Genomic DNA, 57,671 nt, shown 5'->3' with positions numbered 1-57,671 from the left:
AAACCATATCATGAGCTATTTTAGTTGCTCTTTGAAGGTCATTTTCTGCTCCTGTAAAGTATTCTTTAAAAACCAATTCTTCTGCTACCCTTCCACCTAAAAGCTGGCAAATTGTATCCATTAAAAAAGATTTTGAATAATGATGTCTATCATCAATTGGTAAAAATTGTGTTACACCTAGAGCCATTCCTCTTGGTATAATTGTTACTTTGTATACAGGGTCTACATTTTTAAGCAAAATTCCCATCAAAGTATGACCTGCTTCATGATAAGCTGTTATCTTTTTTTCTTTCTTTGATAAAATCAAACTTTTTCTTTCAGGTCCCATCAAAACTTTATCTTTAGCTTCTTCTAAAAATTCCATTGTAACTTTAGGTGAGTTTCTTCTTGCAGCTAATATAGCTGATTCATTAACTAAATTTGCAAGATCAGCTCCAGAAAATCCTGGTGTACCTCTAGCAATTGCATAGAGATCAACTGATTTATCAAGAGGAATCTTTTGTGTATGTATTTTTAATATTTCATACCTTCCTCTAATATCAGGTCTATCTACTACTACCTGTCTATCAAACCTTCCTGGTCTTAATAAAGCTTTATCTAAAATATCTGGCCTATTTGTTGCTGCCATAACTATAACAGAATCAGTTGATTCAAATCCATCCATTTCAACAAGTAATTGATTCAATGTCTGTTCTCTTTCATCATGACCACCACCAAGACCAGCACCTCTTGATCTACCAACTGCATCTAACTCATCAATAAAAATAATTGACGGACTATTTTTTTTAGCTTGTTGAAACAAATCTCTTACTCTTGAGGCTCCAACACCAACAAACATCTCTACAAAATCTGATCCAGATATAGTATAAAAAGGAACTCCCGCTTCTCCTGCAACTGCTTTTGCAAGTAAAGTCTTTCCACATCCAGGAGGACCAACAAGCAATACTCCCCTTGGAATTTTAGCTCCTAAACTCATAAACTTCATAGGATTCTTTAAATATTCAACAACTTCCATTAATTCAAGTTTTGCTTCATCCACTCCTGCTACATCAGTAAATTTAACATTTGTTTGGGTATACATTCTTGCTTTTGACTTACCAAAACTAAATGCCTGTGAATTAGTTCCCTTAATTTGCTTTGAAAATATGTTAAATATAATAAATATTAAAAATACAGAAGAACCTATCATTAATATAAAAAACCAAAAATTAGATGTATCTTTGACTTCCTGTCCTTTAAATCTAACATTATTAGCTTCTAATTTTTGTATTAAATCTGGATCATCATAAGGGATATATGTTTTAAAATTTTCCAATTTATTATTTATAGTCGCAGTTCCAGTTATCCAATATCCAGAAATAACAACTTCAGTAACTTTTCCTTTTTCAACTAAAGTTAAAAACTCTGAATATGATATCTCATGGGATTGCGTTGATAAAGGGTTTTTAGTAAAGAAAAAAATAAGCATAAAAGCTGCTGCAATCAATAACAGTGTGATTATACCCTGCATTCTTGTTTTTTTAGGATCTTCATTAAAATTTCCCATTAAATTCCTCTTTCTAATTTTGTATTTGTATTTTTTTATTTAATTTCTAATTTTATAACATCTTTTGTTTTTTCAGTAACATAATATTGATAATTTAAAATATATTTAATATTATATTTAATATTGTTTTTTTCATCGAATTTATTTTTAAGATTAAAATTTAATAATCTTCTAATAAAATAAACATCACTGAATAGCATCAAACCTATAATGTTTTTATCATCCCGGATAAAAGGGATATAATCTCTTATAAAAAATGGTATTTTATTATCATTAAATATTTTCTTAATTTTTTTTATAATGCCTGGTTTTAAAAAAATCGTATCCCCATCTTCCCTAAAACTAATGTATAAATTACCAATTATTTTATCTTTATCAATATAAAGACATTTATTAATACCATTTTTTTGAAAAAAATCATATTTTTTTTTAACTTTTTTAGTAGTAATAATATAATAAAAAAATTGATTTTTTCCAAAGCTTAAACTCTTTTTTTTCTCCAAGATTCTAATTTTATCTTTAAGTTTTTTGTATTGTTCATCAAAAAAATATATATTTTTTATTGTTTTTATAATTGTATAATCACCTTTTTCCAATATAATCCCTGTTTTAAATTTTTTATCATTAATTTTACTATAAATATATTCAATCTCTTTTCTAACAATATTTTTAGATTTTTTTAAAGATCTTAACTTTTTTTCTAAAGCTTTTTTTATTAAAAAAGGTTCAATTGTATTTATATATGATAATTCCCAATAAGGTTTTTCAATTAAATCTGTTGGGATTAATTTAGAAACAAATTTTTCATTTTCTCTAATTAATTCAATAAAAGAATAGACAGATTTTCTATAACCAGGATAAAATTTTTGGATTTCTTTTAATATAATATTTCTTATATAGTTTCTTTCATACTTTATATCATAATTAGTTTGATCTTCATAAAATTTTATTCTATTTTTTTCTAAAAAAGCTAATATTTCATTTTTTGTTATATTAAAAAATGGTCTCAAATAATGGTCTCTTACAGGAAGAATGGACATAGCACCTTTTAAACCAGTTCCTTTTATAACTCTTAAAAAGAATGTTTCAATAATATCATCTAAATGATGTGCAGTAACAATATAATCTGAATTAAAATATTTTAATGCTTTTTCAAAAAACTTATATCTTTCTGTTCTTGCAACAATTTCTAATGATTTTTTTGAATCTTTATAGATAGCAGGGACATCAATTTTTTCATAAAATAAATTGATTTTATATTTAGAACACAAATTAATAATATAACTTAGTTCTTCATCTGATTCTTTACGAATTCCATGATGCAAATGGCATACAGTAAAATTAACTTTATTCTCTTTTCTTAATTGTAAAAACACAAAAAAAAGGGCTGTTGAATCAGCCCCTCCAGATACAGCAAGTGTAAATTTAGTATTACCAGGATCAATATTTAAATTAATCAAATTCTGGTAAAGTTGGTTCTTTAGATAATTCATCATGAATTATTGGCTTAACCCTCGCTAATTCTTGTAAGGCAGCTTCATAACCACCCAAAATAAATGATTTAACAATTTCAAAACCATATTTAAAAACAATATTTTCTAATAAAAATTCTTCTACTAAGGTAAAATCTGATAATACATAATCTATTATCTTTTCACTATCATATATTGGATCATCATATTTATCTCTAGGTCTTCCAATACCAATTCTCATTCTTGTAAAATTCTCTTTTTTTAATAATGATCTTACCGATTTAATTCCATTGTGTCCAGCATCAGAACCACTATTTTTTATTTTAATTTCTCCAAAATCCAGATCAAGATCATCATATACAACTAAAATATCTTCCTCTTTTACTTTTAAAAAAGCAGCCATAAATAAAATGGCTTCTCCACTATTGTTCATAAAAGTAAGTGGTTTAACAAGAGTAACTTTTTTACCCATGTACTTAGTAGTTACAAAGTCAGATTTTTTCTTTTTTGTTATAAAATCTGTACTTTTAAATCTTTTAGCTACATAATCAATAAATTGAAAACCTAGATTATGTCTATTCCTTTTGTATGCTTCGCCTGGATTACCAAGACCCGCTAATAAAATCATTTCTATCCCTAATTAAATATTTTATATTTTCAATCAATATAAATATAATAAAATATTTTAATATTACAAATTTTTATTTTTACTAATCTTCAAAAATTTCATCTACTTTAGCTTTTTCTTCTGCTGTTAACTCTTCACCTTCTTGACCAGCTTCTTCAAGAATTTGTGTAGCTTGACCTTTAACTAATAAAATAATTTCTTCTGGATCATCTAAAATTTTTATATTTTCTGGCACTTCCAGATCTTTTATATGGATTTTAGCACCTTTTTCTAAATTAGTCATATCTATTTTGAAATTTTCAGGAATAGCATCAAATTTTCCTTCGACATTAATATGATGAATAAATTTCTCAACAATACCACCTTCTTTTTCTCCTTTTGATACACCTTCAAATAAAATAGGAACTTCTGTTTTAATACTATGTTTTTTGGATACAGTATAAAAATCAACATGAACTAACCTGTTTTTTAAAATATTATAATCGAATTCTTTAATAATAACCTGTATTTTTTTTCTGCCTAATTTTAATGTAATTGCTTTGTTCTCCCCAATTTTTCTTATAAGTTTTATAAACTCATTTTCTTTAATAAAAACTGACTCATTTTTCTTGATATCTGGTCCATATATTATTGCAGGAGAAAACCCTTCTCTTCGTTTTGCTCTTAAATATGATTTAGTTGAAACTTCTCTAGGTAAAGCTTCAAGTATTATTTGACTTTTTTCCATAGTTTCTTTCCTTCTTTGTTTATTAAATTATTTATTAAATTTATGCAATATTTAATTAATTCATATTATAGACTTGCTTAATTTTTAACACAGTCACCATTAAATTGATAATTTAAATTTTCTTTAAAAATAATTAAATCTTATTTTTATAATTTAAATTTGTAAAAAGAATAAGTCTCAATTTCATCTATATTATAAAATGATTAATAAAATCAAAAAACTATTAAATTTTAAAAAAACTGGGGAGGCAGGATTCGAACCTGCGAATGCCAGAGCCAAAACCTGGTGACTTAACCTCTTGTCTACTCCCCAGTATAACAAAAATAATATAAATAGTTATAATATAAAATATAAACCATTACAAATTATAAAACTTTATATATTACTTAAAATACTTATTATTTTTATATATTTTTTTATTCTATAATTTTATTCTATAATAATTGTTTTTTATAAAGTCTGTTTACTCTTTCCTGTTTTTAAAACTTAAACTGCATTATCATAAGCTTCAGCAATTGCATTAGTTAAAAATTCTCTAAAATCATTTACAGTAGGATGAGCAATATCTTTATATTCACCTCTTGATGTCCTTCTTCTAGGCATAACAATTCTTTTACCCTTATCTGTTTCATATAATGCAATGTTATGAACAACAAAACAATTATCAAATGTAACAGATGCATAAGCTAATAATCTTTTTTTCCCATTAACCTTGTTAATCTTGATGTTAGTAATTTCCATTTTAACTCCTTGAAGTACGAATTTACTTATTTAATCCACGAAAGGAAAAATACCCTTTCAAATTTTTTTTTCAACAAAAAAAAATCTTTTTTTGCATTTTTCCAGTCATTATAAATTCCAAACAAACTAGAACCTGAACCGGTAAATAAAACCATGTTACTATTTTCAAATAAATTTTTTAATTTAAAGATCTCTGGATAAAGTAATTTAATTACTTTATCAAAATCATTTTCTAATTCATATATAAAATAAAAATCATTTTTTTTAATTTTTTGCAATATTTTTTTTGTTTTTTTATAAATTTTTTCTAAATCAATATTATTATAAAAATTTTTATCAAAAACTTCATACATCTCTTTTGTAGAAAAAAGTCGATCAGGATACAAAACAACAAAATATAAAGGAATATTTAACATAAACCTTTCAATATGAGACCCAGTCTTATAAACCATTGCAGGTTTATTGAAATAAAAAAATGGGACATCACTTCCTATATTAACTAATTTTTCTAAAAATTTCTTTTTTGATTTAATCTTAATTAATCTATTATTAACTAAAAATTTAATATAAGATGCAGCATTTGAAGATGCTCCTCCTAATCCCCCACCAATAGGGATATTCTTAACAATATCAATTTTAAATTTCGGTTCAATATCAAAAACAATATTAACCTTATCCAGTATATTATCTTTTATATATAATTTTTCAAAAATTTTATTCTCTTTATTAATTATTTTAAAATAATTAACCTCAAATCTTTTACTTTCATATATATACATCGTATCATAAAGGTTAACTGGTAAAAATAATGAATAAATATTATGTAAAAGATTTTTTTTAAATCCTATTTTTAAAAAAAGATTAATTTTTGCATTTGAATGAATTATTTCATTATTAAAGCTATTATCAAAATTAATAAAATATTTTTTTTTATTCATTTCCTGACCTGGCTATTCTGAAACCAACATTATCTAAGGTTGAATATGGATTTATAGCACCTCTTGTTGTTGTTCTTAAATAAATTAAATCATCCTTATAGGAGCCCCCTCTAATAACTTTAGAAGTTCCATAGGAAGGACCTTTTGGTTCATATATAGGAGAACTTGAATAATAATTTGGATTATACCAATCTTCACACCATTCCCAAACATTCCCTGAAAGATTATAAATTCCAAATTGATTTGGTTTAAATGCATCTACTGGTGCTAAACTAGAATACCCATCTTGCACCCCTTTCATATTTCCACCTATCCCTTCATTACCCCATGAATATTTATAGTTGTTTTGTGTTTTAGCAACATATTCCCATTCAGCCTCATAAGGCAACCGAACACCTAACCATGAACAAAATGATTTAGCATCATACCATGTTACATTAGTTATAGGTTCTTTGTATTCCTTTTCTGAAATTTTTTTAAATCTAAAAGTTGTTTTATACCCGGTAACATTTAAAAAAACTTCAAATTCTTCTTTTGTAATCTCATAACTTGATATATAAAAAGTATCCAGTTTTACCTTATGAGAGGGTTTTTCTGAATCAAATTTTCCTTTATCATCACCCATTATAAATTCAGTTGAATCTATTTTCACCAGATTGTCTTTTATAAATCCAATAATATAAGGGGAAGAAAAATCTTTTCCATTACTAAACCTCAAAAAATAAACCCCCGTTTTATTTACATCTTTTAACTCTAATATTTGATCCTGTTCAATTTTTGTTTTGACTAATATCTTTTTAAAATCAGGGTCATTTGATACTTCAAAATATAATCCACTTGCATTTTTTACTGTTACTTTTAAATAATCTGCTAAAACACCAGAATGATTTTCAGGAGAAACTATTATTGCTGAGTTCACATCCTTTTTAACTTGTGCTTGATTTTGTTTAGTTTCATTATTTGCATTTTCAATATTAGAACTTTCATTTTTTGTTTCAGTTGTTTTATCTGATTTTGTATTTTGTGCACTTTTTACAATAAACTTTGAACTTTGAGTTTTTTTGAAATTATTATTTTTATCGTAAATTTTAAAATATACTTTATGTTCTCCATCACCAATCTTTTCAGGATCAATAACAATATCAGAGTTAATATCAGTTATAGTTTTATATAGTTTTCCATCTATATATACTTCCAATTTATCAAAGTCATTTTTTGCTATAATCTCTTTATTAAGAATCTGAATTTTAGATATTGTTTTTTCATCAATATCAGTTAATAAAATAATTTGTGGTACATCTGAATCTACAATAACTTTAACAGGTTCTGATTTATATTCAGTACCTGTATTATCAATAACACCAACAAATATATTATATTCTTTTTTATCCTTTAAAAAATCTATATCAACTAAAAAACTAAATTCTCCCTCTTTTTTTATACTTACAATATCATTATCTATATAAAGTCGGGTTTCAACAATCGTTTTTGCTAAATTTCTAACTACAAATTTAACCTTTAACTTTTTGTAAACTTTTTCGCCAGGAATAGGGGAAATAACAATTATTTTAACATTGTCAGCTTTTTCAATAATTTTATCAGTAGTATTTGAATTAGTAAAACAACCTGAAAAGGAAAAAAGCATAAATAAAATAATAATTATATAAATTATAATATATAACAAATAATGATTCTTAAAAAAATTTTTCATAATTTTTCCTTAAAAATTTAAGTTAACACCCACATTATCATAATAATACATCTTTTTATTAAAATCAAACCAAACAATAAAAGCTTTCAAATGATTTTTTTTAATGAATTCAATTGCTTTATCTTTTCCCATAGCAAAAAGAGCTGTAGATAAAATATCAGCTATAAAACAAGAATTTTCTATTACTGTTACCGAAGCTAAATCAGAATCTGGTTTGCCTGTAAAAGGATTCAATATATGAAAATATCTCTTACCATTATATACAAAATATCTTTCATAATTACCTGAAGTTACTATTGAACTATTTTTGATTTTTATAGAAGCAATAATATCATTTTCATTAACAGGAGATTGTATCCCAATTATCCATTGTTTTTTATCTCCTGATACTTTTATATCTCCTCCTGCATTGATCAAGAAATTCTTATAACCTAAAACTTCAAGTTTTTCATATATTTTATCAACAATATAACCCTTTGCACTTCCCCCAAAATCTAAAGACACATTGCCATATATGTTTAATTTATTTCCATTTAAAACAAATTTTGCATTCCAAATATTATCTAACTCCTTTTTAATTAGATCATCTGAAGGTGGAACGGAACCTTTTTTAAAATAATTGTATAATTTTTCCAGATTCTTAACAAATGGATTAAAATAACCTTCTGTTTTTGAAATATAATCAAAATTTGTTTTAAAAAAATACAAATACTTTTCTGGAATTATAAGTGATTTTGTTTTATTTAATCTATCAACATACGAATTTTGAATATGAAAGTCAATATCATCACCAATTTTTTTTGCATATGTAAAAACATCAGAAATGTCCTTTTCTACTTTCCTGGTAGGATATTTACTTTGAATCTTTATTTCAACAAATGTTGAAAATAATACTTCAGTTTTTGATACCTCTTTTGTTTTTGGAATAAATATAAATACAACAATCAAACCTATTACAATAATTAATGGTACAACAATTTTAATAAATTCTTTTGTATTCTTCATGAATTAAATCCCGATTTTTTAATAGTTTTTTTGATCTTACTTTTTTAGAACATAATCATTCCATTATTATATTAATTCACATAATTACACTACTCTTTAATGGAATCTCTTTTTGAAAATTCACAACCACAAAATTCTTGACGATATAATCTTAAAGCTCTTGAAATTTTTATTGATTTTTTATACCAGTCTTTCTTTTTGAAATTGTATGGTTCATATTTTGCTTTTATCATTGGTTCCACTTCATTTGCAATTTTATTAATAATTTTGAAATTTTTATAAGGGGAAATAGTAAGTGTTGTGGTAAACAGAGAAACATTTAGATCTCTAACTACTTTTTTTAGATTTAAAAACCTATATTTGAAACATAACAAACATCTTGCTCCACCTTCTCTTTCATCTTCAGTTCCCTTTATAAATTTAAGCCAATTATCATGATTATAATCAAGAACAATCAAATTTTTTATATTGTACAATTTTGAATATTGATAAAGATTATCCAATCTTTTATCAAATTCTGTTTTACAACACATGTTATCATTATTGTAAACAAGATAAATTTCATCATATTTATATCTAATTTGTGGATACACACCACTTAAACATGGTGCACAACAAACATCTAAAATTATTTTTTTCACAATTATTTTCTATTTTAACTATTTTTTTATTATCTTTTTTTATTTTATTGTTTATTTTGTATTATTTTTATGATCTACATCAATTCAAGACTATTATTTTTGAAAATAAAAATAATCAATATTTTATTTTATTTAATTTATTTATCTATTTTTTTTAATTTTTTCTTTTTTTATTGTTTTTTAATATCCTAATATTTTTTAATATTTGTTTTTATTTACTTTTATCTATTTATTATTTATTACAATTAATCATGAAGCTAATATTTAATTATTATAATTATATACTTTAATTTATCCATTTATTATATTAGTTATTTTATTTATAACACTAACCATATCAAATGGTTTAACTATAAAATCTTTAGCTCCCAATTTTAATGCTTTTAATACATCTTCTTTTTGATTTCTTGCTGATATAATAATAACAGGTATTTTGCTATAACTTGCAAACTCTTTCAATTTTTGTAATGTTTCAAAACCATCTAATTCAGGCATCATAATATCAAGTAAAATCAGATCAGGTTTTTCTGTTTCACCAGGTTCTGAAATAAATTTGATAAGTTCAACTCCTGATTCAAACTCCCTTGTTTTAAAACCCTTTTCTTCTAATGATATTTGTAATACTCGTCTAATATACATTTGATCATCAACTATAAAAATTAAAGGCATTAAGTCCCCCTGCTTGTTTTTAAAATTCTTGATGCTTTTTCTAAATCATCTAAAGTATTAATACCTAAAAATTGATTCTTATCTTTTATTGGTAAAACTTTTACTTTTAATCCATTTTTTAATCCTATGTGGATTAAATCAGTTAAATAATACTCTTTCTGGTTATTATTATTTTTAATGAGTTCAATTAAATTTAATGCTTTAGAATTATAAATAGCAATCCCTGTATTAACCTCATTGATTTTTAAAATATTTTCATCTGCATCCTTAACTTCTATTATTTTTACTAAATCCTCATGTTGATTTCTGACAATTCTCCCAAATGAAGAGGGTAAATCAACAAATGTGGAAATCAATGTTATATCATTTTTATTTGTTTTATTATATTCGATAAGAGATTTTATTGTTTCTTTCTTTATAAATGGCATATCTCCCATTAATACAATAATTTCCTCACTATTTAGATCTGGATATTGTATTAATGCTTGTTTTAATGCATGAGCAGTTCCTAATTGTTCGGTCTGCCATGCATAATTATAATCTCTGGAACAATAATCTATTACTTTTTGTCCCATATAGCCTATTATAATATAAATATCTTTTTTTTCAACAAAATCAAGTTGTTCTAACACATAACCAATTAGAGGTTTATTGTTAATCTTTCTTAAAACTTTAGGAAGGTTAAATTTTTCTGATTGTAATCTTTTTCCTTTACCAGCAGCTAAAATAACTATTTTCATATAATTCCTTAATTACAATATATATTTTTATTAATAGATATATAAACATTTAACTAAATAAATGCAATATTATTTTATTTTTTACAATTTTTACAATTAGAAAGTAATTGTGCATAAATTCTATCTAATTTATCTAACCTTCTAGATAATTCCCTTGCTAAATTAAGAATTAGCATTACAAAAATTTTTAAATCAATTTTTTCAATTTTTAATAAATCTTCATTTGTTAAGGTTAAAACTACAGTTTTTGTTAGAGCTTTAACTGAAGCAATAACATTTTTAATTTCAATAAGTTCCATTTCACCAAAATTATCACCTCTTTTGAGTATAGCTAACTGCTCTTTTAGTTGTTTTTTGCCTTCTTTCACAGTTTTATAAATTTCTACTTCCCCTTCAAGAATAAAATAAATTTTATTATTTGAATCTCCTTCTTTTAAAATCATTGCACCTTTTTCATAAACATACTTTTTAATAAAGGGGATAATAACTTTTATTTGTTGATCTAATAATCCTCCAAAAAGGGGATAATTTTTCAAAAAGGAATAATCAAATTCTTCCATTTATTATCCTTAAAAATATCATTTTTAAAATTAATTTTTATTAAATTTTATATTTTGATAAACTAAATTAATATTTTGTTTTTATTAAATCTTTTTCAGTTTTTATATCTTTAATCTATTTATACCTTTATTCTATTTATATCTTTATTCTATTTGTTTATTTAAATTTATCCTTAATTTTTTTTACTTTTAATTTATTATAATTTCAATTTATTTTTGCTATATATTTTTTTGTAATTTTATTTTTTTTTATATATCTATAACTATAGATTCAATTTTTTTTACATTAGCTTTCTATTTTAAATATTATACAATCTGTGTTTTTTTCAAATTTAATTTAAATATAGAACTAAAAAAATATTAATTTAATTGCCATAGCTAGAACTGTTATCGTTAAAATTATTCTTATCCATTTATCACCTCTATTTATTGTAAAATTTGTCCCTAACCAGGCTCCAATCATATTTCCAGCAGCAAGAATAAATCCAAAAATCCAGTTTATTTTTCCACTAACTATAAAAATAATTAGTGAAGGAATTGTATATAAAAAAATTACAAAAACTTTTATACTATTTGTTTTAACAAGATTTGTTTTTCCCAGAAGTGAAAATGCTGCGATAACCAGGAAACCTGTCCCTGCCTGAATGAAACCACCGTAAAAACCTATAAATAAAAAAGTTATAGCTAATGGAATTATATTATGCACTTGAACATCATCTGTAAATCTTTTTTTTAATTTTACATTACCAAACAAAGTTAAAAATAATACTCCAATCATTATAATAGCTAATAACTTATTAAACAATTCACTTTTAATATCTACTGCAATATAGGAACCAGCAACTGCACCGATAATCGCAGTAACACCTAAAATTAATGAAATTTTTAAATCAAAATAACCTTTATCTTTAAACTTTTTTATTGAAACAGCATTTTGTAATAAAATTGCTATTCTATTTGTTCCATTTGCTACTGCTGAAGGTAATCCAGCAAATATAAGAGATGGGATAGTTATTAATGAACCTCCTCCTGCAACAACATTAAAAAATCCAGCTGCGATTCCTGCAAGAAAAATCAAAATATACTTTAAATATTCCATATTCTCCCCTGAAAACAATTTTAGAAATATATAATAAAAGTTATAAATTATAACTATCTTGTTCTATTTAAACAAAATATTAACTATTAACAAGATAATTTTTATATCACTCCATATTTAAAAAGAATCTTTTAGAATAAAGAATTTATCCATTTTTTAAATTACTAATATTTCAATATTATTTAAAAAACAGGTTCAATTTCAAAATGTGTGGATAAAAAAAATTTTAAGTTTTTTTTAACAAAATATATACATTAAAAAAAAATTAAAAATACTATTAAACCGATTGAATATGTTTTTATTAAGTGAATATAAAAATTTAAAAATATTTGTAAAAAAGATATACCCAATATCTAATAATAAAGTAACAAGGTTTAAATAATATAATAAAAAAATTAATGAAAACAATAATAAAAGCATAATTAAAAAAAGATAAAGTTTTAAAGATAATGATTAGGTTATGTTAAAAATATAACAAATTACAAGTGGCTTAGAGTAATTACCCATACATTATGAAAGAGAACCAAAAAACATAAATATTTTAACATAAAATTAAAAAACTTAATTATTTCAACTTAAATTTAGAATTATTATTTTGTTGCTAGTTTATTTATGCCCATGATATAAATAAAACCAGATAACATATTTACATAAATATGTTTCATCATATAATTGTTTTAAATATTTTATTAATATTGTTTTTATAAAACTTTTTTTCTCTAAAAAATTGAATAAAAACAAAATACAAACAACCTTATATAAAAGTAAAAATGCAAAAATAAAATATTTTTAAAAAAATCATATTGAGAAAGGATAAAAAAGAAATAAAATTAATAAAATTAACTAATTGGTAAAATTAAGACAATTTTATAAATTATAATATAATAAAGTAAAAAAAGGATAATAATAATAATAATAAAGTAAAATATAAAATATAGAATTAATATAAAAAAAGGATAATATCATGAATTTTGATAATTTATCTTATAGATACCCATCTAAAAGAAATGTTTTAATGGCAAAATATGGTATGGTTGCTACTTCCAATCCTATTGCAGCACAAATAGGAATTTCAATTTTAAAAAAAGGTGGAAATGCTATAGATGCTGCTATTGGTACTGCTATTGCATTAACAGTTGTTGAACCTACTTCAAATGGTATTGGAGGAGATAATTTTGCAATTGTAAATTTTAATAATGAACTTTATGGTATTAACTCTTCTGGATATTCCCCTGCTAATTTAAACATTAACAAATTCCCATTATCAAAATATTCAATAATTAATCCATTTGGATGGGAAGCAATTACTGTTCCTGGAGCTGTAAGAGGATGGTTAGCATTATCAAAAAGATTTGGAAAATTAGATTTTAAAGATCTATTTACACCAACAATTAAATATGCAAGAGAAGGATTTCCTCTATTTCCAACTATTGGATATTACTGGAATTTTGCAGTAAAGAAATATAAATCACTTTTAGATGAAATCCAATTTTCACACTTTATCAAAAATTTACTACAAAATAAAAATTTTGAAAAAGGAATAGATTTAAATTCCAGAACTTTTAATCAAATTGTTAAAAATGAATATAAAAAATATCTTAATACACACAATTATTTTTTTAAAATTTTTTCTAAAAATGGATATCCTCTTAAAATAGGTTCTACTTTTCACTTAAAAGAGCATGCAAAAACCCTTGAATTGATAGCTAATACAGATGCTGAAGCGTTCTATAGTGGAGAATTAACTGAAAAAATTATTAATTTTTCTAAAAAAACTAATGGTTTTTTTGAGTTTGATGATTTTAAAAATTTTCAACCTGAATGGGTTAAACCAATTTCAATAAATTATAGAGGTTTTGAAATACATGAATTACCTCCTAATACTCAAGGAATAGCTGCATTAATTGCTCTGGGAATTTTAAATAATAAAAATATTAAGACTTTAGATTCATCTTTAAAGACCCATTTTATGATTGAATCTTTAAAATTAGGTTTTTATTTCACAAAAAAACATGTGAGTGATCCAAAATTTTACAATTTTGATTACATTTCTCTTCTTAAAAAAGAATTTTTAAAAAATAACCTAAAAAAAATAAAAAAAGAAGCACAGGATTATGAAAAAGTTCACCATTTTGATGGAGGAACTGTTTATTTAGCAACAACTGACAAAGATGGAAATATGGTATCGTTCATTCAGAGCAATTATATGGGTTTTGGATCCGGTATTGTAATTCCAGGAACTGGAATTGCTTTACATAATAGAGGAGCAAATTTCAATTTAAATTTAGATCATCCTAATCATCTTGAACCATTAAAAAGACCATATCATACAATAATACCAGGATTTATTTCAAAAAATAAAAAACCAATTGGTCCTTTTGGTGTTATGGGTGGTTTTATGCAACCACAAGGGCATTTGCAAATTATCTCTAATTTGATTGATTACAATATGAATCCTCAAGAAGCTCTAGACTGTCCCAGATGGCAATGGACATTAGGAAAAGATATTATTGTTGAAGATGATTTTGATAAATACATTGTACAACAATTAATAAAATTTGGACATAAAATAAAAATATCTACTTCAAAAGGGGGATTTGGTAGAGGACAAATAATACTTTGTAACAAAAATGGGGTATATATCGGAGGTACTGAAAAAAGATGTGATGGATATATAGCAGTTTATTAATTAATTTAATTAGATAACATTAATCCTTATAATTAAATAATTTCTTATAAATTTTTAAACTTTTTTCAAATGGCCTTCTAAATCTATTAATACCAATAATAAAATTTCCAAAATATATTTCCAGATGCAAATGTGCTCTAACTCCCATATATTCAACACCAGTATTACCCATATATCCAAGTAATTCACCACTTTTTACATATTGGTATAATTTTAATTTTTTATTAACTCGATCTAAATGTGCATAAATAAAAAACATATTGCCATTTCTAATATAAATCTGATTACCTCTAAAAAAATCAAGATAATCCTCATGTGTATAATAGTATTTTTTAGATAGTAATTTTAATTTATAAAATTTTTCTTCATTAGCAAATTCTTTATGAGTATTTTTAATTTTAACAATTTTTCCAGGATAAATAGCATAAATAGGTTCTCCAGTTTTAGCAATCATTCCATTTTTCAAATCTGAAAAATCAATACCCCTATGAATACCATGTCTATAATATCTTGTAGCACCAGGATATATGGATTCAGAATTTCTAAAATAAAAGTTTTTTATAGGTTCACTAAATTTTATATTACTCAGGTTTGATAATGGTATTTCCCATGGAAAAAGTGTAGTAACTTCTTTTGTAGTTAGATTTTTTATTTTAGAAAGATTTTCAATTCTTGGTAAAATATTTAAAATCTGAGAACTGGAAATATTTAATAATTCTGTTTTAAATAACAAAGATTGGATCAATTCATTTTCATTATTCAGATCAATTTTTTCTAAAGTAAAACTTTTATCAAAGTTAATAATTTTTACATTTTTATAGATATTTGATTTGTTTATAGTATTTTCTAACTTTAATTGATTTTTAAAAACTTCATCAGGTTCAGTATTACTATTTTTTAAAGCTAAAATCAATAATAACAAAGCAATTATTATCAATAAGATTAGAAAAGCTTTTTCTATTTTTGGCATAATTTACAATTTTTTTACTTATTTTATATTATTTAAAATATTTAATATTCTTTCAATCCCTTTAGCAATCGTTTCTAAAGAATAAGAATATGACATTCTAATGCAATTACCATTACCAAAAGCAGAACCAGGAACTACAGCTACCTTTGCATCATTTAAAAGAATATTATAAAAATCTATATCATTTTTTATTACTTTACTATTATAAACATGTCCAAATAATTTTGAAATATCAATAAAAAAGTAAAATGCACCATGTGGAAAAATAATATCAAGGTATTTATTATTTTTTAATTTATTATAAATATAATCTCTTCTTTGAGTAAATATATTTATTAAGTTTGAGAAATATGATTTATCAAGTTTGAAAGAATTTAAAGCAGCATATTGACTTATAGAAGAAGCATTAGAAGTTGTATTACTTTGAAATTTTTTCATTATTTTTGTTATTTCTTTTGGTGCTGCAGAATAACCTAATCTCCAGCCAGTCATAGCATAAGATTTAGAAAATCCATTAATGGTAATAGTTTTTTCAAATATCTGTTTTGAAAGTGAACCTATAGAAATATGTCTAAAACCATCGTAAATTAATTTTTCATAAATCTCATCAGAAATGATAAAAATATCTTTTTCTACACAAAAATTACCAATAGCATATAATTCATCTTTATTATAAACAGCCCCTGTAGGGTTAGTGGGGCTGTTTAAAATTATAGCTTTACAATTTTCATTGTATTGTTTTTCTAAATCTTCTACAGTTACTTTAAAACCATTTTCTTTTTTAGTTTCAACAATATTAGCAATACCTCCACATATATCAACCATAGCCTTATATGATACCCAATATGGAGATGGAATTAAAACTTCTGCTTTATCATCAATAATAGCAAGTAATGCATTTGTAATTGCCTGTTTTGCACCATTAGATACAATTATTTCGTCTACTGAATATTCAAGGTTATTTTCATTTTTCAACTTATCAGCAATAGCTTTTCTCAGCTCTAAAATTCCTGCAGAATTGGTATAATGAGTAAAATTATTGTTAATAGCATCTATTGCACCTTCTTTAATAATATCTGGTGTATTAAAATCTGGTTCCCCAGCAACAAAAGGAATTATATCAACACCACCATCTCTAAGAACCCTTACATCATTGTTTATTTTTAAAGTAGCAGAGTCACTAATTTCAGCTCTTTGTGCAAAATGTTTCATAAATTCTCCAAAAATTAACTATTTAATCTCATTTTCAATTACTTTAGCAAGTCTTTTAACACCTTCTTCAATTTCTTCAAAAGAAGGATAAGAAAAATTCATTCTAAAACAGTTTTTAGCAGGAGATTCACCATAAAAAGCCGAACCAACAACATATGCAACATTATTTTCAACTGCTTTAAAAAACATTTTATCAGAATCCATATATTCAGGTAGTGTTACCCATAAAAATAATCCACCTTCAGGTTTGGTCCAATGTAAGTTTTCAATTTTTGGAAAATATTTTTCCATTGCTGCTAACATTGCATCTCTTTTTTTTGTATAAAGTGCAATATTTTCTTTGATTCTTTTATCAATTTTACCTGATTTAACATATTCTCTTGCAATTGCCTGGTTAAATGGAGGTGTACATAGATCCATAGCCTGTTTTGCAACAATAAATTTCTGGATTAACTCTTTAGGTGCTATAATCCATCCCAATCTTAAACCAGGGCAAAATATTTTTGAAAATGTAAATAAAGCAACTACTCTTTTTCCACCATCCATAGCAAACATAGAAGGTTGCTCTTCACCAGAATATCTTAATTCTCTGTATGGAGAATCTTCAATAATTAAAAAGTCGTATTTTTCAGCTAATTCTAATATCTTTTCCCTTTTTTCTTTTGATGTAGTTACACCTGCAGGATTCTGAAAATCAGGAATCACATACATAAATTTAATTGTCTGTCCCCTTTTTTCATAAATATCTTTTAAAGTTTCTTCAAGTTCTTCTATATTTAATCCATCATCTTCTAAACTAACACCAATCATATTTGCTTTATAAGAGTTGAATGCACTTAATCCCCCAATATATGATGGTCTTTCAACCAGTATATTGTCACCTGGGTCTAAAAATACTTTTGATACAATGTCCAATGCCTGTTGGGAAGCTGAAACTATTAAAATGTTATCATTATTAAGATTTTTCATACCTGTTTGCTTCATAAATCTTTCAATAAGCAATTTTTTTAATTCTTCATCACCTTCAGTTGGGCCATATTGTAACAATCTTTTTCCATCTTCTTGCAAAATTTTTCTTGTTATTTCTTCAATTTCTTTAACTGGAAAAGTATCTGGAGCAGGAAGCCCACCAGCAAAAGATATTATTTCTGGTTTAGCTACTAATTTTAATAATTCTCTAATAACAGATTTTTTCATTCTTCTAATTGTTGAAGAAAGAAATTCATCATAAATAGTTGTTTCACTCATAACTACTCCTTTATATTTTTATTGAAAACTACTGAAAAAGATAAGTTTAAATAGTCTGAAAAAGCACCATTTTTGTTGATACTTAAGTTAGTACTTTTGTTGTTTAAATAATTATTTAATTTCATTTCAAATATATCAGGAATAAAATAATATACAATATTTAATTTATTGAGATTGTGATTTTTTTCCCATAATAATTCTTGAGGAAGTAGTATATATGTGTTTGAAGGAATTTTATAGCTATATATATGTTTATTGTAATTAAAAATTGTATCTTTAATTGTTTTGTTTTTTAAATCAAAAACTTTATATAAGTTGGTAGAACTATTTGTCTTTGCAACAACTAAATTTGAAGAATATTCAAAATCAAATTTATCTTTATTGTCATTTACCCATTTTACAATTGCATAAAATTTAGGAACATAATATTTAGTTTCTACAGGTAAAAGACCAAGTTTGACTAATTGCCAGAAATCTTTAGTTTTACCCTCTTTAATTGCTTTGTTTAATCTTCCAATTCCACAATTATAAGCTGCAAGAGCTAAATCTAAAGATTCATAATATTCATATAAAAACTTAAAATGCTTAACAAAAGCTAGAGTTGATTTATAAATATCTTTTCTTTCATCTATAGTTTTATTTATTCTTAATCCAATTTCTCTTCCTGTATAAGATGTGAACTGCCATAATCCAACTGCATTTCTATGACTTCTAGCAGATATTGTAAATTCTGATTCAATATATGCTAAAAATACAAGATCTGGATCGAGATTATTTTCTTTAAGTATTTTTTCGAGCATTTTTACAACAGGAAAAAAACTTTCATATTTTAACAAAAACTTTTGTGACCCGTATCTTTCAAAAACTTTATATTGTTTTATTATTAATGAATTATTAACTTCCATATTAACTTTAATTATTTTATCATTACTAACCTCTTTAACTTCTGTAACATTTTGATTGTTTTCAATATTTGGTGTTGTTGAAATAAAAGTTAACACAGCAATAATCATAACTATTACAATTATATCTTTACTAATTTTCACCTTCTCTCCCTTTTTTAACTCTTTTAAATTTTTTTTAAATTTTAATTTTTCATAATTTTTTTCATATATGTTGAATTGAATCATTTTAAACATTTTATTATAAAAACAATACAACTTTATTTTATAACTTTAAACAACTTTTAATCCTAATTATTTTAGTATTTTTCTTAATAAAATTATATAATAAAAAATACTTTTAAAAGCAACAAAAAATTGATTTTTTCTATTATTATTTTATAATTAATAATGATTTAGGAGGGGTTATGAGTATAAGAAGGATGATGTTGCCAGCTGGTTGGTACCCTAAAGATAAACTTCAATGTGAAAAAACAATAAAACTTTTTTTATCAAATTATTCAAGCCAGATATCTACTAAACTTGATAGTGGAATTGTTCCACATGCAGGCTGGGAATTTTCAGGTGAGGTTGGTGTAAAAGTTTTTTATGAAATTCAAAAAAATTACAAACAAACACCTGAAGTTGTTGTTCTTTTTGGCGGTCATATGCCTCCTAATACTGAACCTTATATATTAAACTATGACTTTTTAGAAACCCCTTTTGGTGAAATTTCTGTTGACAAAACCATGGTTAAAGAATTAAAAGAAAAATTTATGTGTATAGATGAAAACTTTTATTTCAATGATAATACTATAGAAATAAATCTTCCTTTTGTTAAATATTTTTTCCCTGATTCAAAAATTGTTGCTATTTATCCTCCTGCAGATGAAACCGCAGAACTTATCTCAGAATTTATTTCAAATAAAATCTCAAATGCTATTTACATTGGATCTGCTGATTTAACCCACTATGGACCCAATTATGGTTTCAATCCTGCAGGTGTAGGAATTAAGGGTTATCAATGGGCAAAGAAAAATGATAAAAGACTTTTAGATCATATTTTAGAGCTTGATGTAGATAAAATTTTTACAATTTCAGCTAATGAAAAAAGTACCTGTTCTCCTGGAAGCATTGTAGCAATTATGAATATTGCTAAAAAACATAATAAAACAAAAGGATATCTTATTCAATATAAATCTTCATATGATATATATCCTTCATCTTCATTTGTTGGTTATGGTGGAATTGTTTTTTAAATTTATATTTTTTTTATCTCAATCAGATTAATATTTTTGCTATTTATATGATTTTTTAATGTTTCTTTTACCTCCCCTTTTGATGAAAAATATAGTATCTGCCATCCTTTTTTAGATAACTCTATAACCCAATCAAGCATTATTTTTAATCGAACAGGATCAGATTTAATAAAAGGATCATCGAATATAAAAAAACCTTTTTCTTTTTGCATTAACATATTTGCAATAGTTACCCTTAATAAGAAATAAAGTTGATCAAAAGTTCCAGATGATAATTTGTTTACATCAAGAACAATATCATCTTTTGTTTTTACAAAAATTGAAGATTGGTTTATGTTTTCATCCATTTCATAAATTACTTCTTTATACCTATTATTTGAAAGTTTTCTAAACATTGATGATAACTCTTTATTATCATCTATAATATTTTTAATCTTTTCCTTTTCTTCATTATCAATCTTTGTAAGAATTGAAATTAGATCAATAGCATCTTCTCTTACAATTTCATTTTCTTTAATAAAATTTTCAAGTTTTCTATTAATTTCATCTAAATCATCACTTGTACTACAAAAAATTCCATCACCAAATATGTTTATTGCTTCCCTTTCTATTTCAGCTAATTTTGACCTGTGTAGTTTTAACTTTGTTTCAATTTCATCTAAATTTTCAACAAAATTTTCAATATCAATGTTCAATTTATTATAAAGCTCCTCACTATATTTTATATCCTTTTTAAAAGTTTCATAAACTTTTAAGTTATTAATATTTTTTTTAATAAAATTTATCAAATCAAAAAATTCTTTTGAATTTAAAAAATCTTTAGAATAACTTAACATTGAAATTATTCTTTTACCTCTATCTGTTAATTGCCTTTCTAAATCTAAAATAGCTATAATAGAACTCAATAGGTTTGATATCTCCAGTTTTAAATTTGTTTTTTGCATTATTTTCTCTTCATACTCTTTTAATGTAGAAATATTTGAATTTTTCTTTATTCTTTCTATTTCACTTTCTAACATATTATATTCACCAATAATGTCCTGGAGTTTATTATTTAAATCATTATGTAATTTGTCCCTTTTTGCTTCTAACTCAAAATTAAATTTATTAAATTTTTCATCAAAAATTTTCTTTTCCTGTCTAAATCTATCCAGACTCATTAAAATATTATCAATATTTCCACCATTCAATGCTAATTCTTTTAATTTAAAATTAATTATTTCTAAATTTTTCTTTAAGTTAGATTGTTTATTAGAAATTATATATTCCATTCTGAACCAATTTATTAAATTTATTAAAAATATAATTGCTAAAATAAATAAAATGAAAATAAATAAAATGGGTAAAAAAGTTATGAATAAATCTAAAATATTAATATTTTTAAAATCCTTAATTATTTTTAAAAAATTAAAAAAATTTAATTTTAAGTGGCTGTTAATAAAATTAAACACAGGTATTATTGAAGATATTATTATCAATACAAATAAAATTAATGATATTTTTTTAAAAACCTTTTTTAAATTTTTTAGTTTTACTTGCAAACCTTCAAATTTAGCTTTATTTTTTTTATACTCTTCAACAGATGGGGAAACAATTTGATTTATAACCTGCTCTTTATAATTAAACTCATTATTTTTTTGATCCAGTTCATCTTCTAAATTTTCAAGTTCATTTATTGAATTTTCTAGATTGGATATTTCATTTTTTATACTTAATTCATTTTTATTTAATATTTCAATTTTTTGTTCCATTTTTTTCCATAATTCAAAATCATTATCTTTTATATTTTTAAAATCATTTATTTTTTTTAAATTACTCTCAATTTTTTCAATAATATTTTTCGAATTTAAATATTTTTCTTTATTCCTTGCATTTTCCAGGTCTTTAACCTTCTCTTTTAATATTTTAATCTTCTGTTTAACAAAAAAATATTTTTTTTCCAGTTCATCATATTGATTTTGTTTTATCTCATTTTTGTATAAAGAAATTTTTTCAATTAACCTTTTAGAATTATCCATTCTACTTTTTAATTTTAAACCTTCTGTATTTTTAAAGTTATCTTTTTCTGTCAGGTTACTAATTTTTCTTATCTCATCTATTGTATTTTTTATTAAATTAGAATTTAATCCTGTAAGTTTTGAAGTAATATCAATATAAAAGTTATTTTCTTCAGGAATAATTAGGTCACTATTTCTAATAATAAAAATGTTACGAAAATCTTTAATTGAAAGATTCAGATATTCTTTTTTAAATTTGTTTTCAAACTTTTGACTTAATACATCAACAAAAAATTTATCCTGAGGAAATTTTATCTTTGTTTTAGTTCCATCTTTTAAAGTATATTCAAATACACAGTAACCATTGGGGTATTCATCCACTCTTTCAAGATTTTCAAATAAATTTAATGATTTTACATTTGCTTTTCTACCCAATAAAAATCTTATTAAAGCTTCAACAGTTAATGTTTTTCCACTTTCATTAAAACCCCATATCAGGTTAAAATTGGAAAAATTATTTATTTTTAAACCTTTTAAGGGGCCATAATTATCTATATTTAATTCTACCAGTCTCACTTTTTCTCCTTTCGCTTAACCTATTTTTTTAAAGATATTTTTAAATTTTTATTATTTGATTGAAATCCATTTAATTAACTAAGATTTATTTTACTTATAAAGAGTATTGGACAATGCTTTAATCAACAATCTTTTTAATCTTTCTTTTTTAGTTTCTTCAAACTCATCTACTTGTTCAATTTTTTCTATAACTTTTTTATAGATTTCATTTTCAATAATATTAGAAATATCCTTAACTTCAAAAGCTTCAAGAATTATGTTTTTGTAGTTTTTAATATAATCTATAATTTTACTATGTAACTCAGCTTCAGTTATACCCAATTTGTCACTATTTATAAATCCAGATAATTGTAAAAGTATTTTAGAATCAGGATTAATACTAATAAAATGAGAATATGTTGAATTAATATTTTCAAATAAATCATTTAGATTATCAAAATCATTTGATACATTGATAACTTTTTCAAAATATGTAAAAGTATTAAGTAAAACCTCTTCTGGAAGATTAATTATTATATTATTATCATTTCTTTTATTATCAACATTGTTTTTATTATTTATATTATCCAGATTATCATTTAATTCAGTATCAATTAAACAAACTTTTCTTACATCTGTTTCCTTTTTTGTTATTGAAACAGGGGAACCTGGATAGATAAAAAAACCTTCTCTATTATTTCTATTTTTAAAACTATAAATATTAAAATTTTTATGAAAATGTCCTGCCAATATATAATCAAAATTTAAATCTTCAAAATATGACAATTTTACAGGCAAATATCTTTTTTGCCCCTCTGCTGATTCCATACCAAATGAATCCCTTGAATAAAAAGAATCGATTAATTCTCCATGAAATACAAGTATATTTAAAAACTCTTTGGAGGTTTTAGAATTAAGTTTTAATAGTTTTTCAAATATCATCTCTTCATTAAGTTCTTCAAATGGAAAAAGGATAATTTTTACATTTTCATAATTAAAGACTTCTATATTCTCATTTGTTGTATAAATTTTTACATTTTTTCCAAAAAATAATCCTTTTCTATATGCTTGAAAATCATGATTACCTGGAATTATAATTGTTGTAAATTTAGCTATTTCAAACAATTGTCTTAATTTATCTCTTAATTTTTCCATAGCTTCTTCACTGTCAAAAAGGTCTCCTGAAATAACAAGTAATTGAGCTTTTTCAGAATTAGCTTTTTTTATTATTTCCTCTAAAGCTCTCCATCTTTCATCATTAATATTTAATAAGTGAAGGTCAGCTGTATGCAAAATTTTCATATCTTTTCCTTATTAAAATAATTTAAATTCATAATAAATGATTTTAAAAATTTAATCTATAAAAAAATATAAATTATTATTATTATTATTTTATCCAATGTATAATCTTTTACCAAAATTCAATATACTATTAATTAATTTAATTGTATCTAAATTTTATAATAATAACAATTTTTTAAAAGCAATTTTTAATAAACTTCTCTTTGCCAATAATAAAATTGAAATTATTAAAATATTTTAAAAGTAATAATAGTTTCTATCATTATTAAAATTTTTCTCATTAAGGCAGTTATGTAATTCTTTTAGTTTATACTTTTAAAACATTTATAACAAAATCAATATTTTATTCTCTTTAGCCTTTGGCAACTGACATCCACTCGAAAAATTTTAACAATGATAGATAAATATATATAACTTTAATTTATTTTTATTTAATATTCATTATAAATACTAATTTCAATTTTATTATTAACTGCACCTACCACTAGGATAAATTTTATCTATTTTTTTTTATTTAAACACCTTATCTTTTACTTTTAACCATATCAAATAATATCCAAAATCTCCCATTTTTAATATTTCTTTATCATTTGAATCTATTGCTACAAATCCTCCCCTATTATTATACAATAATACTATTTCTTTATTACTTATCTTTCCTACTATTTCTAATTGTGGTGATGCTCCAGAATGGTAATATGTAGCATCTAAATAATTTACAAGACCTTTTACTATCCCTTTCTCTAAATCTAAATATAGTAAACCACCATAACCATACTTATAATTTTCAAAAATATCTTTTTTATTAAAATTTAATGTTTCTATATATTTTTTATCTAATGTTTTTATATATTCTTTATTAGAGAGAATTTTTTTCATCTTTTTTATATTTTCGATATTTCCAAAAGTGTTGTTTTTTATACCATATAATTTTTTAAAAGACTCTATCCATTTTAACATTTCATAAGATCTTGAATAATTTTCTATCTCATTTGTTAATAGTTTTAAAACAGTATTTGACAAATCTTTTTCAAAAATATATTTATGATTAACTTTTTTATATAAATCCCAATCTATTAATAATTTATCTTTATAAAATTTAATATAGTCTACAAAAGAACTATATTTAATTTTAATCCTATAAACTCCCTCTTTTTCCCCTGTATCAAGATTTATTTCATAAAATATTAAATATTTATTTTTATCTTTTTCACTTATTAATCCTTTCTTATAATCTTCATATCCTTCATGGGTTAAGTAGTAGTTAAAATGTTTATATCTTTCTAATAATAACATAAATTTACTTCCATTTTTATAATTTTCATTATTTCCCCAAAAGCCATAATGTATTGTTTCTTTATTATCTTTAGTTATTCTTTTTAATATTTTTATACCATTATCTTCTAATTTTATATAAACAACCTCTAAATTTGGAAATAATATTTCAAATAAATCTTTATCTTTATCATATAATAATAATCCAAATTGTTTATATTTATTAAAAATTAATTTTGTAATTTTATATTTATAATTTGTATTATTTTTAAAATTATATTTAAATAAATAATAATTAGTATCATCTTTTGACATGCTATAAATAAAAGTGTGTAAAAGAGAGAATAAGTTTGCTTAAAGCAAATAAATAAAAAATATTGCCTCCCGATGAAAAAAATATGTACAAAAAAACAAACCATCAGGAGGCAAAAAAATGAACAATTTAGGTAAAGAATTAGCTAAATTTTTAGAAAGTCAAGGGGTTTTAGAAGATTTTATTAAAAATCCTGACAAAACAAAAGAATTAATGTTATCAATATTGAAATATGGATATGAAAGTTTAATGGTAAATGAAATAGATACTGTTTTAGGTTATAAAAAATATGATAGAGAAACAGAAAAAGAAAATTACAGAAATGGTAAAAGGTACAGAGATTTAGACACAAGTCATGGAAAAATTATTAACTTAGAAGTACCAAGAGCAAGGAATGGGTTTTATCCTGCAATATTGGAAAGATATAAGAGAAGGCTTGAAAATATAGATGATACAATAATAAAATTGTATGCAAAAGGATTATCTACAGAAGATATATCAGAACATATAAAAGATATATATGGGATGAAGTACAGTAAAGAAACGATATCTAATATAACAGAGAAAGTAAAAAAAGATATAGAAGGATTTAAAAACAGGAAATTAGAAGAAAGTTATTATGTAATATTTATAGATGCAATGCATGTAAACATAAGGAGGGATACAGTATCTAAAGAAGCAATCTATTTTTTATTAGGAGTAAATGTAAAAGGGAAAAGAGAGATATTAGGGTTTTACATAAATCCAACAGAGAGTGCAAGTTTTTACAATGAAATATTTGAAGATATAAAGGCAAGAGGAGTAAAAAAGGTATTGTTGTTTGTAACAGATGGTTTAAGGGGTATAGAAGAAGTAATAAGCAACAATTTCCCTAAATCAAAAATACAAAGATGTATATATCATTTAAGCAGGAACATATCAACAAGAGTAAGGGTAAGAGATAGAGGAGAAATATTATTAGACTTTAAAAAGGTTTACAGTCAAAATAGGAAGGAAGAAGCACTAGTTTATTTTGAACAATTTAAAATAAAATGGGGAAGGAAGTATAAGAAGTTAGTTAATGATTTAGAAGAAGTATTGGATTATATGTTAACATTTTATGAATTTCCGGAAAGTATAAGGAGACAGATCTATACGACAAACTGGATAGAGAGATTAAATGAAGAAGTAAGGAAAAGAATAAAAGGTAAGAATAGTTTTCCAACAGTTGAATCAGCAGAGAAACTTTTATTTTTAATATTAAAAGATTATGAAAATAGATGGGAAGAAAGAATATTAAGGGGGTTTGGTCAGGCAAAATATGAGCTTGACTTAATGCTAAAAAAAATTTATGGTTAATGTCAATATTTTCATCGGGAGGCGAAATTAGTTATAATTCTAGAATTATAACTAATTTACACATTTTTATTGACATAACCTCTTTTTTTTGATTCATCATCATTTATCTTTATTGTTTTTATAATATATTTATAAATTATATAATAATTATTTTTTATTAAAACTATTTCATCATAAGGTCTTTCAAAATCTTCTAAATCTATTTTTACAACTTTTTCAACTTCAACATTATCTGTAAAATACATGTTATAAACAGGATTTATTTCTTTTTTTAAATTACATCCATCCTCAAATGATAAAAATATTAGTACTATTATTAAAAATATTATTAATTTTATTTTATTCATAATTTTATCACCTTTTTAATTTTTTATTATTATTCTGGTGTTGGAACTTTCCATAATTTATTCGGACTATAATACATATTTGCAACATATAGAAAATCCGCTGATTCATATCCACTTCCTGAACTATCTCTTCCATAGGTAAATAGTGTTCTATCTGTTCCAAATGTATTTTGATAATATTGTTTATTACCCATAGATTTTTTTTCTTTTGGACGATATATTTTAGGTTCTTCTAATGTAGCATAACATGTTGAAACTATTACATATTTTATATGACTTGCAAATTTATTTAATTTGCTAATATCAACTTTTTTTGCATCTCTATTTCTTTTTGCCTGATCTGAATATAATGCTATTGTTCCATCACTGTTACCATGAAATCCCAATATTACTGTATCAACATTCTTATCATTATTTATTTCTTTTATTTTAGAATTTATTATATTTGCAATTTGGTCTTCTTTTTCTTTTTTTGTACCTGAAAGATCACTTTCATTAAATTCCACATTAACAATCTCAAAATCATATCCCATTGTGAAATAAATTAAACCTGTTAATCCTCTTAATATACTCCTTATACCTTTCATCCCATTAGATTCAAAAGGTTTATCATTTACTAACATTACTGCTTTCTTACCTTTAAGCCTATTTATAAAGGTTTTTGGCATCTGTGCCAAAGGTGAAACTATTGCAAAGCCAGTTCCTATTGCTGCTCCTACAACACCTCCAATTAGTCCTGATGTTATTGCTCCTATCCAATCTCCTAATTTCATTGTTCCTTCTGATATTTTTCTTGCATATTTTTGTAATCCACTTACTACTCCAATCATTGCATAATTTTTGCCAATAATAAAATTGAAATTATTAAAATATTTTTAAAATAATAAGTATTATATCATAATTGAAATTTTTCTCCTTAGTGTAGTTATGTAATTCTTTTATTTAACCTTTTATTACATTAAGTCTAAAATAAAGTTTAATCTTTTTTGTCTTTGATAACTACAATCCAGTCAAAAAATTTCAATTATAATATATATATTTGTTTATATTTATTTAATAAAAATTTAATAATTTTCAATTTTATTATTAACTGCACCAACTACAGGGGTAAATTTTATTAAAAAATTTAGTTTTATTCTTTCTCCCCCATTGCATATAAATAACAAATATTAGGATTCTTTGAATCAGCTGCTCCAAAGTATATTTTTCCATCTGATACAACTGGCATTGTTAATATACAATCATTAATCTCATATTCCCATAATACATTTTCACCTTTTAAATCAATTGAATAAATTTTACTTTTTGGATTATAATCTGAATTTACTGCTACAAAAATTATACTATTATTGGTTATGCAGGAAGGATAATAAATCCATCTCTCTAAATTAATTGTTTTTAATATTTCTCCTGTTTCACTATTAAAAATATAAAATTTTTTTTCACCTAAACCAACATATATTTTATTATTAAAAATACTGGGAGTACTATCTTCAGTATAAGGATATGTCTTTTCAAATCTCCAAATTAATTTTCCATTGCTTTTATTAATTGCTATTAATATAGAATCATTCGTTGTAAAATAAATTAATTTATCCCCTACTGTTGGTTCTATAGGTTCTGGTAATTCCAATTTTAAATCTGTTTCCCATAATATCTTTTTTGTTTTAATATTAAATGAAATGGCTTTGTTTATTGCAATAAAACGATAAGATATAAAATTATAAGATGTTATACTAAAATACAAATTTTTACTATCACTTGCAATATTTGATGATAATAGACCATAACCAAAATTTTTCTCCCATAAAATCTTACCATTGTTTATATCTATAGAATACAATTTGCATAGAGGAAATTCATCAAACTCTTTATCCATAGAAGAATAATCTTCTATTCCTACATATAAAATATTATTATAAATTACAGGAGAAGATATTGCTGCTCTTTTTAATTCAATTGTCCAAACTTCCTTTCCTGTTGTTGCATCTAAAACTTGAAGCATATTATTTGCATATATTATTAATTTACCATTATAATATGTAGGTGGCAAACTTATACCATATTTATAATAATTTTTCCATTTAATTTTACCATCATTTGCATAAATAGCATATAAGTATGAATCACTACTAATATAAATCATTTTATCTACAATTATAGGAGTTTTTACAAATAAACCTTGTATTTTAACTTTATATATTATTTTAGGTTTATTTTTTATTCCATTAGTATTTATATATCCATTTCTTTCCATATTCATTTTATAGGTTACAACATTATCAGAGTCTGAAGCCATTATAGTTATTGATATAACCCATAGAATAAAAAATATAAAAATCATTTTAATCTTTTTTATTACTTGCATTTATTTTTCCTCCATATGTATTTTAAATATTAATTTTATTTTAGTCTAAATATTGAAAAATAAACTTTATAAATAATCTATATAAATTTTTTCATTATTTTTGTTAATGTTAAAATCAAAGTTAGATATCTTTTTTATATGGTAATATATGTACTATCATTATTAAATGTTTTTTTAATAAAATATAATTATCATTAAAATATAAAATTAATTTATTTCTCCTTTATGTACCTATAAAACTTATTATATCATATACACCTTCAAAAAATGGACACTTTAAATATATTGTTGATAATATAAATATTGGTCCAGTATGCTCCTCTTCAATAGCATATAGTGAATTAAAATAAGGATATAACTTTTTTTTATTGCTTATTAACTTAAATTCTACAGGATACCACCATTTCTTATCCTTACTTATATACAAACCATATCCTTTCATACGCCAATAATATATCCTTTCACTGGAAGAATCTTCTTCAACTGGACTATTACCTTTTTGATCATATACCCGTAATATATCTCTTTTTCCTTTTTCTATTTTACCTCCAAATCCCCATACATCCCAATCAATTTTAAAATTTTTTATTGGACTTTTAAATTTCTTTCTATATTCAATATTAAGCCACATTTGTGAATCAGTAATTTGTGACCAATGTGGTGGCTCATAATATATATTGTAAGGATCAAAATATTTAGCTATTCCATCTACATAAACAATTGCATATTTTATCTCTATTTTTTGGGCAAAATCTTCTCTTATCTCTGGAACTTCTTCCCATAAATAGGCTCCTTCTGGCCTTTTCTCTACCTCTTTTTTCTCCTCTACTTTCTTTACCTCTTCGTTGTTATTTTCTTCTACTTTCTTTTCAACTTTTGTTTCCTTTTTTACATCTTCCTCTTTCTTTGTGGTTTTGTTGCTTTCTTTACAGGATGTTAATATTATTAATAAAATACTTATTAAAAATATTATTAATATCTTTAAATTGTTTTTCTTAATCATTTTTTCCCCCTTTTTAACCTTTTCCATTTATTTGAAATTCTTCTTTTTCTTCTTTATCTCTTAAATCAACCACTCCATGGGCAAAATAAACTTCTTCTCCATTATTAACTTTATCTTTTAAATAATTATATATATCTTCTCCTTGACCATATCCTGATAATATTATACATCCTTCTGACCAATGACTAAAATGTATTCTTTCTCCACTTTCAATATAGTCTGAATTTTTACTTAATTGTTTTATAGCTAATAAATATGGTGAAGGTTTGTGATCTTCCTTGTAATTTGGATTAAAATATGGATTTTTATATATCTTAAACAATCCTTCATTTGCAGGTTGCTCATATGATCCTTCTGGTAACTTTTTACCATTATCTGAACCATCTTCTCCCCAATATACTACACCTGTTTTATCCATTATTATGCCATCTTTTCCAATCGTTTTATCATTTGTAATTAATACATTTATATAGTAACCTTTCATTCCTGTAAGTTTTTTACCTTTATAATTAAAATTTTTTATATTCTCTTTGACTACAGCTATTGATCCCATTTGTTAATAATAAAATTAAAATTATTAATTTCTTTAAAAAAATAATAGATTCTATCATTATTAAAATTTTTCTCATTAAGACAGTTATGTAATCTTTTTAGTTTATAATTTTAAAGCATTTATAACAAAATCAATATTTTATTCTCTTTAGCCTTTGGCAACTGACAACCACTCAAAAAATTTTAATAATGATAGATAAATATATATCTTTAATTTATTTTTGTTTAATATTCAAAAATATACTAATTTCAATTTTATTATTAACTGCATTTGCCATGTGTATAAATTTTACAAAATAATTTTTATTTATAAAATTAAACTATCTTTATTCATAATAATCTATTTGTATAAAATAATCTCCTTCAAACCATTTACTTTTTAAATGTAATTTCCAGACTACATCACAATCTATAAATCTTGGTTTCCTTATATAATGTCTCTCAAATAACCTCTTTATATTTGATATTTCTAATTTCTCCCATCCTTTTTTATCTTCACTTAAATAAATATCATTGTTTATATATTTCAAATATAAAGATTTTACTTTATAATCTTTTATTTTAGCATTCCTTAAAGTTTCATTTAAGTAGTATCTATTTATTAAATTCTCTCTAATATAATTTTCTTTTCCATTATAATAGTAATTACCACTAAAAAATACTTCTTTTAATAAATTTGTATTTGCAAAAGAATATATTACTAAATATTTTTCATTGTCTTTATCCCTATAAAATTCTATAAATAAACCAGGAATATTTTCTTTTTTAATAAATTTTTTCATTACATAATCATAATCCATTTTTAATATAAAAGCTAGAACACCACTATAATATATATCAAAAGAATATATATTTAAATTATTTTTATAAAATTCTGACCAGTCTTCTTTTGGTAAATAAAATTCTTTGTAAAAACCAATTAAATATGAAAGATCTTCTTGATCTATCATATTTAAATATTTTGGTATGCCATTCTCTATTCCTATCCCTTCATACCAGTATAATCCCTTCTTATATGGTATTATTTTTGACTTTACATATTTCTCATCCAATAAATATATACCATTTTTATCTGGTATATTTTTTCCCACTTCATATTGTTCATCTGTTATACCTTTAGGTATTTGTATTTTTCCTTTATTATCATTATCTTCCTCATATTTATTATTTTTATTTTTTTCATTTTCATTTTCTATTTTATTTGTTTCATTTTTATTATTATTTATATCTTGTGTTATTTTTTCTTTTTTTAATGTATTTTCTTCATTTATTTGTTTTTCTATACTTGTTTCTTTCTTTTTAAAATTCATTCCTATATTTTTTTGATTTTTTCTTTCTTTACATGAATTTAATAATATTAATAAAATACCTATTAAAAATATTAATATTATTTTAATTTTTATCTTATTCATAATCCAAGCCTTAATTTTAAATTAACTTTTTTAATTCATAATTATCTATATTTCTAACCTGGTTCCCTATAATAAAATGTATCATATTCTCCTTCAAAAAATGAACATTTTAAATAAAGAGTTGCATGATAATAATGGTATTGCCATGACCCTTTTGGCCAATAATTTTTTATCCTGACAAATATTACTTCAAGTTTTTCCCAGTGTTTTAAATCTTTGCTTATATATACTTCTGTTGGTCCAGGTCCTTCTTTGTAATATAAAATTCTTTCGTTATATATAAAATCTTTATGAGAACTTCTTTCCCATAATCTTGCTAATTCTTCTTCTGTAGTCCAATATGGAATATTTTTAATTTCTAACTCATAAATATCTTTTAATATTTTTCCATTTTTATCTTTAACATCTTCAAGATTCCATCCTATATATCCATTTATTATAGAAGAATCATTTTTAATTTTATCTTGATATTTGGGATTTATATACATATTAATAGCTAAATCAGTAGGTTTAAATACAAGTAATTTATTACTTTTTATTAAAACTCCACAATCATAAACCCACTCATATCCATATCCATAATCTTCATCCTGTGCTAATATTATTAAATTTAGAATAAATAATATAATTAATAAAAATATTATCTTTTTTATTCTCATTTTTTTACTCCCTTTTTTTATTCTCTTCTATCTATAACTGGGGCATTGTAAAAGTTAAAACTATCTCTTAAATCCATTATGCTATCTAATTTGTTATATATTTCTTTTGAAATAATATGGCATCCTTCTGAATATGCATATTTTCTATCAATTTTTCCTCTTAAATCATGATAATATATTCCTGGTTCTTCTCCCTTATATTCTGTATGAACATAGAATGTTAAACTATGTTTTGTTCTTTCTATTGTATATTTACCATTTCCTTCAAATGGATGTTCTGGATCTTTATCACCATGTTTTTCAACCCATGCAACATTTTCTTTTGAACTCATAAATGTATTTCCCTCTTTTATATATTGAACTGTTACATCAAATCCAACTACTCCATCCTGTACCTTTACCTTCTTTCCCTTTTCATCTTTTATATATCCATAATGGTTATCTTTTACTACACTTACTCCAAATGATACAGTCTTTTTATCTACTATTCCAGATTGTATACCCTCTACTTCTTTTGAAAATTTTTGTTAATAATAAAATTGAAATTATTAAAATATTTTTAAAATAATAAGTATTATATCATAATTGAAATTTTTCTCCTTAGTGTAGTTATGTATTTCATTATTTAACCTTTTTATACATTAAATCTAAATCAAAGTTTAATCTCTTTAGTCTTTGACAACTACAATCCAGTCAAAAAATTTCAATTATGATATATATATTTGTTTATATTTATTTAATAAAAATCCAATAATTTCAAATTTTATTATTAACTGCATTAACCACAGAAAATTTTTCTCGGTTATATCAGTTATATAATACTTTTAGTTTAACCTTTTTAAGTATTAATAAAAAGCAAATAATATATTCTTTTTAGCCTTTGGCAACTGTAATCCAGTCGAGAAATTTTAATTAGGATAGACACATTAATTTAACTTATTTAATCAAATACAATAATTTCTAATTTTATCATTAACTGCAGCTGACACAGAAAATAAAGTTATTTATAGCTCCTTTTAAATAAAAATATTAATTCCTTTTTAAAATTTTGTATCATCATACTTAAAAAGTAATGTTGAGTTTTCAAAATAGAATACCTACTTTAAAAAACTCTACTACAACCTATTACCATAAAAATTCTATTTTGTTTCTTCCAAAGCATAAAGATAACCTTTTTCTGTTCCAAAATATATTACACCATCTAAAACAACTGGCATTGTTGTAATATAATCCTCATCTTTAATTTCATACTCCCAGAGTATTTTTTCTCCTTTTAAATCAATAGCAATAACTTTTCCTCCTGCAACTGATATAACACTATTGTTAGTTATGCAGGAAGAATAATCAAACCATTTTCCAATATTATAAAATTTTTTCAACACTTTTCCTGTTTTGCTATCCAACAAATAATAATTTTTATCAATTCCAAAAAATAGTTTATCATTATAAAATGAAGGTGTTCCATCAAAATAAGATTTTTTTTCTGGAATAAATTTCCATCTAAAAGCTCCAGTTTTCTTATCAAGTGCTTCTAATTTACCATAATCACTCATATAATATACTAAAGTATCACCAATAACAGGTGGTCCTGAGGGACTTCCATTTTCTGGAAATTTTAAATCATTTTCCCATATTATTTTTTTTGTATTAATATCAAAGGCTATTGCTTTATTCTGAACATTAAAATATAACTTTCTATCATCAAAAGAAAGATCTGAAAAAACACCATCACCTAATTTTTTTTTCCATAAAATATTACCATTGTTTATATCTATTGCATATAAATAACTGACAGGTAGTTCTCCCTCACCATTAGCTTCGTAATCATTAATCCCCACATACATAATATCATTATAAACTATAGGTATTGAAGCACCAGAATAAGGAAATTCAATAGAAAACCATATCTTTTTTCCTGTTTTACCATCTAATGCTTGAAGCAATGCACCATCCTTTATAATTAATTTACCTTTATAATAAGTTTGTAATAAATTAATACTTTCATTATATTCTTTTTTCCATTTTAATTTCCCCGTTTTAGCATCTAATGAATATAAATAATAATATGGAGGATGTCTTGTAGAAAAATATAAGATATCATTAATAATAATAGGTGGATCGTTTTCGTTTATTTTTTCTTTTTTACCTACCTTAAATTTCCACTTTATATCAGGCATTTTATCAACTCCAGTTGTATTAAAATATCCTGTTCTTTGTAAATTTCCTCTATAAATAGTTACATTAAAATTATCTGAAGAAAATATATTAATTGATAAAACACTTAATAAAAATATCATCATTTTCTTTATTAATTTATTTCCTGACATATATATTACCCCCATTATTTATTTTGTTAAATAAATTCATTTTTATAATCCAAACATTGAAAAATCAACCTTCCAGTATCCACTGTGAGTTTTATTATTATTAGATTCATAAATTCTTTTAGCTTCTTTAGATACACCAAGATTAGTAAAATAATCATTTCTAATATTTTCAGAATCATCTTCCCCTGGTGTATTACCAAAAACAACTAGTCTATATTCTTTATTTCCATTTACCTTTTCCCAATCAATTCCAAAATGAAAACCATAATATTTTATCTCAATGAATCTATAGTTTTTTGAATCATACATATATTTTGCTATTTTAATCATTTCTTTAGGTGAATTCTCATAAGAAATCTCTTTTCCATCTGTTGTGGTTATACTTAATACATCAATTGCTTCATTTTTATTATGGGCTGATGTTCCTCCATAATTTCTGTATCCCTCCTTCCATACAAACGAACTCCAATCACTTCCTGTTGCACCTTTTTGCCAATAATAAAATTGAAATTATTAAAATATTTTTAAAATAATAAGTATTATATCATAATTGAAATTTTTCTCCTTAGTGTAGTTATGTATTTCTATTATTTAACCTTTTAATACATTAAGTCTTAAACAAAGTATAATCTCTTTAGTCTTTGACAACTACAATCCAGTCAAAAAATTTCAATTATAATATATATATTTGTTTATATTTATTTAATAAAAATACAATAAATTCAATTTTATTATTAATGGCATCTGCCACAGAGATAAATTTAAAACTACTGTTTATTCCTATTTTTTTTTGAAAAATATATTAGTATATATAAAAATAATATATTTAATAATGGAAATATAAAAGAAACAATAATTTCAAATATAAAAAATTCTTTTGACAATTTATAGATTTTTATCTTTTTTCTTAATACTATTGTTTTTTTATTGTTTGATATTTTTATTATTTTACCTTTATTATAATAGATTTTTGCATTATTTATAAAATATCCATTTTTATCATATTTATATTTTATATAATGGTCTATCAAATTTATCTTTTTTATTTCATCTGTTTTAATATTTAGCATTAAATATTCATCTTCTCTTACAGAATAAAATATAATATTTCCATCATTATCAATACCTATTAATTCTATTTCTCCATAGGTTATATAATTATCTATAAATCCTATAAATTTCCCTTCTGAATTATATTTCTCTATTAATCCTGTTAATCTTCTTGAAAAATAATAATTTTCGTTTTCATCTACTATAAATTTATTTGATATTGCTCCATAATATGTTTCTAATAGAATATATTTGTTTTGTGAAAATGGAAATGGAAATATTGAAGAAAAAAATATGTAGTTAATTAAAATTATCCATATTAAAGTTGTTACTATAACAAATATTTTTATTATCTTTTTATCCATTAGTTTACCTCACTAATATAATATTCTTCATCTATATTCCAATCCCCTTTTACTTTAAAAGATTTATCAAATTTATTAGATAACTCTTTAACTAATAATACAAAATTATCAAAATCTTTATTACTCATAATTTTTCTTTCTACTATTACCTTAAATATTTTATTAGTTTTCAATAATATATAATCTCTTTTACTTTTTTTTGGATTATTTCGTTGATATAATTTAATTTTTTCAATTTTTCCATAATAAATAATTTTTGTTACATCTTTTTTAAAATCAATTTCTTTTAATTGTATTCTTATTTTTAAATTATCAATTTTCTCTTCATGCTATAAATAAAAGTGTGTAAAAGGCAGAATAAGGTTGCTTAAAGCAAATAAATAAAAAATATTGCCTCCCGATGAAAAAATATGTATAAAAAAAACAAATCATCAGGAGGCAAAAAAAATGAACAATTTAGGTAAAGAATTAGTGAAATTTTTAGAAAGTCAAGGGGTTTTAGAAGAATTTATTAAAAATCCTGATAAAACAAAAGAATTAATGTTATCTATATTAAAATATGGATATGAAAGTTTAATGACAAATGAAATAGATACTGTATTAGGATTTAAAAAATATGATAGAGAAACAGAAAAAGAAAATTACAGAAATGGTAAAAGATACAGAGATTTAGACACGAGTCATGGAAAAATTATCAACTTAGAAGTACCAAGAGCAAGGAATGGTTTTTATCCTGCAATATTGGAAAGATATAAGAGAAGACTTGAAAATATAGATGATACAATAATAAAATTGTATGCAAAAGGATTATCTACAGCTGATATATCAGAACATATAAAAGATATATATGGGATGAAATATAGTAAAGAAACGATATCGAATATAACGGAGAAAGTAAAAAAAGATATAGAAGGATTTAAAAACAGGAAATTAGAAGAAAGTTATTATGTAATATTTATAGATGCAATGCATGTAAACATAAGGAGAGATACGGTATCCAAAGAAGCAATCTATTTTTTATTAGGAGTAAATGTAAAAGGGAAAAGAGAGATATTAGGATTTTACATAAATCCAACAGAGAGTTCAAGCTTTTACAATGAAATATTTGAAGATATAAAAACAAGAGGAGTAAAAAAAGTATTGTTGTTTGTAACAGATGGATTAAGTGGAATAGAAGAAGTAATAAGCAACAATTTCCCAAAATCAAAAATACAAAGATGTATATATCATTTAAGCAGGAACATATCAACAAGAGTAAGGGTAAGAGATAGAGGAGAAATATTATTGGATTTTAAAAAAGTCTATAGTCAAACTAGGAAAGAAGAAGCACTAGTTTATTTTGAACAATTTAAAATAAAATGGGGAAGGAAGTATAAGAAGTTAGTTAAAGATTTAGAAGAAGTATTGGATTATATGTTAACATTTTATGAATTTCCAGAGAGTATAAGGAAACAGATCTATACAACAAACTGGATAGAGAGATTAAATGAAGAAGTAAGGAAAAGAATAAAAGGGAAGAATAGTTTTCCAACAGTTGAATCAGCAGAGAAACTATTATTTTTAATATTAAAAGATTATGAAAATAGATGGGAAGAAAGAATATTAAGGGGGTTTGGTCAGGCAAAATATGAGCTTGACTTAATGTTAAAAAAAATTTATGGTTAATGTCAATATTTTCATCGGGAGGCGAAATTAGTTATAATTCTAGAATTATAACTAATTTACACATTTTTATTGACATAACCTTTCTCTTTATCATTATAAATAATTTTTATATATTTTATAATATTGTCTCTTATATATCTATCATAAATAATTAATAAAGTAAATAAAATAGGTATCATCGGTCCATATATAGATAAAAATTTTACTTTAATAATAAAAATTATATCAAATATTATCCAAAACGAAGGAAAAATAGTATTGGCTAATATCATAAAAATATATGTATATTTTTTTTCTTTAAAATAATATTTTTCCATTTTTTTAATCCTTATTTTGTTTAATAAGTTGCATCAAAAGTAAAATGCAATTCCCCTCCAAGTATTTTTTTTAATATTCCTTCTTCAACCAATTGAGATGCATCAGTTCCAATTCCTATAGAAATAGAAATACCATGTTTTATTCCCTCATCTGTATTTAAAGCAATAAATTCAAAACCTAAATTAGCTAATCCTTTAAGGGGAAAAGAACCACCAAAAGATAAAGAGGAACCTTTAAATGATTTTGCATTTTTTATATTGGCTATTATTACCTGTAAATTTGCACTTGCTCCTAACCCAAATCCTCCTCCAGCAGAAAAACTTGTTAATCCAACTACATTTCCTTCTCCATCAAAACCTATTCCACTAAATATATTTACATTTCCAAAACCTGCACTTCCAGAAACATTTATTCCTATTGCTATAGAAAGTCCTAATCTTTTTAATATATTTCTTTCATAGATTAATGAATGTTTATAAACTGATATAGATTGATTTATTTTTTCTTCATCCCATTTATTTATTATTCCAAATAATTTTATAAAATCTGTTCCTAATTTTAATTTTTTATTTATATTTTTTTTACCTTTTATTTTTATATTCTTTATTTCTTTTTCTAATTTATCCACTACTATATCTTGTATCTCTTTATCCTTACAAATTGTTCCTAAAGCAAATAATTTCGCATAATCTTTCGATTTTTTTTCATCAAATCCTGATTCTATATAATCTTTATATTTATAATTGTATAACCATTCATATAATTTATTTTTTTTCATTTGCATTTCATTTGTTATTTTTAATAATTCATTTTTATATAATTCTTCAGATCTTTTTTTTGCTTCCCTTTTGTTAATAATAAAATTGAAATTATTAAAATATTTAAATAATATTATAGATTCTATCATTATTAAAATTTTTCTCATTAAGACAGTTATATAATTCTTTTAGTTTATACTTTTAAAACATTTATAACAAAACCAATATTTTAATCTCTTTAGCCTTTGGCAACTGACATCCACTCGAAAAATTTTAATAATGATAGATAAATATATATCTTTAATTTATTTTTATTTAATATTCGTTATAAATAATAATTTCAAATTTTATTATTAACTTCACCTGACAAAGGGATAAATTTTATTAAAATACCTATTCTTTAACTATTTTCCCTTTTTTTCTTTTCTCTTTCAAGCTTTCTTTGTTGCTTTCTTGCTTCTTTTTCCATCTTTCGCTTTTCTACTTTCTTCCAGAAACTTTCCTCTATCTCATTCCAGTGACATTTCATCTTCACATTATGCTCTTTTTCATACTTTCTTATATAATATAAAACTATTAGCCTTAATAAAATTGCTCTAATAAATATAACATTAATAAATACTGCAAATAACTTTAAAAATATATCAATTATTGGACCACCTCCTTCTTTTGATAACTTGTTTCCCATAGATAATGCAACTGCTGTTAATAATGGGGATGAGGGTAATAAATATTTTAACATTATTGCTTTTATCTTATACTTTATCCCTTTATATTTCTTCTTATTATAATCCCCTTTTTCAAGCATTTCCCATTGCATTTCTGTCCCTTTTGTTGGAGTTATTACATAATCTACAATCCCTCTAAATATATGTTTCTCTTTATCTATAAAACTATATATATATTCTTTCTGCTGCTTATCTTTTAGTATAATTATTAATAATATTATTATTGTTAATAAAAATAATATCCCTATTTTTGGTTCCATTATTGCCAATGGATATCGGAATTTCCTATAATTAAAAGATACTATATAAACAGTAAATATAGAAAGATTTGATGTCATTAATATTCCTTTTAATAAAAGTATACTTTCAACATATAAAATACCTTTTAAAATATTATCTCTCTTTTTTCTTCTGTAATATAAATACATTAATCTATTTGCTATTATTAAAGAAATATATATTATAAATGCTAATAATGCTATTATTAAATTATGATGCCTATATTCTGGTCTTATACACATCCCTAATGGAGCAAACAAAAAACCAAAAAGAGCTGTTAAATTTTCCCAGAATCCCTTTGTTAGATTATCTTCTCTTGCAAAATATTGATCAAATATTTTATATAGCCTCTCTTCATCTGTATATCTTTTATATTTTCTTTTCTTTCTTTTCATATTTTTATTTCCTTTTATCATTTCACTATTATAATCCATATAATCCAGGACATACCTTATACATATCAGGATAATTAATAGAATCATTATTATTTGTATTATTATCTATATTTTCATATATTGAGTTTACAATTGGAGAAGTTATGTAATTTTTTATAAATCCTCTTGCACCAATAGCATTTAAAATGCCTTGTATCACTATACCCCAACCAATTTCTATTGATGGAAAGACTGTTATAAATTCAGGAGCAAGACCTACGGAAATTAAACTTAATCCTAAAGAACCTACAGCACTTATCTCATTTATTATTAAATCTGTAACAATATTTATCATTTCTTCTTTACTTATATCCCCATCATCTATTAAAGATAAACTTATATCTGTTACCAATGTTAAAATAGCTGTATCTCTTAAAGTACCCATTAAATAAAATTTAACTCCATATCTGAAAAAGGTACTTCTATTTATCCTTCTTATATTCTTTCCAAGAACATTTTTTACTTTACCTTTTAGTATTATTTTTCCATCTTTGCTATATCCTTTTATTCCATTTTCTAAATATTTAATTTGTAATGATCCTTCATCAGAATTATCTGTAATAGTTTTTACTACTTTTTTATTATTGATTAATATTTTTTTAATATTTCTTTCCATTTCTTTTATTATATTATTATCATTTGAATTATTTGTATCATTTCCATATCCTATTTTTTCTGACTCATCATTATATTCTGTAAATTTTAAACCCTCTCCATCTGAATCTGTATCTGTATCCTTTATATCATTATCTTTGTTATTATTTGTATTATTACTTAATGTTGTATCTGTAATATTATTTTTAATAGTTTTTGATGTTCCATTATTATAATAAAGAGTTGTTTTATTTTCAATCTTATAATCATATGAATATGTACCATCGGCATATTTATTATAGTACCATGTAATATCATTTTTATTTTTAATATTTATTACACCTATTTCTTGATTATCATTTTCAGTAAATCCATAAGGATTCATTTCATTGTTAATAGAACTCAACCCCAATGGATCAAACCTGCTTACAGGATCACTCCCTGAATATGCATACCAGTTTATCCCATCAGATGCTGGATCTACTCTATTAAATCTTGCCAATCCCGATAAATAGTATCTATTCTTCGCATAATAGTTGCCACTTTCTATATCCTGCATATGCGATGCAAATATTGGGGATACTTCTTCAACAGAGTTTGTTTCTTCAATTACATTTGTATTGTTGTTATTATTTAAATTTGATATATCATTTTCATTTTTCCACAATTTGGCTACATCCCCATAAGGATAATATTCAAAACATTGTTCTATTGTCCCTTCACCATCCATTGTAAATTTTAATGATTTAATGTAGTTATAGTAATAGAATAGTAATGCTTTTTTATTGAACTCTTTTATTATTTCAATAGTTTCATTATCATATGTTATTGTTTCTAATTGTGAGATAAAGGAAAAATAGCCATTCTTATCTTTCCTCTTTATCCTTACAAGTGGGACTAAAAAGAGAAAGATATAACTAAATGATGATTTCTCTTTCCCATTATCTTTTTCTATATATCCAATATTTCCTTTTACATCATATACCATCACCTCCTTTAATTTATTATCTTTATTAAATGTATCTTTATATACCCTCTCATTTAATCCGTTATATAAATATTTTCCGTAAGATATAACCTTATTTGATATCAATTTTGTATATTCAATTAATCTCATTTTCAAATTATAGGTGTATTTCTCTTTTTCATCCCTAATTAAAGAAATCTTTTTTATCAAAGAACCATTTAAATCATATATGTATCTATAACTTTCTATTAAATATCTTTGACTATCTGTTCCAGAATATGATTCTTTTTTTGATGTTAATAATCTATTTGTTAAAGTTGAATATGTAAAAGTTTCAATAATTGTATAGTCCCCTATTACCTTTGTTTTAGTTAATATATTTCCCCTTTCATCATAAGTATAGCTAATATTAACATTAGCAGCATCTACAATTATATATCCTCTTCCCTCTGGTAATATTTTTGCATATTCATCATAGCTTGAAACTTGTAAGGAAATGTCTTCTCCTGTTTCACTTTTATTAAATACAACTTTTTGTTAATAATAAAATTAAAATTATTAAAATATTTAAATAATTTAATAGTTTCTATCATCATTAAAATTTTTCTCATTAAGACAGTTATGTAATCTTTTTAGTTAATCTTTTTTATGCATTTTTAAAAGACTAAAAATATTTTCTCTTTAGCCTTTGGCAACTGACAATCACTCGAAAAATTTTAATAATGATAGACAAAATAAATAATTTAATTTATTTTTATTTAATATTTATAAATACAATAATTTCAAATTTTATTATTAACTGCATCTACCACGGGGATAAATTTTATTAAAATACCTATTTTTTAACTATCTTCCCTTTTCTTTTTTTCTTTTTCAAGTTTTCTTTGTTGCTTTCTTGCTTCCTTTTCCATCTTTCTCTTTTCTACTTTCTTCCAGAAAATTTCCTCTATCTCATTCCAGTGACATTTCATCTTTACATTATTCTCTTTTTCATACTTTGTTATGTAATATAATGGTATAAGCATCAATAATGTTCCTCGTAAAATGTAAATATTAAAAAATACAGCAAATAATTTAAAAAACATATCACCAATTAACCCTAGACCACCACCTTTTTTTGATGAATTATTTCCTATAGATAATGCAACTGCTGTTAATAATGGGGATGCTGGTAATAAATATTTTATCATTATTGCTTTTATCTTATACTTTATCCCTTTATATTTCTTTCTATCATAATCTCCTTTCTCAAGCATTTCCCATTGCATCTGGGTTCCCCTTGTAGGAGTTATTACATAATCTACAATCCCTCTAAATATATGTTTCTTTTTATCTATAAAACTATATATATATTCTTTCTGCTGCTTATCTTTTAATATAATTATCAACAATATTATTATTGTTAATAAAAATAATATCCCTACTTTTGGTTCCATTACTGCTAATGGATATCGGAATTTCCTGTAGTTAAAATAAATTACATAAACACCAAATCCAAAAAAATTTGATAATGTTAATATTCCTCTTAATAAAAGCATACTTTCAACATATAAAATACCTTTTAAAATATTATCTCTCTTTTTTTTTCTATAGTATAAATACATTAATCTATTAACAATTATTAAAGAAATATATATTATAAATGCTAATAATGCTATAACTAAATTATGATGTCTATATTCTGGCCTTATACATATTCCTAATGGAAAAAACAAAAAAACAAAAAGAAATGTAAAATTTTCCCAGAATCCCTTTGTTAGATTATCTTCTCTTGCAAAATATTGATCAAATATTTTATATAGCCTCTCTTCATCTGTATATCTTTTATATTTTCTTTTCTTTCTTTTCATATTTTTATTTCCTTTTTATCTGTCCAATATTACATTCCAGGGCATATGTTATATATTTCTGGAAAATTTAATAAATTATTATTATTTGGATTATTACTATTATTTTGATATATGGAGTTTACAATAGGGGATGCTATATAATTCCTTATAAATCCTTTTGCACCAATAGCCTCTAAACCCTTTTGTATACCATAACCTAAGGCAATTTCCATTGCTGGAAAGACTGTTATTGTAAAAGGGAACCAATAAACTGCCAATAAACTTGCTACTAAAGAACCTCCAGCACTCATCTCATTTACTATTAAATCTGTAACAATATCTATCATTTCCTCTTTACTTATATCTCCATCATCTATTAAAGATAAACCTATATCTGTTACCAATGTGAAAATAGCTGTATATCCAAAAGTATCCATTAAATAAAATTTGACTCCATATCTGAAAAATGTATCTTTATTTATTATTCTTATATTCTTTTCAAGCACATTTTTTACTTTACCTTTTATTATTATTTTTCCATCTTTGCTATATCCTTTTATTCCATTTTCTAAATATTTAATTTGTAATAATCCCTCATCTAAATTATCTGTAATAGTTTTTACTACCTTTTTATTATTGATTAATATTTTTCTAAGATTCCTTTCCATTTCTTTTATTATATTATCAATATTATCATTTGAACTATTTATATCATTTCCATATCCTGTTTTTTCAGACTCATCATTATATTCTGTAAATTGAACATCATTTTCATTTGAATCTGTATCCGTATCCTTTATATCATTATCTTTATTATTATTTGTATTATTACTTAATGTTGTATCTGTAATATTATTTTTAATAGTTTTTGATGTTCCATTATTATAATAAAGAGTTGTTTTATTTTCAATCTTATAATCATATGAATATGTACCATCGGCATATTTATTATAGTACCATGTAATATCATTTTTATCTTTAATATTTATTACACCTATTTCTTGATTATCATTTTCTGTAAACCCATAAGGATTCATTTCATTGTTAATAGAACTCAACCCCAAAGGATCAAACTTACCTACAGGATCACCACCAGAATATGCATAATAATTTATCCCATCTTTTGCTGGATCTACTCTATTAAATCTTGCTAAACCTGATAAATAATATCTATTTTTTGCATAATAGTTGCCACTTTCTACATCCTGCATATGGGATGCAAATATTGGGGATACTTCTTCTATGGAGTTTGTTTCTTCTACAACATTTGTATTGTTATTATTATTTAAATTTGATATATCATTTTTACTATTCCACTCTTTTGCCACATCCCCATAAGGATAATATTCAAAACATTGTTCTATTTTCCCTTCACCATCCATTGTAAATTTCAATGATTTAATGTAGTTATAGTAATAAAACAATAATGCTTTTTTGCTAAATTCCTTTATTACTTCTATAGTTTCATTGTCAAATGTTATTGATTCTGATTGGGAGATAAAGGATAAAGAACCATCTTTATCTTTCCTCTTTATCCTTACAAGAGGAACTAAAAATAGAAATAGGTATGAAAAACTTGTTTTTTCTTTTCCATTATCTTTTTCTATATATCCAATATTTCCTTTTACATCATATACCATCACCTCCTTTAATTTATTATCTTTGTTAAATGTATCTTTGCAAACCCTCTCATTTAATCCATTGTATAAATATTTTCCATAAGATACAATTTTATCTGATATTATTTTTGTATATTCAATTAATCTCATTTTCAAATTGTAAATATATTTCTCTTTTTCATCCCTTATTAATGAAATTTTTTTTATCAATGACCCATTTAAATCATATATGTATCTAAAACTTTCTATTAAATATCTTTCATTAGAATTAGCTGAATATGATTCTTTTTTAGATGTTAATAATCTATTTGTTAAAGTTGAATATGTAAAAGTTTCAATTATGGTATAATTACCTATTACCTTTTTCTTTGTTAATATATTTCCTCTTTCATCATAAGTATAAGTTATATTAACATTACCTGCATCTACAACTATATATCCTCTTCCTTCTGGTAAAATCTTTGCATATTCATCATAGCTTGAAACTTGTAAGGAAATGTCTTCTCCTGTTTCACTTTTATTAAATACAACCTTTTTAATATCTTCTAAATAATGTAATTTTAATTGTTTTAAATTGTTCATATTATTGTTAAACTTTATCCTTATTATACCTTTTTCCAATATAAAGTTATATTTACTTTTATCCAAGAATATCCAGGTTCCATCATCATTGTAATATACTTCAAATAAAGATTTATTAAATTTTTCAAGTATCTGGCTATATTTGTTATTTAATTCTGTGGAATCTGATGTTATAGAATAGAGAGAATAATATATACCTGCCTCTTTCACATTATTTATTTTTTCTCCATTTTTTGAAAGGTTAAATATTATTGAATTCTCACTCATATCTATATACCAGTTTGTATTTAATACCTCATTGTTGTTATTATCTTTATCCTTTGTCTCATCTATATGCCAGGTGTTATTATTATCATTTGATGTAGTATTTGTTGTATTACTACCATCATCAAGGCCTAAATCAAAATTACTTCCTGATAAATATTTATTTGTTTCATCTTTTGATATTTGTGGATAAAAATCTTTACTTATGTAATATATATCATTTTTATTTGCAGATAATTCCATTTTTGTTTCAATGGGCATGGTTAAGTTTGCTTCTATTAGTCTTCCAAATCCATCATAGCTAAATTCTTTTGTTGATTTTGAAAGATTGATACCTATCTTTTGTAAATATTTTCCAGTTTCTTCAATCTTTTCTATTTGATTTTTCTCATTAAAAATTAAATTCTCTTTGTATAATATTACATCATTTTGAGTTACACTAATACTATTTAACCTGAATCTCTCATCATAATCATAACCAATCTTTGTCCCATTTGAGTATTCTATATCACCTATTTGCATAAACCCATTAAAAGATATATCAAATAAACCTGTAGTTGATTTAAAATTTAAAAAATCATCATAGGTATTTTCAATATATTTAAAATCAGAATCCTGTTCTGTTTTAACAAGTGATGCATATTTTAATATCCCTTTATTATCATATTTTAACTTTTGTTCATATTTTTTACCATTTATATAGTCTAACTTCTTTACAGGTTCATCATAGTCATTGTAAATGAACATTGTTTTAATATTTGATTCTGTGCTAACCAATACTGGTAAGTTTGCAGGTGTTGATATTGTCTTTTTAAACTCATATTTTCCTTCTAATGATTCTTTTTCATTTTCCCATTGCTTATAGAATAAATCTTTATTTTCTTTCCATTGATCATATAAAGAATAATCTTTAAAATAATTCATTTTATTCATTACAAAATATTTAATATTTTTATTTTTAATATATTCTTTTAAATTATTATCTATATCTTCTTTTAATACAATATCTTTTGATAAATTAAAATCTATTTCAGGAACAACTATTACTCCATCACTTCTTTTTATATATTCCACATCTTTAATATCTTTATACACAACTTTATTAAATACATATTTTAAATTTCCACCACTTGTTTGATTCTCATCTATTGAGAAACTATCATAAGGATATATTTCATAATTAATGTATTTTTCCTTATTGTCAATATTTTCAAACCCTATCGCATTGTATGTTATAACTCCTGCATTATCTTTTTTTGTTACATTACCGGTTCTATCATAGCTATAGTTTATCTCATAGCTTTTATTATCAGAAGATATTACTTTCACTTTCTTTACTGTTCCATCTGAATTGTAAAAATATTGTTTTTTTATTCCTGATTCATTAATCTCTTCAATTTTTCTTGATAACCCATCATAGGTTATACTTTTTATTAATTTTTCTCCTGTCCCTTTCTGGGTATATATTTTTACCACATTTCCATATATATCATATTGATAATGTTTATTTAATCTTCTATTTCCTTTATTTGATACAATATATTCTTTTTCCAATCTATTAAATCCATCATAAATATATTTTTTTGTAATTTTATCTTTATCTCTAATTTGAACAGCATTACCCAATACATCATATTTTATCTCTTTTGTTATAATTTGTTTAGCATCAGAATGATAATATATAATCTGTTTTACTAAATTTGAATCTATATCATAAATATTAAATACAAAATTCCCCCTTCTATCTTTTTTATAAATCACTCTTCCTGAATTATCATAGTAATTTATTACCATTGTTTTTTGTAAATCTTCTGTTAAAGTTATTTCATTATTACTATTATTATTGTTACTTATAAAATCATTTAAAACATTTTGATAACCTTTTAATGATATTATAAAGGATGGGTTTTTTTTGTATAATCCTGTATTGTTATCATCAATATATGGGGGCTCATAATTGTAATAAAGGCCATTTGAACCAATTGTTGCTTTTAATTTACCTGATATATCATATAGATAATAGGTATATGAATCTTTATTCTTACCTCTTGTTGCTATTAGTCTGCCTTTATCATCATATATTTTAAAACTTATCTGCCCATCTACATCTTTAAAATATACCTTTCTCCCCTGTTTATCATATCCATATTCTTCATAACTTCCATCAAAATATGTCTTTTTTATAACCTCTCCATATATATTGTATTCATATTTTGTTTTTAAAGTTTTTTCACTACCATCTATATTTACTTTCAAACTCTCCTCTATCTTTTTATTAAGATTATTAAATTCAGATTCTATCTCTTTCCTTTTTGTAATTATATTATCCACTCCATTCAGTTCATATTTCCCACCAATATAACTTACAAAGGGTTCTAAATATTGTGATTCTGGATACAATATTTTAGCCTGATTCCCATATTTATCATATTCATAATCTATTGCATATGATAGATTTCCATCAGAAGAATATTCTACTGTTTCTGTTAATTGTTTTAAATCATTGTATTCATTTGTCTTATAGTTTAACAAACTATCATTAAAATATTTTTTGTATTTTAAATCAAACCCATCTATATCTGTATATTTTTCTATTATGTATTTATTAGAATTTTTTATTGAATATTTTGTGTATTTTATCTTGTTTACAGGATTATTTGTAATATCAGTAAAACTACCCCATAAATATTCTATTTCATATAACTTTATATCACCATCATTATCAACATTTAAATTTGATGGAATAATATATTGATTTGTATTATTTGTATTATTTGACATTGCTGATATGTTTAAATAAACTTCTTTAACTCTTGATAAAGCATCATAAACCCTTTTTAATATCTTTCCTGATGGATAGGTCATTGATATCCTGTTTCCAAGACTGTCATATCCTATCTTTATTGTATATTGTTTCCATATTTTAGTGGAAGGGTCTAATATAGAATTAACATTAATATTGTTATTGTTATTACTATTTTCAAAATTATAGTTATATATCCCAATAATATGTGATAACCCATCAAATTCATAAAGGTTGAAAGATGTTATCCCCTCTGCTTTTGTGCCTTTATTGTTATTTAAAAAACTTTCTGTTTCTGAGAATATATACTCTTTTACATTGATATTATTATTATTAATAAAATCATCATTAAATGTTGAAATATAGCTTTGCGATAATTGTTCAAGCTCAGCTTCTATATTTTCATTAAATCTATCCACATAACTAATTACACCAACAATATTTTTAGAAAAAAGATAAAAGGTTTTAACAGGTGTTTTAAATATTTTTCCCTCATTATCAAGATAGGTTGTATTATTGCCAATCTCCCTTTTTATATCCCCTGTGTTATAGTATTCAAAGGATGTTTCATTGGTTTTTCTAAAATTTTTATTTTCATATATATAGGATATATTTTTCAATATGGTATCAAATACTGTATCAAAGACTATCATTTGCTTTGTCAAAGGGGTATTATTAGCAGTTTTTGTAATTATTTGAACCGGTTGCGGATAACCACTATTATATGTATATTCTTTTTTTAATCCTGTTCTTGATATTGAAGATTTCATTCTTCCTGCAGAATCATAAGTATAATAATCAACCCGTCCTTTATTTTCTACCTCTTGTTTTAAATTTTCAAGGGTTGTATTGTTTAATACTGTTGCTGCCCCTATATATCCACAATCTGATACCTCTTTAACATTGCCACTGTCTTCATCGTATCCATAAATTTTTAAATATTTTTTAGCTGCATCCTTATAGTAAACTACATCATATTCAGCCACATATTTAAACTTATTCCCATTATTTAGCCTTTTATACCCTTTTTCATCTATTTCATTATTCTTCTCTATCTTGACAACATTACCTTTATTATCATAACTATATGAAACATCCTCTATTGTTGTCCCGCTACTTTCTGTTGAATAATCTTTTTTTACAATTCTACTTACCCTGCCACTATATCCACTTACAAAACTCTCTCCATTTATATCCTTCCCCTCTTTTGCATAGATCTGCTTATATACCACCATCTTCCCATTTATTCTATCAATTACTATTCTATACTCAAATTTAGCACCATTTATAATTTCACTTGATTTATATATTGTATAACCTGTTGTATCTATTGTTTTACTATAAGGGAATATAAATAGAATCTTTCCCTCTTTTTTTACTTCTATCTTATCTTCATATATTTTTATTGTTTTGTTACCTTTTTTAAGCTGAATAAAACTGTTGTTTGAACCTGCTGAAATAGTGTATCCTGAACCATAAGCACTATTTATACTTCTCAATCCCTCATAAAAACTTTTATTTTCTATCCTTACATTACCATCATTATTATGGTTATATTCAACATATTCTCCATCAGAGGAAAATAAATCAGTTCCTTCTTTAGTATAAAAACTACTTCCTTCTCCCATAAATGTGTAAGATTTTAAAAGTTTATTATTATCTTTATCAGACACCTGCTTTGTATTAAATATTTTCATATATTCGTTATATACCCTCTTTTTCAATCCATTTGCACCATAATAACTTACCAGGGTTGAGGTAAACCTGTCTTTATACCCTCCTTTTGATTGAAAATATTCAAACTCGATTTTTGCATGAACCTGCCAATTTTTATTATAACTTATCTTTTTTATACATACATCTCTCTCAAAATCTTTATTTTCATTTTCATAAGGTTTTGAAAAACTTTTCCTTTCAAATAAATAATAACTTCTTCCCCCTTCATCATTTAATATTTCAATATTATCTATATCCCATTTAGTTAAACTTCTATATTCTGTTCGTACTTGAACTTTTCTTCCACCTTTTATCAGGGTTATTGTTTCACGATTATCTGAAATTGTCCTATCTATATTTACAACATCATATTGTGATAAATTTTTTGAAAAATAATTATTATCTGATATAGCAGATACCTTTTTTATACTATTAACTGTGCTATATTTTTCTGTCTGTCTGTATTTATCTGATAGATATTTTGTCATTGTTAAAACAGTATCATTGTAATTGAAAAAATATTTTTTTTGTAATTGCCCTGCACTATATACCTCAATATGCTCAATCTGTGGAACATCAATATTTTTACTGTTATCTGTATCCTCTTTCCAGTATTTTTTTGTTTCTGTATGTGTATGGCCATTTTCTGTCCAAATAGTTTTCTCTGTAACATACATCTCATATTTTTTGCTATACTCCCTTTTTGTATAGTAAAAATCTATATGGTTTTGTCCTGTAAAATCCTCTATTCTTTTCAATGGTGCAATTATATCTTTATTATATAAATTATACCCGATATCAACATAATCATTATTCCCTATCCCTGATAGGGCATCAAGTCCTGCTGATATCGCTTTTAAATAATTTTTTACCTGACTCCCTTTTAATTTATGAACTTCCCCTTTAAAATACCCTTCTGCATCAAATGAATATTTTGTCCCATCTTTAAAATATACATTTATTGATTTTTGTCCTGCTGAATCAATAACTTCTGCTTCAAAATAGATCTCCCTGTTGTATATGCATCTTCCATTTACAAAGAATAGTTTATAACTTCCTCCATTTTCAAGATGTAAATACCCATTTTCAATGTAAGGGATCATATACCCATAATTGCTGGAAACTGGTGCAATTTTTGAATTAACCCCATCAGAACTGAAAAGCCCCTTTAATTCAAAGGAAACTCCATTTGAACTTTTTAATACTTCTTCAGTTCTGTCAACATATACAATTCCTGACCCTTCATCAACATATTCATTATTAAAAGAGAAATAATTATTACCTGATACAATCCCCTTCTTTATTTGTGCTGACATTTCTGGTATATCAAATTTATATGTTGAAAAATGGTGAATAAACCCTTTAAGCTTTCCACTTTCGCTATCATAATAGGTAAGTTCCGGTTTCCATTCCCCTGCTTCTTTATCATAATAGTAAAGTATCATATTTTCAGGTTCAACAACTTTTTCTTTTATTGTTGAACTGCTTGCCTCAAGTGATTTTACATCAATTGTTAGTTCAACATAATCTTTAAATTCAACCCCTTCTGGCTCTAAATTGATATATACTCCACTGTCATAATCTTTTTCTTTATCATTATTTTTTGATACACTCATTGCTATCTTTTTTATATTTTCTACACTATTTCCCTTAATCTTAACACTAACTTTATCAACATCATTTTCTACTACTGTATCTTCATTCTCTTTTACATCCCCTATAACTTTATTCTTTCTTGCTGACCCCGGTCCAATATTACCAGCATGATCTATTGCATAAACTGTATATACATTGTATCTAAAAGCTTCTCCTTCATATGCTGGCTTTTCATCAGAACCATCATCTGAAAAACTGCAATCATTTTTGCTTCTATCCTGGTCTGTCTTATACTCAAAGTGTTCAACTTCTCCTATTAAAGCTCCATTTTCATCTAAATGATAAACTTCCTTTTCTATTTTATACGATACTGTATCTTCTGTTGGCTTTTCAAAACTTAAAAGGTTTATCTTTCCATCATAATTTACTTTAAAATTCTTAACAGCTCCCGGTGGGGTTATATCATATATCCCTATCCAGTTTATACTACTTTCATTACCTGCTTTATCAACTGCTTTTATAACAAAAGAATTATCCCCTTCAACTTTAAATTTGATCCACCTGCTATATATCTTTTCCCCTTCTACCTCTTTTACATAACATTGCTCTCCATCTATATATACTTTATCTGGATTTGCATCTTTTATCTTTATTTCAAGCTCAATCCTTTCTTTATTGTATGCCTCATCTTTATTTAACACTATTATTTCAGGGGCAATTGTATCACAAACAAAATTGGCTGAGTTTACACTTACATTCCCAGCTTTATCTTTAACAAACACAGAAACAATATTATCCCCTTCTTTCAAATCCTGTTTATTCTCAAATTCACATTCACCATAGCTACCTGCTAAATCAATTCCTGTATCACCAATATATCCAGAACTTATTGCCTGTTGCTTACTATATACCTGCCCTCCTATATCAATACTTTTTAAAACATTTTCAAAACTTTGAGAAATACCATTTATTTTTAACTGCTCAATACTATATTCTTTTGCACTAAACTCTAAACCTATCTGCCTTTTATTGGTGTAATAATTACCATCATCTTTATTGTAATTATATTGCCCAAAATTTTCGGCAAAATTGATTATGGCTGAACTTTTATCTATATATACATAAAATTCTTTTGATGCAAACTCCCCTAACCTATTTGAAACTTCAACTTTTACTCTATTTTTTCCATCTATTGCATTAATAATAGCAAGTTCATCATTAATAACATATCTGTCTTTACCCTGTTCAAATGAATAAACAATCTGATTATTAAATTCTCCATTTAAATAAATAACAACATAGCTTATTCCACTTTCCTCATCTTTTGCATCTATTTTTATTAAAGGATCATAATTAACCCAATTTTCTGGATAAATAACTTCATTTATTTCAGGGGGTGTTGTATCATAATCTATAAAATCTTCATAATTGTATCTATTCCCTGCCTTATCATAAAGTGCTATATCAATCTTATTTTTTTCATCTTTTGATATATAGTATCCAAAACAAAGAGTAGCATCATTATTATTTGAATCTGCTGAATTATTGAAACTAATATCTGGATCTATATTATCTGAATAAAGTTGCTTTTCTGTTGAATATTTATAAATACTGGCTCCATTTGAAAGGCGGGTTAAATATTTTAAAAAAGAGACTTTTCCTGTTTTAGAAAATACAACATAAAATTTATCATTTATTCGCCTGAAATACGCATCCCCTTTTACTTTAATCTTTTTTGAAAGCCCCTCTAACTTTATTTTTACTTCTCTTCTAACCCCTTCAAAATTATAGGTGGATAATAAATATTCATTTTCTCCATCATCTATCTTTATTTCTATATCACAAATTCCATCTTTAAAATCATATTCTTTTCCATTATATATTATATGATCAATATCCCAGTTACTGTTAAATAAAGTTAAATATCTTTTTCCAGCTTTTATTATTCCATCACTAAAATAATGAATATAATTGCTATTGCCTGTATTATCTTTTTGATATCCATTACCATTTCCATTAATCTCTTTTAACTGCCTTATTTTAAAATACTGAACAATTTTATTAAATGTATCATAACCATACCTTGTTTCATACCCTTTTTTATCAACAATATTTTTTATTGTTCTTTCACAGGATAAAGTTGAAGTTATCCTGCTATCAAATTCCCCTTTTTGTTTTAATACTTCCCCTTCATTATAGAATTCATCACTTCCAGCATATAAATTTATTATTGTTGATAATGTATCATCGTTTTCTATGTTTTCTTCTGCTATTTTTAATACATCATCATTTATTACATCTGTCCAATCTTTTATATTATTGCAGCTGTAAGTATTATTATTAAAATTATTTTTATTTTCTTTATTATTTTTCTCATTATTTCCATTTATATCATCATCTATATCAATTCCCCTGACCTTTTTTACCTCATCAAATAATTTAGTTTCATCACCATTTTCAAATGTGTAAATACCTTTATTTGCACCTTTTATATAGTAATTAAAATATTTTGTCCCATATATTTCCACTTCATAATATTTAATATTACCCTTAATCCTTATTATCCCTGTATTCTTATATTCTTCCAATGGAACTATTTCAATCATCCCTTCCTTTAAGTTCAGTGAATACTCTATCTTTTTTCCATTAAAATAAATTGAAAGTTCCTTTTTTATCCTATCCTTCTCTTTACCTCCACTATCTTTATTTTTCCCTTTACTATAAAAATCATCTTTCCCATCTTTATCTAAATCTAAATATCCATATATCCTGACTCTATCAATAGAAGAATGCCCTTTTAATAAAAGGTATTGTTTTTCTTTTAAAACCCCTTTATCAACTTTTCCATCATTTAATAAATTTGTATCACAAAAATAGTTTAATTTCCCATTTTTGTATAAAGGATAAACCTTAAAAAAATTAACTTTAACTTTACCTGAGGGAGATAAATATTCAATTAAATTAAATCCACTTCTAAAATATGAAGAGCTTACCCTGATAAGACTATTGCCTTCAAATACCCCTAAGAATCTGTAATTTAGAAAAATGTATGTTTTTGTCCCAACATCTAAATTAATATATCCATTTTCTATATTTTTTGCATCATCAAGAATAAATCCATCTATATTGTAGTTATAGCTACTATCTATATTATTTCTTATCCCATTTAATAATGAACTTTCTCTTGCTCCTTTTCCCCATAACTCTATCTCATTAATCCTTACCATCTTCCTTTTGAAATTATAGAATTCTAAAAGGATATCATTAACCTTATCTATTTTATTTCTGCTCTTAAAATCCTCATCAATGTTAAGTGATATCTTATTAAATTTATTTCTATAAAATTTAGTCCCATCTATGTCTTTTAAAATTTCAATATATTTTCCCTCTCTATTTTTAACTTTTACCCTTAAAAAGGCTGGTATATATCCCCATATTTTTAAATATTCAACATCAGCGAAATTATCAGTTTTTAGATATACACCATTTGAAGTAATATAGTATTTATATAATGTTGTATAATTTATAATATCATTATCACATATTTTTTTCCCAATTTTGTTCAAATATTTTAATTTTGCATGGGTTTTCAGTTTTAATGGCCCTGTATACCCTGTATCTGAAAGTGAATAAAATTTTATTCCACCAATTTTACCTTTAAAATTAAACTTAATCAAAATATTATCTGTAAATATTTTATTTATATAAATCTCATTTTTACCTTTCTGTAAGTAATATTTTCCCCTTTCAAACTCAACTTTACCACCTTTAATGTAATATATTGTAATATAGCTATTGCCTTTATATTCATTATTTTTAAAATTACCATTTCTTTGATTTACTTTGTTTTCACTATCAACCCCTTCAATTTCTAAAACATTAACATCAATTTTTACAATCTCTTGCTTTTTATCAAAGTA

Annotated in this window: 43 protein-coding genes and 1 tRNA gene (2 of these 44 running past the window's edge); 4 read left to right on the top strand and 40 right to left on the bottom strand. The window is 24.0% G+C overall.

The annotated features are described in order from the left end of the window. From ftsH to ACZ5EC_RS00645, 14 genes are all read right to left on the bottom strand, one after another. Nucleotides 1–1,546, bottom strand: the 5' portion of a protein-coding gene (gene ftsH, locus ACZ5EC_RS00710; protein WP_464303054.1) for an ATP-dependent zinc metalloprotease FtsH. It extends 407 nt beyond the left edge of the window; 1,546 of the gene's 1,953 nt are visible here — the first part of the coding sequence; it begins with the start codon at nucleotides 1,544–1,546; its stop codon lies beyond the left edge, outside the window. 35 nt (nucleotides 1,547–1,581) lie between these two features. Next, nucleotides 1,582–3,039 carry a tRNA lysidine(34) synthetase TilS gene (tilS, locus tag ACZ5EC_RS00705; protein ID WP_464303053.1) on the bottom strand — a complete coding sequence of 486 codons (1,458 nt, stop codon included), beginning with the start codon at nucleotides 3,037–3,039 and terminating at the stop codon, nucleotides 1,582–1,584. Further along, nucleotides 2,999–3,646, bottom strand: a complete 648-nt coding sequence (gene pth, locus ACZ5EC_RS00700) for an aminoacyl-tRNA hydrolase (protein WP_464303052.1) — start codon at nucleotides 3,644–3,646, stop codon at nucleotides 2,999–3,001. Before pth ends, tilS begins: the two co-directional genes overlap by 41 nt. 82 nt (nucleotides 3,647–3,728) lie before the next feature. After that, nucleotides 3,729–4,373: a 50S ribosomal protein L25 gene (locus ACZ5EC_RS00695; protein ID WP_464303051.1), complete on the bottom strand. Its 645-nt coding sequence runs from the start codon at nucleotides 4,371–4,373 to the stop codon at nucleotides 3,729–3,731. 239 nt (nucleotides 4,374–4,612) lie between these two features. Further along, nucleotides 4,613–4,685, bottom strand: a tRNA-Gln gene (locus ACZ5EC_RS00690). A gap of 174 nt (nucleotides 4,686–4,859) precedes the next feature. Further along, the gene (locus ACZ5EC_RS00685; protein ID WP_464303050.1) at nucleotides 4,860–5,114 is read right to left on the bottom strand and encodes a SpoVG family protein; all 255 of its coding nucleotides are present in this window, start codon (nucleotides 5,112–5,114) and stop codon (nucleotides 4,860–4,862) included. Between the two features lie 26 nt (nucleotides 5,115–5,140). Next, entirely contained in the window at nucleotides 5,141–6,052 is a 912-nt protein-coding gene (locus ACZ5EC_RS00680; protein WP_464303049.1) for a 4-(cytidine 5'-diphospho)-2-C-methyl-D-erythritol kinase, read from the bottom strand. Next, the gene (locus ACZ5EC_RS00675) at nucleotides 6,045–7,763 is read right to left on the bottom strand and encodes a formylglycine-generating enzyme family protein (protein WP_464303048.1); all 1,719 of its coding nucleotides are present in this window, start codon (nucleotides 7,761–7,763) and stop codon (nucleotides 6,045–6,047) included. The genes ACZ5EC_RS00680 and ACZ5EC_RS00675 overlap by 8 nt, the downstream gene beginning before the upstream one ends. 9 nt (nucleotides 7,764–7,772) lie before the next feature. After that, nucleotides 7,773–8,768, bottom strand: coding sequence for an FAD:protein FMN transferase (locus tag ACZ5EC_RS00670; RefSeq protein ID WP_464303047.1), 996 nt, complete (start codon nucleotides 8,766–8,768; stop codon nucleotides 7,773–7,775). Nucleotides 8,769–8,857: 89 nt separating this feature from the next. Continuing rightward, a complete protein-coding gene (locus ACZ5EC_RS00665; protein ID WP_464303046.1) occupies nucleotides 8,858–9,409 on the bottom strand; it encodes an epoxyqueuosine reductase QueH in 552 nt (183 codons plus the stop codon). Between the two features lie 291 nt (nucleotides 9,410–9,700). Further along, nucleotides 9,701–10,078, bottom strand: a complete 378-nt coding sequence (locus tag ACZ5EC_RS00660) for a response regulator (RefSeq protein WP_464303045.1) — start codon at nucleotides 10,076–10,078, stop codon at nucleotides 9,701–9,703. Next, nucleotides 10,078–10,818 (bottom strand): NTP transferase domain-containing protein, encoded by a 741-nt coding sequence (locus tag ACZ5EC_RS00655; RefSeq protein ID WP_464303044.1) that lies wholly within the window; start codon nucleotides 10,816–10,818, stop codon nucleotides 10,078–10,080. Before ACZ5EC_RS00655 ends, ACZ5EC_RS00660 begins: the two co-directional genes overlap by 1 nt. A 74-nt stretch (nucleotides 10,819–10,892) precedes the next feature. After that, the gene (locus tag ACZ5EC_RS00650; protein WP_464303043.1) at nucleotides 10,893–11,378 is read right to left on the bottom strand and encodes a cyclic nucleotide-binding domain-containing protein; all 486 of its coding nucleotides are present in this window, start codon (nucleotides 11,376–11,378) and stop codon (nucleotides 10,893–10,895) included. Between the two features lie 349 nt (nucleotides 11,379–11,727). After that, nucleotides 11,728–12,477 carry a sulfite exporter TauE/SafE family protein gene (locus ACZ5EC_RS00645; protein WP_464303042.1) on the bottom strand — a complete coding sequence of 250 codons (750 nt, stop codon included), beginning with the start codon at nucleotides 12,475–12,477 and terminating at the stop codon, nucleotides 11,728–11,730. A 964-nt stretch (nucleotides 12,478–13,441) separates the two neighbouring features. On the opposite strand from ACZ5EC_RS00645, the gene ACZ5EC_RS00640 reads away from it, so the two are divergent. Further along, nucleotides 13,442–15,166 carry a gamma-glutamyltransferase family protein gene (locus tag ACZ5EC_RS00640; protein ID WP_464303041.1) on the top strand — a complete coding sequence of 575 codons (1,725 nt, stop codon included), beginning with the start codon at nucleotides 13,442–13,444 and terminating at the stop codon, nucleotides 15,164–15,166. 19 nt (nucleotides 15,167–15,185) lie between these two features. Here the strand turns inward: ACZ5EC_RS00640 and ACZ5EC_RS00635 are convergent, their stop codons facing one another. Genes ACZ5EC_RS00635 through ACZ5EC_RS00620 form a run of 4 tightly spaced genes read right to left on the bottom strand, consistent with a single transcriptional unit; the run spans nucleotide 15,186 to nucleotide 19,642 of the window. Continuing rightward, nucleotides 15,186–16,136 carry a M23 family metallopeptidase gene (locus tag ACZ5EC_RS00635; protein WP_464303040.1) on the bottom strand — a complete coding sequence of 317 codons (951 nt, stop codon included), beginning with the start codon at nucleotides 16,134–16,136 and terminating at the stop codon, nucleotides 15,186–15,188. A gap of 18 nt (nucleotides 16,137–16,154) precedes the next feature. Next, the gene (locus ACZ5EC_RS00630; protein WP_464303039.1) at nucleotides 16,155–17,348 is read right to left on the bottom strand and encodes a pyridoxal phosphate-dependent aminotransferase; all 1,194 of its coding nucleotides are present in this window, start codon (nucleotides 17,346–17,348) and stop codon (nucleotides 16,155–16,157) included. A gap of 18 nt (nucleotides 17,349–17,366) precedes the next feature. Continuing rightward, a complete protein-coding gene (locus ACZ5EC_RS00625; RefSeq protein WP_464303038.1) occupies nucleotides 17,367–18,596 on the bottom strand; it encodes an aminotransferase-like domain-containing protein in 1,230 nt (409 codons plus the stop codon). Nucleotides 18,597–18,598: 2 nt separating this feature from the next. Then, nucleotides 18,599–19,642, bottom strand: a complete 1,044-nt coding sequence (locus tag ACZ5EC_RS00620; RefSeq protein WP_464303037.1) for a lytic transglycosylase domain-containing protein — start codon at nucleotides 19,640–19,642, stop codon at nucleotides 18,599–18,601. A 263-nt stretch (nucleotides 19,643–19,905) separates the two neighbouring features. On the opposite strand from ACZ5EC_RS00620, the gene amrB reads away from it, so the two are divergent. Continuing rightward, nucleotides 19,906–20,736 carry an AmmeMemoRadiSam system protein B gene (amrB, locus tag ACZ5EC_RS00615; protein ID WP_464303036.1) on the top strand — a complete coding sequence of 277 codons (831 nt, stop codon included), beginning with the start codon at nucleotides 19,906–19,908 and terminating at the stop codon, nucleotides 20,734–20,736. Nucleotides 20,737–20,738: 2 nt separating this feature from the next. Here the strand turns inward: amrB and ACZ5EC_RS00610 are convergent, their stop codons facing one another. The 3 genes from ACZ5EC_RS00610 to ACZ5EC_RS00600 all read right to left on the bottom strand — a co-directional run bounded on the left by ACZ5EC_RS00610 (nucleotide 20,739) and on the right by ACZ5EC_RS00600 (nucleotide 26,180). Then, nucleotides 20,739–23,309 (bottom strand): AAA family ATPase, encoded by a 2,571-nt coding sequence (locus ACZ5EC_RS00610; protein WP_464303035.1) that lies wholly within the window; start codon nucleotides 23,307–23,309, stop codon nucleotides 20,739–20,741. A 90-nt stretch (nucleotides 23,310–23,399) separates the two neighbouring features. Next, entirely contained in the window at nucleotides 23,400–24,590 is a 1,191-nt protein-coding gene (locus tag ACZ5EC_RS00605; protein ID WP_464303034.1) for a metallophosphoesterase family protein, read from the bottom strand. Nucleotides 24,591–25,100: 510 nt separating this feature from the next. After that, nucleotides 25,101–26,180: a hypothetical protein gene (locus tag ACZ5EC_RS00600; RefSeq protein ID WP_464303033.1), complete on the bottom strand. Its 1,080-nt coding sequence runs from the start codon at nucleotides 26,178–26,180 to the stop codon at nucleotides 25,101–25,103. 118 nt (nucleotides 26,181–26,298) lie between these two features. Here ACZ5EC_RS00600 and ACZ5EC_RS00595 point away from each other — a divergent pair, with 118 nt between their 5' ends. Then, nucleotides 26,299–27,516, top strand: a complete 1,218-nt coding sequence (locus ACZ5EC_RS00595) for an IS256 family transposase (protein ID WP_464302547.1) — start codon at nucleotides 26,299–26,301, stop codon at nucleotides 27,514–27,516. Between the two features lie 56 nt (nucleotides 27,517–27,572). Here the strand turns inward: ACZ5EC_RS00595 and ACZ5EC_RS00590 are convergent, their stop codons facing one another. The 12 genes from ACZ5EC_RS00590 to ACZ5EC_RS00535 all read right to left on the bottom strand — a co-directional run bounded on the left by ACZ5EC_RS00590 (nucleotide 27,573) and on the right by ACZ5EC_RS00535 (nucleotide 37,772). Further along, nucleotides 27,573–27,863: a hypothetical protein gene (locus tag ACZ5EC_RS00590; RefSeq protein WP_464303032.1), complete on the bottom strand. Its 291-nt coding sequence runs from the start codon at nucleotides 27,861–27,863 to the stop codon at nucleotides 27,573–27,575. 29 nt (nucleotides 27,864–27,892) lie between these two features. Next, nucleotides 27,893–28,693, bottom strand: coding sequence for a hypothetical protein (locus ACZ5EC_RS00585; RefSeq protein ID WP_464303031.1), 801 nt, complete (start codon nucleotides 28,691–28,693; stop codon nucleotides 27,893–27,895). A 302-nt stretch (nucleotides 28,694–28,995) separates the two neighbouring features. After that, nucleotides 28,996–30,231 carry an outer membrane protein assembly factor BamB family protein gene (locus ACZ5EC_RS00580; protein ID WP_464303030.1) on the bottom strand — a complete coding sequence of 412 codons (1,236 nt, stop codon included), beginning with the start codon at nucleotides 30,229–30,231 and terminating at the stop codon, nucleotides 28,996–28,998. 223 nt (nucleotides 30,232–30,454) lie between these two features. After that, nucleotides 30,455–31,234, bottom strand: a complete 780-nt coding sequence (locus ACZ5EC_RS00575; protein WP_464303029.1) for a hypothetical protein — start codon at nucleotides 31,232–31,234, stop codon at nucleotides 30,455–30,457. Between the two features lie 13 nt (nucleotides 31,235–31,247). After that, on the bottom strand, nucleotides 31,248–31,787 hold the full coding sequence (locus tag ACZ5EC_RS00570; protein WP_464303028.1) for a hypothetical protein: 540 nt from the start codon (nucleotides 31,785–31,787) through the stop codon (nucleotides 31,248–31,250). Between the two features lie 325 nt (nucleotides 31,788–32,112). Further along, entirely contained in the window at nucleotides 32,113–33,198 is a 1,086-nt protein-coding gene (locus tag ACZ5EC_RS00565) for a hypothetical protein (protein WP_464303027.1), read from the bottom strand. Between the two features lie 53 nt (nucleotides 33,199–33,251). Further along, nucleotides 33,252–33,857: a hypothetical protein gene (locus tag ACZ5EC_RS00560; protein WP_464303026.1), complete on the bottom strand. Its 606-nt coding sequence runs from the start codon at nucleotides 33,855–33,857 to the stop codon at nucleotides 33,252–33,254. 17 nt (nucleotides 33,858–33,874) lie between these two features. Further along, complete coding sequence (locus tag ACZ5EC_RS00555; RefSeq protein WP_464303025.1) at nucleotides 33,875–34,189, bottom strand: hypothetical protein; 315 nt, start codon at nucleotides 34,187–34,189, stop codon at nucleotides 33,875–33,877. Between the two features lie 807 nt (nucleotides 34,190–34,996). Next, nucleotides 34,997–36,184, bottom strand: a complete 1,188-nt coding sequence (locus ACZ5EC_RS00550; RefSeq protein ID WP_464303024.1) for an outer membrane protein assembly factor BamB family protein — start codon at nucleotides 36,182–36,184, stop codon at nucleotides 34,997–34,999. 42 nt (nucleotides 36,185–36,226) lie between these two features. After that, entirely contained in the window at nucleotides 36,227–36,514 is a 288-nt protein-coding gene (locus ACZ5EC_RS00545; protein WP_464303023.1) for a hypothetical protein, read from the bottom strand. 437 nt (nucleotides 36,515–36,951) lie between these two features. Next, a complete protein-coding gene (locus ACZ5EC_RS00540) occupies nucleotides 36,952–37,599 on the bottom strand; it encodes a hypothetical protein (RefSeq protein WP_464303022.1) in 648 nt (215 codons plus the stop codon). Beyond that, nucleotides 37,599–37,772 carry a hypothetical protein gene (locus ACZ5EC_RS00535; RefSeq protein WP_464303021.1) on the bottom strand — a complete coding sequence of 58 codons (174 nt, stop codon included), beginning with the start codon at nucleotides 37,770–37,772 and terminating at the stop codon, nucleotides 37,599–37,601. Before ACZ5EC_RS00535 ends, ACZ5EC_RS00540 begins: the two co-directional genes overlap by 1 nt. Before the next feature lie 274 nt (nucleotides 37,773–38,046). Here ACZ5EC_RS00535 and ACZ5EC_RS00530 point away from each other — a divergent pair, with 274 nt between their 5' ends. Next, a complete protein-coding gene (locus ACZ5EC_RS00530) occupies nucleotides 38,047–39,264 on the top strand; it encodes an IS256 family transposase (RefSeq protein ID WP_464303020.1) in 1,218 nt (405 codons plus the stop codon). A 56-nt stretch (nucleotides 39,265–39,320) separates the two neighbouring features. On the opposite strand, the gene ACZ5EC_RS00525 is transcribed toward ACZ5EC_RS00530, so the two are convergent. From ACZ5EC_RS00525 to ACZ5EC_RS00495, 7 genes are all read right to left on the bottom strand, one after another. Then, nucleotides 39,321–39,581 (bottom strand): hypothetical protein, encoded by a 261-nt coding sequence (locus ACZ5EC_RS00525; RefSeq protein ID WP_464303019.1) that lies wholly within the window; start codon nucleotides 39,579–39,581, stop codon nucleotides 39,321–39,323. 20 nt (nucleotides 39,582–39,601) lie between these two features. Then, complete coding sequence (locus ACZ5EC_RS00520) at nucleotides 39,602–40,507, bottom strand: hypothetical protein (protein ID WP_464303018.1); 906 nt, start codon at nucleotides 40,505–40,507, stop codon at nucleotides 39,602–39,604. A 233-nt stretch (nucleotides 40,508–40,740) separates the two neighbouring features. Continuing rightward, nucleotides 40,741–41,742: a hypothetical protein gene (locus ACZ5EC_RS00515; protein ID WP_464303017.1), complete on the bottom strand. Its 1,002-nt coding sequence runs from the start codon at nucleotides 41,740–41,742 to the stop codon at nucleotides 40,741–40,743. 28 nt (nucleotides 41,743–41,770) lie between these two features. Further along, nucleotides 41,771–43,492, bottom strand: a complete 1,722-nt coding sequence (locus tag ACZ5EC_RS00510) for an RHS repeat-associated core domain-containing protein (protein WP_464303016.1) — start codon at nucleotides 43,490–43,492, stop codon at nucleotides 41,771–41,773. A 281-nt stretch (nucleotides 43,493–43,773) separates the two neighbouring features. Further along, on the bottom strand, nucleotides 43,774–43,953 hold the full coding sequence (locus tag ACZ5EC_RS00505; protein ID WP_464303015.1) for a hypothetical protein: 180 nt from the start codon (nucleotides 43,951–43,953) through the stop codon (nucleotides 43,774–43,776). A 231-nt stretch (nucleotides 43,954–44,184) separates the two neighbouring features. Continuing rightward, on the bottom strand, nucleotides 44,185–45,192 hold the full coding sequence (locus tag ACZ5EC_RS00500) for a hypothetical protein (RefSeq protein ID WP_464303014.1): 1,008 nt from the start codon (nucleotides 45,190–45,192) through the stop codon (nucleotides 44,185–44,187). A gap of 29 nt (nucleotides 45,193–45,221) precedes the next feature. Further along, nucleotides 45,222–57,671: the 3' portion of an RHS repeat domain-containing protein gene (locus tag ACZ5EC_RS00495; RefSeq protein WP_464303013.1), read on the bottom strand. Its footprint extends 369 nt past the window's final position; only the last 12,450 of its 12,819 coding nucleotides appear in the window; its start codon lies beyond the right edge, outside the window; it ends in the stop codon at nucleotides 45,222–45,224.

The organism is Exilispira thermophila (assembly GCF_055389015.1).
Note: the sequence above shows the minus strand (reverse complement) of the source record. Positions and strands in the feature narration are given on the sequence as shown.

Excerpts from the sequence above, each read along its gene's own strand:
- ACZ5EC_RS00660 (WP_464303045.1), bottom strand. The coding sequence starts at position 10,078 with ATGCCTTTAATTTTTATAGTTGATGATCAAATGTATATTAGACGAGTA.
- ACZ5EC_RS00600 (WP_464303033.1), bottom strand. The coding sequence starts at position 26,180 with ATGTCAAAAGATGATACTAATTATTATTTATTTAAATATAATTTTAAA.
- ACZ5EC_RS00550 (WP_464303024.1), bottom strand. The coding sequence starts at position 36,184 with ATGTCAGGAAATAAATTAATAAAGAAAATGATGATATTTTTATTAAGT.
- ACZ5EC_RS00585 (WP_464303031.1), bottom strand. The coding sequence starts at position 28,693 with ATGATTGGAGTAGTAAGTGGATTACAAAAATATGCAAGAAAAATATCA.
- ACZ5EC_RS00675 (WP_464303048.1), bottom strand. The coding sequence starts at position 7,763 with ATGAAAAATTTTTTTAAGAATCATTATTTGTTATATATTATAATTTAT.
- ACZ5EC_RS00500 (WP_464303014.1), bottom strand. The coding sequence starts at position 45,192 with ATGAAAAGAAAGAAAAGAAAATATAAAAGATATACAGATGAAGAGAGG.
- ACZ5EC_RS00650 (WP_464303043.1), bottom strand. The coding sequence starts at position 11,378 with ATGGAAGAATTTGATTATTCCTTTTTGAAAAATTATCCCCTTTTTGGA.
- ACZ5EC_RS00525 (WP_464303019.1), bottom strand. The coding sequence starts at position 39,581 with ATGGAAAAATATTATTTTAAAGAAAAAAAATATACATATATTTTTATG.
- ACZ5EC_RS00645 (WP_464303042.1), bottom strand. The coding sequence starts at position 12,477 with ATGGAATATTTAAAGTATATTTTGATTTTTCTTGCAGGAATCGCAGCT.
- ACZ5EC_RS00685 (WP_464303050.1), bottom strand. The coding sequence starts at position 5,114 with ATGGAAATTACTAACATCAAGATTAACAAGGTTAATGGGAAAAAAAGA.
- ACZ5EC_RS00595 (WP_464302547.1), top strand. The coding sequence starts at position 26,299 with ATGAACAATTTAGGTAAAGAATTAGCTAAATTTTTAGAAAGTCAAGGG.
- ACZ5EC_RS00575 (WP_464303029.1), bottom strand. The coding sequence starts at position 31,234 with ATGATTAAGAAAAACAATTTAAAGATATTAATAATATTTTTAATAAGT.
- amrB (WP_464303036.1), top strand. The coding sequence starts at position 19,906 with ATGAGTATAAGAAGGATGATGTTGCCAGCTGGTTGGTACCCTAAAGAT.
- ACZ5EC_RS00640 (WP_464303041.1), top strand. The coding sequence starts at position 13,442 with ATGAATTTTGATAATTTATCTTATAGATACCCATCTAAAAGAAATGTT.
- ACZ5EC_RS00520 (WP_464303018.1), bottom strand. The coding sequence starts at position 40,507 with ATGAGAAAAATTTTAATAATGATAGAATCTATAATATTATTTAAATAT.
- pth (WP_464303052.1), bottom strand. The coding sequence starts at position 3,646 with ATGATTTTATTAGCGGGTCTTGGTAATCCAGGCGAAGCATACAAAAGG.
- ACZ5EC_RS00515 (WP_464303017.1), bottom strand. The coding sequence starts at position 41,742 with ATGAAAAGAAAGAAAAGAAAATATAAAAGATATACAGATGAAGAGAGG.
- ACZ5EC_RS00565 (WP_464303027.1), bottom strand. The coding sequence starts at position 33,198 with ATGAATAAGATAAAAATTAAAATAATATTAATATTTTTAATAGGTATT.
- ACZ5EC_RS00540 (WP_464303022.1), bottom strand. The coding sequence starts at position 37,599 with ATGGATAAAAAGATAATAAAAATATTTGTTATAGTAACAACTTTAATA.
- ACZ5EC_RS00530 (WP_464303020.1), top strand. The coding sequence starts at position 38,047 with ATGAACAATTTAGGTAAAGAATTAGTGAAATTTTTAGAAAGTCAAGGG.
- ACZ5EC_RS00580 (WP_464303030.1), bottom strand. The coding sequence starts at position 30,231 with ATGCAAGTAATAAAAAAGATTAAAATGATTTTTATATTTTTTATTCTA.
- ACZ5EC_RS00655 (WP_464303044.1), bottom strand. The coding sequence starts at position 10,818 with ATGAAAATAGTTATTTTAGCTGCTGGTAAAGGAAAAAGATTACAATCA.
- ACZ5EC_RS00635 (WP_464303040.1), bottom strand. The coding sequence starts at position 16,136 with ATGCCAAAAATAGAAAAAGCTTTTCTAATCTTATTGATAATAATTGCT.
- ACZ5EC_RS00680 (WP_464303049.1), bottom strand. The coding sequence starts at position 6,052 with ATGAATAAAAAAAAATATTTTATTAATTTTGATAATAGCTTTAATAAT.
- ACZ5EC_RS00605 (WP_464303034.1), bottom strand. The coding sequence starts at position 24,590 with ATGAAAATTTTGCATACAGCTGACCTTCACTTATTAAATATTAATGAT.
- ACZ5EC_RS00570 (WP_464303028.1), bottom strand. The coding sequence starts at position 31,787 with ATGGGATCAATAGCTGTAGTCAAAGAGAATATAAAAAATTTTAATTAT.
- ACZ5EC_RS00630 (WP_464303039.1), bottom strand. The coding sequence starts at position 17,348 with ATGAAACATTTTGCACAAAGAGCTGAAATTAGTGACTCTGCTACTTTA.
- ACZ5EC_RS00545 (WP_464303023.1), bottom strand. The coding sequence starts at position 36,514 with ATGATTAAAATAGCAAAATATATGTATGATTCAAAAAACTATAGATTC.
- ACZ5EC_RS00555 (WP_464303025.1), bottom strand. The coding sequence starts at position 34,189 with ATGAGTTCAAAAGAAAATGTTGCATGGGTTGAAAAACATGGTGATAAA.
- ACZ5EC_RS00625 (WP_464303038.1), bottom strand. The coding sequence starts at position 18,596 with ATGAGTGAAACAACTATTTATGATGAATTTCTTTCTTCAACAATTAGA.
- ACZ5EC_RS00505 (WP_464303015.1), bottom strand. The coding sequence starts at position 43,953 with ATGAGAAAAATTTTAATGATGATAGAAACTATTAAATTATTTAAATAT.
- ACZ5EC_RS00670 (WP_464303047.1), bottom strand. The coding sequence starts at position 8,768 with ATGAAGAATACAAAAGAATTTATTAAAATTGTTGTACCATTAATTATT.
- ACZ5EC_RS00695 (WP_464303051.1), bottom strand. The coding sequence starts at position 4,373 with ATGGAAAAAAGTCAAATAATACTTGAAGCTTTACCTAGAGAAGTTTCA.
- ACZ5EC_RS00510 (WP_464303016.1), bottom strand. The coding sequence starts at position 43,492 with ATGAGATTAATTGAATATACAAAATTGATATCAAATAAGGTTATATCT.
- tilS (WP_464303053.1), bottom strand. The coding sequence starts at position 3,039 with ATGAATTATCTAAAGAACCAACTTTACCAGAATTTGATTAATTTAAAT.
- ACZ5EC_RS00560 (WP_464303026.1), bottom strand. The coding sequence starts at position 33,857 with ATGAGAATAAAAAAGATAATATTTTTATTAATTATATTATTTATTCTA.
- ACZ5EC_RS00590 (WP_464303032.1), bottom strand. The coding sequence starts at position 27,863 with ATGAATAAAATAAAATTAATAATATTTTTAATAATAGTACTAATATTT.